Genomic DNA, 55404 nt, shown 5'->3' with positions numbered 1-55404 from the left:
TCCGAGATGTGCTCGCCGAGACGCCGGAGCGGGCGTTGCAGTACTCCACGACGGAGGGGGAGCCGAGCCTGCGCAGCGGGCTCGCCGCGCGCATGTCGGACCGGGGCCTCGCGACGGACGCCGACGACCTCCTCATCACCACCGGCTCCCAGCAGGGTCTGTCGCTCCTGGCCACCGCGCTGCTGGATCCCGGCGACACGGTGCTGGTCGAAGACCCCTGTTATCTGGCGGCACTTCAGGCCTTCGGTCTCGCGGGAGCGCGGGTCGTGGCCGTGCCGGGGGACGCGGACGGGGTGGACGCGCAGGCGCTGGAGGAGCTCGTCGTGCGGGAGCGGCCGAAGCTCTTCTACACCGTGCCCACCTTCCAGAACCCGACCGGCCGGACCCTGCCCGCAGAGCGCAGGGCGGCCGTCGCCGAGGTCGCCGCCCGGAGCGGGGTGTGGATCGTCGAGGACGACCCGTACGGCGAACTCCGCTACGAGGGCGAGCGCGTGCCCTGGATCGCGTCCTGTCCCGGGGCCGAGGACCGCACGGTGCTGCTCGGTTCCTTCTCCAAGGTGATGGCGCCGGGACTGCGGCTGGGCTGGCTGCGCGCCCCGGCCGCCCTGCGCCGGGCCTGCGTGGTCGCCAAGCAGGCGGCCGACCTGCACACGCCGACCCTGAACCAGCTCGCCGCCGCCCGCTGTCTGACCGGCCTCGACGCCCATGTCGCCCGCGTCAGGGACGTCTACCGCGAACGCCGCGACGCCATGGTCGCCGGCCTGCCCGGGGCCCTTCCGGAGGGCTCGACCTGGGCCCGTCCCGAGGGCGGCATGTTCCTGTGGGCCCGTCTGCCGGACTCGTACGACACGACGGCTCTGCTGCCGAAGGTGGTGCGGCAGGACGTGGCGTACGTGCCGGGCGCGCCCTTCTACGCCGGTGAGCCCGACCGGTCGACCTTGCGGCTGTGCTTCGTGACGCAGACGCCCGAGGAGATCGGGGAGGGGCTGAGGCGGCTCGCGGAGGGTTTGCGTCAGGCTTAGGGCATGGCCGACACAGCGCAGACGGTTCAGGCGGCGGGGTTCGACCTCGACGCGTACCTCCGGCGGATCGGCTGGGAGGGCGAGCGGCGGGCCGACGCGGCGACGCTACGGGGTGTGCACCTGGCGCACATGAGGGGCATCCCCTTCGAGAACCTGGACGCCCTGCGGCGTACGGCGCCCTCCCTCGACCCGGCCGACCTGATGGCCAAGCTGGTCCACAGCCGGCGCGGCGGCTACTGCTACGAGCACAACACGCTGCTCGCGTGCGCGCTGGAGGCGCTGGGCTTCGGAGTGACCCGGCTGGCCGCGCGCGTCGTCGTGGGAGCGGACCGCGTCGAGAGCCGCCCGCGCACCCATATGGCGCTGCTCGTCGAGGAGCCCGGCGACCCGCGGCCGTATCTCGCGGACGTCGGCTTCGGCGCGATCGGCGCGCTGCTGGAGCCGGTCCCGCTGACGGCCGGTGTCGAGTTCCGGGACGCGGAACGCCGGCACCGGCTCGTCCACGCGCCCCACCACGGGCCGCTGGAGCTGTGGGTGCTCCAGGCCCACGACCGTGTGAAGGGCGACTGGGCGGATCAGTACGCGTTCACTCTGGAGCCGTTCGAGAAGCCCGACTTCGAGGTCATCAACTGGCACATAGCCACCAATCCGCGCTCGCCGTTCACCCAGCGCGTCTACGTCCAGAGCGTCACCGCCGAACGTCACCTCCTGCTCAACGGCCCGATGCTCACGCGGACGCGGGCGGACGGGGCGGTCGTCGAGCAGGAGGTGACGGGGGAGGAGCAGGCGCGGCGGTTGCTGGACGAGGAGTTCGGGATCGAGGTGCCGGACGGGATGCGGGTGCTGGCGCAGTGACGGGGGAGAGCGGGGCGGTCAGTCCCACCAGAAGTGCCAGGCCGGCTGGTTGAGAAGCCGCTTCTCGGCGTACGCGCGCACGGTGCTGTCGCCGCTCTGCAGGATGTTGTCCGGGCAGAACGCGAAGTGCTCGGCGGCGACGGCCTCCGCCTCGGCCGCGGTGGTCGGCGCAAACGCGACGGAGACGAGGAGGTGGTCGAAGCCGAGCGCCACGACCCGTATGCCGAAGCGGTCCTCCCAGGAGCGGAGCACCGCGCAGAGGCGAGCGGTGTCGCCCTCGTGGTTCACCGGGCCCGTCCAGCCGATCGCCGCCGGAACGTCCGCGCTGCGACGGGCCGGAACGAGGGCGAGGCGGGGACCCTCCAACAGGCCGCCGCTGTCCAGCAGGGAGTCCGCGATGTCGGTGGCCACCGCCTCGGGGTCGTCGGCGGAGAGGGCGCCGGCGACGGCGGGCGTGTCGGCCAGGCCGGGCCACTCCTGTTCCGTCTCCCCGGCCGCGTACTCCTCCCAGAGGTCCGCCAGCACCTCATCGGCGTCGTGATCTCCCGGGTACGACATCGCGTCGGGAGTCAGCTCCCACATCCGCGGGTCGCCATGGCGGCCGCCCGCGTCCAGGACGACCGGCAGCAGGCCGGTCCGCCGGGCCGGTGCCAGAGCGGCCCAGGCGCCCGGCACCGCCTGCTGGTCGGCGAGCCACAGCAACGGCTCGTGCGATTCGCCCTCGTGGGTCGCGTCGAGGAGCCTCCCGGGCGGGAGTCGGAGACCGAGCGCGGCGCCCGTCGGGTCGGTCGCGAGCTTCGGCAGCGGGTTCGGAAGAGTCGCCATGTCGGTGACTGTAGAGGCCGGCACTGACAACACATCCACTGACAACACATCCACTGACAACACATCCACTGACAGCTCATCCGGCGACTCGGCCGTCGAAGCACTCCTTCCCGCCGCCCGCCGCCGGCCGGAAGCAGGCGCGGACCGCGGTCCCGGGCCGAGCCGCGGTCATCGGGGTGTAGACGTAGGCGTCCGCGTCGATGTCGTTCTGGACCTCGGCGCTGCGGACGTCACCGTCACCCTCATCGACGTCAGCGCAGCCGCGGTCGGCCGCCGACATCTCCAGCCGGTCGCCCACGCGCGTCTCCCACATCCGGGCCCAACTCGTCCCGCACTCCTCGCTGTAGCGCAGTTCCAGCCAGGCGCCGGTGGTGGTGCGGTGCCGGGCGAGGGCGGCCGGAGCTGCTGCGCACTTCATGTGCATCGGGCTCCTGCCCTCGCAGGCCGCCCCCTGGCAGCGGGGCCCGGCCGCGGTCGGCCGCGGGGCCAGGGCCGACCCCGGCTCCCCCTCCGGGTGCGGCAGGAGCAGGACCACAGCCGCGACGCCCCCGAGGACGGCGGCACACACCGACGCGAGCGCCACCAGGGCTGTCGCACTGCGGTGGCCGGCACAGCCGTCGGCGGGACTCCCGGCACCCGTGCCCTGTTGAGGAGACGGAGGTGGAGCGGGAGGCGGGGTCGCGGGCGAGGACGGGGTCGCGGGCGAGGACGAAGACCGCGGGCCCTCCCGTGCCCGCCCGCTGCTCTCCGACTCCGCGATCTCCCACAGGGCCAGACAGCGCCGCTCCGGCTCGCCCGCGAGACGGCACAGCTCCAGAACCGCGTCGCGCGGGGGCAGGGTACGGCCGTTGAGATAGCGGTCCCAGGAGGACTTGCTGAACGCCGTCTTCGCCGCGAGGCCGACCAGGCTCAGGCCGGTGCGGACCTTCAACTCCCGCAGCGCGCGAGACAGTCGGGTCCGTTCCGGTGACGGTGTCGTCATCGTCGTAGGGCCTTCCAGGTGTGCGGGCCGATGATGCCGTCCACCACCAGCCCCGACCGCTGCTGCGCGCGTCTGACCGCGGCCTCCGTCAGCGGACCGAAGATCCCGTCGATGCCGCCCGGTGAGATGCCCGCCCGGCGCAGCAGGCACTGGGCCTCGGCCACCTCCGGCCCCGCGTGGCCGTTGGCCAGGACGGCGCCCCGGGTGGGGCTGATGCCCGCGTACCAGCGGCCGCCGACCCGCTCGACACGGCAGGAGTACGCGGGCGCCGACTGTGCGGACGATGCCGGTGCCGACGCGGCGGACGCGGCGAGCGGAGCCGCTGTCTGTCCCGCGCCGCCGGGGAGCCGTACGGCGAGGAGGACCGTCGACGAGACGGCCAGCACCAGTGCCACGGCGCCCGCGACCACGGCGACCCGCAGCGAACGCGGCGGCGGGGGTGCCCCGTGGGGCCGGGACCCGGCGCCGGTCTGCGACCTGGCCGTCAGGATCTGTGGCGCTGTCGTCGTTGCTTCCGGCAGCACCGCTTCCCGAACGCGCGCGTCCGCCGCCGGCGCCTTCCCGCGCCTGTTCGTCCACGCCTCTGCCGCGACCTCGCGCAGGGCCAGCCACCGGCTCGGATCCTCTCCCACGATCCGGACCAGCGCCTCGACTGCCTGCGCCGGTGGCAACGACCGGCCGCCCAGATACCGCTCCCATGACTTCGGGCTGTACCCCGTCCTCGCGGCCAGCTGCCGCAGGCTCAGCCCGCTGTGGTCCTTCAGCCGGCGCAACCGCACCACCAACTGCCGTACCCGCGGATCGAGTTCCGCGGGCAGCGCTGCCCAACGCGACATGTTTCCCCCACTCGCGTTCACGGTCCGGCACGCGGTCCGTGGTCAGCGGCCCCCATGCCCCGTCGCATTCTGCATCAGCATCCACGGCCCACACCGGGAGCGGGTTCGCGTACCGGTACGAATCGGCCAACCGCATGCCGCGGGCATCCCGCCGTGCCGTCACAACCCGTCAAGTTTCCGCAGGTCAGCGGGTGGGACGTCCCGCCGTGACGTCACTTGCGCGGCAACTGTGGCCAGCCTCGCCGCCGGCCCCGCACTCTCGTTTCGCCAGCCCGGCGGCAGGGGCCGCCACCCGAGTCAGAGCGAGAGGGAAACGCATGCGACCGAATGTCTGGACGAGGACCCTCGTCAGCGTCAGTGCCGTCATCGGCCTTGCCGCCGGAAGCCTCGCCACCGCGGGCACCAGCTTCGCGGCACCGGACACACAGCCGGCCGTGAGCTCCGAGGTCTCCGTCCTCGCGGTGAACAACCTCGGCCTGACGGCCGCCGAGGCCAAGAAGGTCCAGGGCTGGCTGAAGCAGTACTGGGGCTACACCGGAGCCATCGACGGGCAACTCGGCACCAACAGCTGGAAGGCCTTCCAGCGCTGCCTCAAGGAGTACTGGGGCTACACCGGTGCCATCGACGGCATCGTCGGATCGGGCACCATCAAGGCGCTGCAGCGGCTGCTCCAGCACTACGGCTACACCGGCGCGATCGACGGGATCGCGGGCTCGGGGACCAGGGCCGCGTTCAAGAACTTCGCCAACAGCCGTTAGCCGCACAGCCGTTCACCACTACGACAGCGGCCCGTCCTCTCCTTGGGGGGAGAGGACGGGCCGCGCGCGGTTCGTCGGACGCTCAGAGCCGCTCAGGCGTCCGGATGCCCAGCAGGGCCATGCCCTGGTGCAGCGTCCGGGCCGTCACGTCGCACAGGAGCAAGCGGTTCTCCGCCACGTCCTTCGGCGGCTCCGGCTTGATCACCGGGCACTTGTCGTAGAACGACGTGAACAGCGACGCCAGCTGGTACAGGTACGCGGCCAGCTTGTGCGGGGCGTACTCCGCGGCCGCCTCGAAGACCGTGTCTCCGAACGCGTCCAGGTGCAGACCGAGCGCCCGCTCCGCCGCGTGCAGTTCCAGCTCCGGGTGCGCGGCCGGCTGGGTCTCGCCCGCCTTGCGCAGGATCGACTGGATCCGGGCGTACGCGTACTGGAGGTAGACGGACGTGTCGCCGTTCAGCGAGACCATCTGGTCCAGGTCGAACTTGTAGTCCCGGTTCGGCGACGTCGACAGGTCCGCGTACTTCACGGCGCCGATGCCGACCTGCGCGGCCCGCTCCTGGATCTCGTCCTCGGTGAGGTCCTGCGCCTTCTCCCGTACGACCTCCGCGGCCCGCTGCACCGCCTCGTCCAGCAGGTCCTCGAGGCGTACGGTCTCGCCCTCACGCGTCTTGAACGGCTTGCCGTCCGCGCCCAGCACCGTGCCGTAGCCCATGTTGTGCGCGCTGACGCCGTCGCTCAGCCAGCCGGCCCGCCGGGCCGTCTCGAAGACCATCTTGAAGTGCAGGGACTGGCGCACGTCCACGACGTAGAGCAGCGACGTCGCGTGCAGGTCGGTGACACGGTTGCGGATCGCGGTCAGGTCGGAGGCCGCGTAGCCGAAACCGCCGTCGGCCTTCTGCACGATCAGCGGGACCGGCTGGTCGTCCTTGCCGCGGATCTCGTCGAAGAACACCACGAGCGCGCCCTCGGAGCGCACCGCGACACCCATCTCCTCCAGGAGGCGGGCGGTCTCGGGCATGCCGTCGTTGTACGCGGACTCGCCGACGATCTCCTCGTCGCGGATCTGCATGTCCAGCTTCTCGAAGACCGAGTAGAAGTAGACCTTCGACTCGTCCACGAACTGCTGCCACAGCTCGAGCGTCTCCTTGTCACCGGACTGCAGCGCGACGACCCGCTTGCGGGCCCGCTCCTTGAACTCCTCGTCCGAGTCGAAGACCGCGCGTGAGGCCTTGTACACCCGGTTCAGGTTGCTCATCGCCTGCTCGCCGTCGACGTCGGCCGCGGGGGCCAGCTCGCCGGGGTGCTCGAACAGGTACTGGATGAGCATGCCGAACTGGGTGCCCCAGTCGCCGATGTGGTGCCGGCCGATCGTCTTCTCGCCGGTGAAGTCGAGCATGCCGCGCAGAGCGTCGCCGATGACCGCCGACCGCAGGTGACCGACGTGCATCTCCTTCGCCACGTTCGGCTGGGCGTAGTCGACGACGGTGATGCCCGCGTTCTCCTTGAGCGGCACGCCGAGACGCTCGCCGTCCGCGTGCCGCGCGGCGAGGTTCTCGGTGATCGCCCTGTCGGCGACGGTGATGTTGAGGAAGCCGGGGCCGGAGACCTCGACGTCCTTGAGCACGTCACCGGTGGTGATGTTGCCGACGACCTGGGTGGCCAGCTCTCTGGGGTTGGCCTTGGCCTTCTTGGCGAGGGCGAGAATGCCGTTCGCCTGGAAGTCGGCCCTCTCGCTACGTCGCAGCAGCGGGTCGACGTCGGTCGCCTCCGGCAGGGTGGCCGAGAGGGCGGACGTGAGCTGCTGCTCGACGGAAGCGCTGAGGGGCGTGACCGAGGCCATGGGGTGGGAGCCGTTCTCCTCGTGGGTTTGGTAGACGTGCTCAGTATCCCATGGGGGGTAAAGCGGTTTTCGCGGGTGCGAGCCGGTGGGGGCTTGTCGCGCCCACGCGGCGGAGCCGCAGATCGATACAGCCCCGCGCCCCTTCGGGACGCTGCCCGCAAAGGCGTTTTCGTTGTTGCCGTCCTTGCTGGGACAATGAGGGCGCCAGCCGTGGACCGTGCGGCTGCCCTGGAGAAAGAAGGACGTGCCGATCGTGGCTCAGAGCACCGAGACCACCGACTGGGTCTCCCGTTTCGCGGATGAGGTCATCGAGGAGTCGGAGCGTCGGGCCCCGGGCAAACCGGTCGTCGTCGCATCGGGACTCTCCCCGTCCGGACCCATCCACCTCGGCAACCTGCGCGAGGTCATGACCCCGCACCTCGTCGCCGACGAGGTCCGGCGGCGCGGGCACCAGGTCCGCCATCTGATCTCCTGGGACGACTACGACCGCTACCGCAAGGTGCCGGCCGGTGTCGCCGGGGTCGACGAGACGTGGGCCGCGCACATCGGCAAGCCGCTGACCTCCGTCCCGGCGCCGAAGGGATCGGCCCACCCGAACTGGGCCGAGCACTTCAAGGCGGCGATGGTCGAGGCGCTCGCCGAGCTGGGCGTGGAGTTCGACGGGATCAGCCAGACCGCGCAGTACACCTCCGGGGTGTACCGCGAGCAGATCCTGCACGCCATGAAGCACCGCGGCGACATCGACGCCGTGCTCGCGCAGTACCGCACCAAGCCCAAGGGCGGCGCCAAGAAGTCGCAGAAGCCCCTCGACGAGGCCGAGCTGGAGGCCGCCGAGGGCTCCGGCGCGGCCGGCGAGGACGACGGCAGCTCCGGCTCCGCCGGGTACTTCCCGTACAAGCCCTACTGCGGCAACTGCGAGAAGGACCTCACCACCGTCACCTCGTACGTCGACGACACCACCGAGCTGACGTACACCTGCAACGAGTGCGGGTTCTCCGAGACCGTCCGGCTCAACGAGTTCAACCGCGGCAAGCTGGTCTGGAAGGTCGACTGGCCCATGCGGTGGGCGTACGAGGGTGTCGTGTTCGAGCCGAGCGGCGTCGACCACTCGTCGCCGGGGTCGAGCTTCCAGGTGGGCGGCCAGATCGTCGGGATCTTCGGCGGTAAGCAGCCGATCGGGCCCATGTACGCCTTCGTCGGCATCAGCGGCATGGCGAAGATGTCCTCCTCGCGCGGTGGGGTGCCCACGCCGTCCGACGCACTGAAGATCATGGAGCCGCAGCTGCTGCGCTGGCTGTACGCCCGCCGCAGGCCCAACCAGTCCTTCAAGATCGCCTTCGACCAGGAGATCCAGCGGCTCTACGACGAGTGGGACAAGCTCGACGGGAAGGTGGCGGACGGGTCCGCGCTGCCCGCCGACGTCGCCGCGCACTCGCGTGCCGTGCGCACGGCGGCCGGTGAGCTGCCGCGTACGGCGCGCCCGCTGCCGTACCGGACGCTCGCGTCCGTCGCCGACATCACCGCCGGCCACCAGGACCAGGCGCTGCGGATCCTCTCCGAGCTGGACCCGGAGAACCCGCTGGGCTCGCTCGACGATGCGCGTCCCCGGTACGACAAGGCCGAGGCCTGGATCAACACACAGGTGCCCGCCGACCAGCGGACCATCGTGCGCGACGAGCCCGACGTCGAGCTGCTGAAGTCCCTCGACGAGGCGTCCAGGCAGTCGCTGCGACTGCTCCTCGACGGGCTGGAGTCGCACTGGTCGCTGGACGGTCTGACCCACCTCGTCTACGGCGTGCCCAAGGTCCAGGCCGGGTTCTCCGCGGACGCCACGCCCAAGGAACTGCCGGCCGAGATCAAGACCGCCCAGCGGTCGTTCTTCGCGCTGCTGTACCACCTGCTGGTCGGGCGGGACACCGGGCCGCGGCTGCCCACGCTGCTGCTCGCGGTGGGGCAGGAGCGGGTGCGGGCCCTGCTCGCGGAGTAGGCGGTACGGGAAAAGGGGCCCTCTGCAGAGGGCCCCTTCTTCTTTGCTTCCGTGCCGGGGGTCAGGCGATGTGGTCCTCTTCCAGCTCCGCCGAATGGCGCTTCTGGAAGCGTTCCGTGAGGGTCTTCAGAGCGCTGGGGCTCAGCGAGGTGCCGTACGTCGCCTGGATGTTGTCGCCCAGGACGCGGGGCGTGGGGTAGCTGCCGTCGATCGACTGACGGAAGACCTGGTAGTAGTCGTCCTCGTTCGGCTCCGGGGGCTCCGGAGGGCCGCCGCCCTCGCCGAGCCGGCGGGTGCGGTTGCCGGTCACGGGGATCGGGAAGGTGCCGGTGTCCTCGGGGGAGGGTTCCTGGACGGGCGGTTCCTGCTGGTACTGGTCCTGGTACTGCTCGGCCCGGACCTGTTCCTCGTACCACTCTTCGTAGTGGCCCTGAGGGTCGTACTGGGCGTCGTAGCCGCCCTGGTACTCGACGTTCCGGGGAGTGTTGAACCAGTCCTGCACGTACTCCGGCTGCTCGACGTCAGGCGGGCCGGCCGGCTCGGGGCCGACCAGCTCGGGCCGCTGCTCGCCCGCGGGTGCCGCCTGCCGGGGGACCGGCGCCGCGGCGGCGCGAGGGCCAGTGGCGTTGCCGGGCGTCATGCCGGCCACGTCGGCCGGGGCAACGGCGTCCAGGGCCTGCTTCGGCGCCGGCGGCAGCAGGGCCGGCTCGATGCCCGCCGCCGCCAGCCCCGCCGGAGCCGTCTGCGCCAGCGGAACCCCGTACCGCGCCAGACGCAGCGGCATCAAGGACTCCACCGGTGCCTTCCGCCGCCACGCCCGGCCGAAGCGGGAGCGCAGACGGGCCTGGTACACCAGCCGCTCCTGCTCCAGCTTGATGACCTGCTCGTAGGAGCGCAGCTCCCACAGCTTCATGCGGCGCCACAGGAGGAAGGTCGGGAGGGGGGAGAGGAGCCAGCGGGTGAGGCGGACGCCCTCCATGTGCTTGTCGGCCGTGATGTCCGCTATGCGACCGATCGCGTGGCGGGCCGCCTCCACCGAGACCACGAACAGGATCGGGATCACGCCGTGCATGCCGACGCCCAGCGGGTCCGGCCAGGCCGCCGCACCGTTGAAGGCGATCGTCGCCGCCGTCAGCAGCCACGCCGTCTGACGCAGGAGCGGGAACGGTATGCGGATCCACGTCAGGAGAAGGTCAAGGGCGAGCAGGACGCAGATACCTGCGTCGATGCCTATCGGGAAGACATAACTGAAGTTCCCGAAGCCCTTTTGGATGGCCAGCTCGCGGACGGCCGCGTACGAACCGGCGAAGCCGATGCCGGCGATGATGACGGCGCCGAACACGACCACACCGATGAGAATGCGATGCGTCCGAGTCAGCTGCAGTGGCGCGGCCACTCGTACTCCCCTCCCAGTGCATGTTGTTGCGCGCAACAGGGTGGCACATCTGTGCGGCGTGCGGATTGCCGGTACGGCACGAGCCCGGTCCCTTCAGAGGGCCGGGCTCGTACAACAGGCGTGGCTGAGCTGCGTGTTGTGACTCAGCGGCGGGGCAGGTGTGACGGTCAGCTCTTCTTCGGCGCTGACTTGGACGGGGAGCCGGACGCCTTCGAGGCGCTCCCGGAGGGCGACTTCGAAGCCGACTTCGACGGGGCGCTGCTCGGCGTGCCCGCGCTGCCGCCGCCGTTCGCCTTCGTCACCGCGGCCACCGCCTCCTTGGCGGCCTTGCGCGCGAGCTTGTCCAGGGACTCCGCGCTCGGGGTCTTCTCACCGGCGAGACCGGCGCCGTTGTAATCGAGCGTCACGACGACGTTCTCGACCCGGGCCACGATCGTCTCCTGCCGGAAGGAGCCCTCCTTCTTCTTCAGGTCGTAGCGCACCGCCGTCGCCTCGTCGCCCACCCCGGCGACCGGCTCCGACTTGGTGTTCTTCGCGCCCGACACCGACTTCGCGTCCTGGGCCTGCGTCTCGTAGTACTCCTGCGCCCGCTTCTCGCCCGAACCGCGCGAGACGTCCGACTCGAAGCGCAGCATGGAGACGTTGAGCCAGCGGAACTGCGAGCCCTTCACGCCGTTGTTGTCGAGGCTGCTCCAGGAGCAGGAGCCACGCGTCGACGCGTCGTCCGACGAGCCCTCCTTGCCGGACTTGGCCTCGGGGGCGAGCTCCTCCAGCGTCTTCTTCGACAGCGCCTTGCACGGCTGCGGAATCGCCTTGTACGCCGCCGCCTGCACTGTCGGCGACGGGCTCGCGGACTCGGACGCCGACGCCGAGGCCTTCGTGTCCCCGGCGGCCTTGTCGTCCGAACCGGAGTCCGAGGAACAGCCCGCGGCGATCAGCACCGCGGGGACGACGGCCGCGCAGACAAGGGCACGCTGCAGGCCGTGAAGGCCCTTCCCCCGCTGCTCGCGCTGCTTACGCCCGTCACGCTGTTCTCGCTCTGCTACTCGCTGCATGGTTCCTTCACTCATGACTGACACTCGTGGTCCCTGCGGTCGGATCGGGTCCGAGGGGCCACGGTACGCGGTGAAGAAGGTGTGTGGTCTCGTTTCGGTTACGTCGCACCTGGGCGTACGAGGGTGCGCGAGGGGCGCTACTCGGCCAGTTCGTCGGCCAGTTGTGCCGCCAGTTTCTGGGCCCTGTCCTGCATTTCCTCGCTGTCCGGGGCCGCGCCGACGGTGGCCGGCTGCTCCTCGTACTCGATCGTCACGATCACGTTGGACGTGCGGAACGCCACAGTCACCTTGCGCTGCTGGGCCGTCGAACCGGAGCTGCTGAGCTTGTCGTCGAGGAAAGCCTCGTCGCCCAGGTCTTCGAGCACACGGGGCTGGAGCGCGGCGGGGGTCGCGCCGTCGGTGGAGGTCGCCGAGCCCGACGGGGAGGTGGAGGCGGAGGGCGAGGAGGACGCGGACGTCGACGGTGAGGCCGGGGACGAGGCGGAGGGCGAGCCGCTCGGGTCGGCGGAGGTGGTGCCCTCGCCGGTCGCGGCGCTGACGGACTCGGTGCTCGTCGGCTCGGGCAGGTCGGCCGCCTCCAGCAGGGCCGCGAAGAGCCGCTCCGCCTCGCTGTCGTCGCTGACCGACGTGTCGTACGACACCACACGCTCGAAGTCGACGAAGAGATGGTCCGTGGCGTCGGTCGACTCGACCTTCCAACGGCAGCCGACCTTGCGGTCGGTGTCGTAGGTGAGGGTCGGGGCGCCCTCGTAGGCCTTCTCGCGCTGGTCCTCGTCCGTGATCTGCTTGATGCCCGGCAGAAGCGAGTCGAGCGTGTCCTCGCCGACCACGCCGCAAGGTTCGGGCAGCGTGTCGTACCGGCCGGGCTCGGCCGCCGCGGTCGCCGTGCCGGAGTCGCCGGGATTGGAGCCGTCGGTCGTACCGCCGTCGTCGGAGCTGCCGGTGCAGCCTGCCAGCAGCGCCGCGAGGAGTGCGGCGACGCCGGATACGTAGGCCTTCCGCTGCACGGTCAGGCTCCTCTCGACGGTGGCTCTGTGGTCGGTCCGTGGCCGGTCATTCAGTGTCCCCGCTGGTTATTCGCTTGCCGCACGGGGGCGCCCACTGGAGACAATGTGTATCGCACGCACTGCCGTGGGCGCCGGTCCGTTGTCCCTTTCATCGACCTTGGTGCCGGTTTTGCGATTTCAGACTTGTATGTGTTTTCCGGGGGATTGAGGACGTTATGTCGTACGTGGAGATGCCGGGCGCGAAGGTTCCCATCCGTATGTGGACCGACCCGGCGACGGTCGAGGACGGGGCGCTCCAGCAGCTGCGGAACGTCGCGACCCTGCCGTGGATCAAGGGCCTCGCCGTGATGCCGGACGTGCATTACGGGAAGGGGGCGACGGTCGGGTCCGTCATCGCGATGCGCGGGGCCGTGTGTCCTGCGGCGGTGGGCGTGGACATCGGGTGCGGGATGTCGGCGGTGAAGACGTCGCTGACGGCCAACGACCTGCCGGGTGACCTGTCGCGGCTGCGCTCGAAGATCGAGCAGGCGATTCCGGTGGGGCGCGGGATGCACGACGATCCCGTCGACCCCGGGCGGCTGCACGGCTTCGGTACGGCCGGGTGGGACGACTTCTGGGGGCGGTTCGACGGCGTCGCCGATGCGGTGAAGTTCCGTGAGGAGCGGGCCGGTAAGCAGATGGGAACGCTGGGAAGCGGAAATCATATGATCGAGGTCTGTCTCGATCAGTCAAATTCGGTCTGGCTCATGCTCCACTCCGGGTCCCGGAACATTGGCAAGGAGTTGGCCGAGTACCACATAGGTGTTGCTCAGAAGCTCCCGCACAATCAGGGCCTTGTGGACCGTGACCTGGCAGTGTTCGTATCGGAAACTCCGCAGATGGCCGCGTACAGGAACGACCTGTACTGGGCCCAGGAGTACGCCAAGTACAACCGCGCGATCATGATGGCGCTGCTGAAGGACGTCATCCGCAGGGAGTTCAAGAAGGCCAAGCCGACGTTCGATACCGAGATCTCGTGTCACCACAATTATGTGACGGAGGAGCGGTACGAGGGCATGGACCTGCTGGTCACACGCAAGGGTGCGATCCGCGCGGGATCCGGCGAGTTCGGCATCATTCCCGGCTCGATGGGCACCAGCTCGTACATCGTGAAGGGGCTCGGAAACGAGAAGGCCTTCAACTCCGCTTCGCATGGGGCAGGTCGGCGTATGAGCCGGAACGCGGCGAAGCGGCGCTTCACGGTCCGGGATCTGGAGGACCAGACGCGGGGAGTGGAGTGCCGTAAGGACTCTGGCGTGCTCGATGAGATACCGGGTGCATACAAGAACATCGATCAGGTCATGGAGCAGCAGCGCGATCTCGTGGAGGTCGTGGCGAAACTGAAGCAGTTCATCTGCGTGAAGGGTTAGAGAGTGACAGGCGCGGCGATCGTGGGCCGCGCCTGTCACTGGCTGCTCAGCCCGGCAGCGGTACTACCCCATGCAGCAGTTTCCATCGGCGCTGTTGGCAGGGGCTCGTGGAGTAGCCGAGCTCCACCGCTGCGTGGGCGATGGTTGGTGCTGCGAGGAGGATCCGGTCCATCTCGGGGGTCCAGTGGATGCGCGGAGGCCTGCGTTCCATATCTGCGGGGCGGACCCACGGCACAAGGGAATCGGCGGCGGTCTGCTTCCGCTCCAGTGACAGGCAGCCCGGGTAATAGAGGTGGGCCGCCAACTGCTGGGCGTTCTCCTTCGTGTACAGGATGTTGTAGATGTCGTCCCGTGCGTTGCGCTTAAGCGTGCGTTCGGCTCCCGTGATGACCCTTACGTAACAGCTCGTGTAGGCGGCGATCGCAGTGCTCTTCGTTGTCAGGGAGACGAAGGGGAAGCCCTGACTCGTGAATCCCACCGAACCGTCAGCGTCGATGACGCCTCGCAGATAGTCGCGTCCCGAAAACTCGCCGAGCGGTGGGGAGATCGTTTTCGACTTGCGGCCGTAAGGCAGGCCGAGTTCGCTGAGTTCGGTCCTGGCCTCAAGGGAGCACAGGCTCCAGACAACCGAGGTGTGAGTCTCTGCGAAGTTAGTGGACCGGGTGCGCTCCGTGATTCTGCTGTAGTACGGCGTCAACTTCTGGAATCTGCGGAGTAGTTCGATGTCGCGGGCGCTGATCTCGACGCCGAACATGTAGGCGTACTCGGGGACCGTGAGGTCCATGAACTGGTGGACGCTAGGCTCGCAATCAGCCACAGGGAAGCCTCTACTTCCTTGCTGGTCAGGCCCTCGTCCGGGCGGCATCCCGGTCGAGGGCCGTCGTTTTGATGTTGTGGCGCGAGCCTAGGTCGCCAGTTCAGCGTCAGTTCGGGTGATCGAGGGGGTTCATCCCTGTGGGTTACTTCGGCGCGTGCGTCACCGCGTAGATCATCACGAACGCCACGATGTGGATGCCGAAGAGGAAGTAGCCGAGCCACCACCACATCTGGCGTTCGTTGTGGGGGTCCTTCCGGTCCGGGGTCACAGCTCCCGGTGCACCTTCGTGTTGGACGCCTGGGCGCGGGGGCGGACCACCAGCAGGTCGATGTTGACGTGGCTGGGGCGGGTGACCGCCCAGGTGATGGTGTCGGCGACATCGTCGGCCGACAGCGGGGCGGCCACGCCCTCGTAGACCTTCGACGCCCTGTCCTCGTCGCCGCCGAAGCGGGTGAGTGCGAACTCGTCGGTCTTGACCATGCCGGGCGCGACCTCGATGACGCGGACCGGGCGGCCGACGATCTCCAGGCGGAGGGTCTCGGCGAGGACGTGGGCGCCGTGCTTGGCGGCGACATAGCCCGCGCCGCCCTCGTAGGTGCCGTGGCCGGCGGTGGAGGAGACGACGACCACCGTGCCGTCGCCGCTCGCCTCCAGCTTGGGGAGCAGCGCCTGGGTGAGGTTCAGGGTGCCGATCACGTTCGTCTCGTACATCGTGCGCCAGTCGGCCGGGTCGCCGGTCGCCACCGGGTCGGCGCCCAGTGCGCCGCCCGCGTTGTTGACCAGCACGCCGATCGTCTGGAAGGCCAGCGCGAACTCGTCGACCGCCGCGCGGTCCGTCACGTCCAGCTGGTAGGCCGCCGCGGAATGGCCGGCCGCGTTGATCTCCTCGGCCAGTGCCTCGATGCGGTCCTTGCGGCGGGCGGTGAGGACCACGCGGTAGCCGGCCGCGGCGAGCTGACGTGCCGTGGCGGCGCCGATTCCGCTGCTCGCACCGGTGACGACGGCGATGCGGGAGGCGGGGGACGGGGCTGCGGCGGGCATGGCTGCTCCTCTTGCGTGGTCGAGTCCAGGGACTGTCCGGCCAGGATAGGCGCGCGGGACGGTGGGACAATGAGACGGGTGATTCCCCGAGCAGGAGGTGGATCATGGGACACGCACGTGAGGTCATGGACCGGCTCACCGCGGCGATCACCACCGCGGACCCCAAGGGCATCGCCGAGCTGTACGCACAGGACGCGGTCGCCGTCACCCCGGACGGCGGGGAACTGCACGGGCGCGACGACATCGCCGCGTACTGGCGCCAGATGACGGAAATGGTTCCCGACGGCCGGTACGAGTCGGTGCACTCGTACGAGGTCGGCAACACGGCCATCGACGAGGGCGTCTTCACCGGCCGGAACACGGGACCGATCCAGTTGCCCACCGGCGAGACGCTGCCCGCCACGCAGAAGGAGATCAGGATCCGCGGGGTCGACTTCGCCACCGTCGACGACAGCGGACACATCGTCGACTACCGGCTCTACTTCGACGAGATGGAGTTCCTCGGGCAGTTGGGGCTGCTGCCGCCGACCTGAGACTCAGTTCAGTCGCCTCGCGGCGCGTACATGATCACCGCCATGCCCGCGAGGCAGATCAGTGCGCCCGTGACGTCCCAGCGGTCCGGGCGGTAGCCGTCGGCGACCATGCCCCAGGCCAGCGAACCGGAGACGAAGACACCTCCGTACGCGGCGAGGATGCGGCCGAACTCGGCGTCGGGCTGGAGCGTGGCGATGAAGCCGTAGGCGCCGAGGGCCATCACGCCCGCGCCGATCCACAGCCAGCCGCGGTGTTCACGCACGCCCTGCCAGACCAGCCAGGCGCCGCCGATCTCGAAGAGGGCGGCGACGACGAACAGGGCGGCGGAGCGCACGATGAGCATGCGGGCAGCTTGCCATGGGGCCGCAGCGCGTCCGTTCGGCGGTTCCGGGCCGTTCGGCGGTTCCGGGCGGTGCGCGTCACCTGTTGGACGGCGCCTGCGGTTCGCTCCGCGTGGGATACATCCGTACGACCACGCTGGAGTGAGGAGTGGGCGGATGCGGCGGATGCGGGTTGCTGCGGTGTGCGGTGCGGCCGTGATGGCGGCGGTCGGCGGAATGGCCGTGGCCCCGGCCGCCGGGGCGTTGAGCGCGCCGGAGGCGCATCTCGCCTATCACGGCTCCGCCGCCATGTCCGGCGGCCGGGTCGCCGTACGGTTCACGCCTTACCGGCTCGGGACGGGTGCCCTGCGGGACTCGACGGTGGCGGTACGGCTGCGCCTGTCCGAGCCGCTGGCGGACCGGCAGGCGCTGCCCGACAGGTGTGCGCGGGCGGGGGAGCGGATCGTGATGTGCCGGCTCGGCGTGCTGGACGCGGACGGAACGGGAGAGCCGGTCGGTCTGCGAGTACGGCTGCGGGGCGCGCCGTCGGAGGTGCTGGTGGAGTTCGACACCGTGCGCAGCGGTGGCGCGGCGGGCGTGGACCGCGGGAACGGTCAGCAGCGGGTGCTGGTGCTGGACACGGGGGACTCGTACCACTTCTGAGGCCCGTCTCCGCTTCCGGGCCGGGTGACCGGCCGGCCCGCGGTTCGGATGCCGCTACTCGTCCGGGGTCTCGCTGTCGTAGCGCTCGCGTGCCTCCCGGACCTCGTCGAAGTGGGTCTCCGCCCAGTCCTTCACCGCGGTCAGCAGCAGGGCCAGGCCGTGCCCGAGCGGAGTGAGCTCGTAGTCGACGCGGACCGGGACGGACGGGGTGACCGTGCGGGTGAGGAGGCCGTCCCGCTCCAGTGAGCGCAGGGTCTGGGTCAGCATCTTGGGGCTGACCCCGGCGATCTTGCGGCCGAGGTCGCTGTAGCGCATGGGGCCCGCCGAGAGGGCGGCGACGACGAGGCTGACCCACTTGTCGCTGAGGCGGTCCAGGAGCTGGTTGGTGGGGCAGCTCTTGAGGAACGCGTCGTAGGCGATGCGGGCCTCTTCGCGCCGCTCGGCCGCTGTCATGGTCGGCATGGCTCACCTCACGGGTACGTACGCACTCCCAGGTAACTACTTACGAAAGGATAGTAACTCTTCCTAGGGTTGTTGCAACAGCGGGGAAATCCTCCCCGACATGCGCTGATTGCACAGACCAGGAGAGTTGTCATGCGTGCTGCTGTGGTGAGGACGTTCGGCGGACCCGACGCCGTGGAGATCGTGGCGCGGGAGGTGCCCGAGCCGGGTGCGGGGCAGGTGCGGATCAAGGTCGCGGCGGCCGCGCTGAACCCGGTCGACGCGGGGTTGGCGGCCGGTGTCTTCGGGGGTGCCGGCGCCGATGTCGGGCTCGGCTGGGACGTGGCCGGGACGGTGGACGCGGTGGGGCCGGCCGCTTCCTGGGGTGTCGGGGACGAGGTGGTGGCCCTGCACTACGGCATGCTCAAGCCGCTGGGCACGCACGCCGAGTACGTCGTCGTCCCCGCGGACGCCGTCGCCAAGGCCCCGGCGACGGTCGACTCCGTCCACGCCGCGACGCTGCCGCTGAACGCCCTGACCGCCGCGCAGGCCCTGGACCGGCTGGAGTTGGGGCCGGACCAGTCCCTGCTGGTGACGGGCGCGGCGGGCGCGGTCGGCGGGTACGCCGTCCAACTCGCCGCACACCGGGGGATATCCGTGACGGCACTGGCCCGCGAGGCCGACGAGGAACTCGTACGGTCCCTGGGGGCGACCCGTTTCGCGGCGGGTGCCGTCGAGGCGGGGAGCTTCGACGCGGTGCTTGACGCCGCGATCCTGGGGGAGACGGCACTGGAGTGGGTGCGGGACGGGGGCGCCTACATCGGCGTCATCCCGGGCACCCAGCCCGCGTCCGTGCGCGGGGTGCGCACCGATGCGGTCGAGGTCGGTGCCGACGGGGTACAGCTCGCCGAGCTGGTCCGGCTGGCGGACGACGGGGTGCTGACCCTCCGGGTGGCCGAGACCTTCGCGCTGGACGACGCCGTCAAGGCGCACGCCCGGCTCGCGGAGGGCGGGGTGCGGGGTCGGTTGGTCCTGGTTCCCTGACCTTCGGTGTTCCCTGATCGGCGTTGCCGCCGGAGCGGGCGTCCGCCGCGTACGCCGTCGGCGGCACCCCCACCGTCGCCGTGAAGTCCCGCACCAGGTGGGCCTGGTCGGCGTAGCCGAGTTCGCCTGCGAGGGTGGCCCAGTCGACGTCGCTGCGGGTGCCGGCGAGGTCCAGGGCCTCGTGGATGCGGTAGCGCAGGAGGACCCTCTTCGGGCTGACGCCGACGTATGTCGAGAAAAGGCGCTGCAGTGCCCGCACCGACAGGCCCTGCTCCCGGGCGAAATCGCCGACGCGGCACACCGTGCGGTCGGCACGGATGCGCCGGACGAGGTCGATGGCGAGGTCTGCCTGCGGGTCCGGGGCGCAGGGCAGAGCGAGCAGGAAGGCGTCGAGGGCGGCCACCCGGGCGGCGTCGTCGGCGGGGGTGACGATCGCGTGCGCGGCGTCGCCCGTGGCCTGCGCGAACACCTCCTGGGCGGGCAGTACGCGGCCCGTCCACCGGGACGCCGGTGCGTCGGGGGCGTAGGGCCGGAAGCCGCCGGGCCGGAACTTCGCCCCGCAGACCCGACCCCGACCGGTCAGCTTCCGGGTGTACAGGCCGAGCGCGACCCCGGTGACCTCGGCATACGGCGGCCCCTCGGCCTCGTCCCACTGGAAGGTGAGGTTCACGGCCGGGTGCGGGACGATGTGGGAGGCGTAGGGCACGGGCAGGTCCCAGTCGATGAGCCAGTACCACTCGACGTACCGGCGCAGCGGCTCGGCGGGTTCGTGGCGGCGGAACCGGACGCGGTTCAGCAGTGCGGACGGGTCGACGATCCCGCGGGTGTCGTGGCGGGGTGCCTCCATGGCCGGATCGTACGTCGCGATCCCCCGGGCGTCGCGTTTCTTCAAGAACGGCAGCGCGCGGCTTCCCTACGGTCGGGGCATGGACACGAACAGTGCGAAGACGTACGGCATCGGTGAGCTGCTGGCCATGGCGCGCGAGCGGGCGGTTCCGGTGGTGCGGGGCATTCCCGACGCGGCCCTCGGCGCTCCCACGCCCTGCGCCGAGTACGACGTGAAGGCGCTGGTCAATCACGTCTTCCAGGTGATCGTGCAGTTTCAGAGGCTGGCCGTGAAGGAGGCGTCGGACTTCGCCGAGACCCCCGACCGGGTCGCCGGGAGCCCCGAGTGGCGGGAGCGGCTCACGGACGAGGCGGACCGGCTGGTGGCGGCCTGGTCCGCGCCCGGTGCCGAGGAAGGCAGGACCGGCGGGATGAACATGCCCGCGCGGCTGGTCGGCGCGATGGCGCTGCTCGATCTCACCGTGCATGTGTGGGACCTGGCGCGGGCGACGGGCCAGGACTACCCGGCCGCCGACGAGGCGGTCGTGGCCGAGCTGGCAGGCGCGGTGGACCAGCTGTCACCGACGGCCAGGAAGATGGGGGTGTTCGGGGAGCCGGTGCCGGTGGCCGAGGGCGCGTCGGCGTTCGAGCGGCTGCTGGGGCGGACGGGGAGGGACCCGTACTGGCGATCGTCGTGACCTGCGGGGATCCGCACCGGCACTGGTTTCCGGCGGGCCGGGAATAGTGCCGGGCCGGTCGCCGTTGTCCGGGTATAGTTGAACCGTCAACAACCTGGAGGATGAGCGACCATGCAGTTCGGGATCTTCAGCGTCGGCGATGTCACGCCGGACCCCACCACGGGCCGTACGCCGACCGAGCGCGACCGCATCAAGGCCATGGTCGCCATCGCGCTGAAGGCCGAGGAGGTCGGACTCGACGTCTTCGCGACCGGCGAGCACCACAACCCGCCGTTCGTGCCGTCGTCCCCGACGACGATGCTCGGCTACATCGCGGCGCAGACGGAGCGCCTCGTCCTCTCCACCTCCACCACCCTCATCACCACCAACGACCCGGTGAAGATCGCCGAGGACTTCGCGATGCTCCAGCACCTGGCCGACGGCCGGGTGGACCTGATGATGGGCCGCGGCAACACCGGGCCGGTGTACCCCTGGTTCGGCCAGGACATCCGGCAGGGCATCAACCTCGCCATCGAGAACTACGCCCTGCTGCACCGGCTGTGGCGCGAGGACGTCGTGAACTGGGAGGGCAAGTTCCGTACGCCTCTCCAGGGCTTCACGTCCACGCCCCGGCCGCTGGACGGCGTGGCGCCGTTCGTCTGGCACGGCTCGATCCGCTCGCCGGAGATCGCCGAACAGGCCGCGTACTACGGCGACGGCTTCTTCCACAACAACATCTTCTGGCCGGCCGACCACACCAAGCAGATGGTCGAGCTGTACCGGACCCGGTACGCCCACTACGGGCACGGCACACCCGAGCAGGCGATCGTCGGGCTCGGCGGTCAGGTCTTCATGCGGAAGAACTCGCAGGACGCGATCCGTGAGTTCCGGCCGTACTTCGACGTCGCGCCGGTGTACGGGCACGGCCCGTCGCTGGAGGACTTCACGGACCAGACGCCGCTGACCGTCGGCTCGCCGCAGCAGGTCATCGAAAAGACGCTCTCCTTCCGCGAGTACGCCGGTGACTACCAGCGCCAGCTGTTCCTGATGGACCACGCCGGGCTGCCGCTGAAGACCGTCCTCGAGCAGCTCGACCTGCTCGGCGAGGAGGTCGTGCCGGTGCTGCGCAAGGAGTTCGCGGCCGGCCGGCCGGCCGACGTGCCGGAGGCACCGACGCACGCCTCCCTGCTGGCGAAGAAGGGTTCGGAAGAGGTGACCGTCGCATGAAGCTCGTAGTCGTGTCCGCCGGGCTGAGCGTCCCGTCCTCCACGCGGCTGCTGGGCGACCGGCTGGCGGCGGCGACGGTCCGACAGGCCGCCGACCCGGTGGACGTGGAGGTCGTGGAGCTGCGCGACCTCGCGGTGGAGATCGCGCACAACTTCACCAACGGCTTCCCGGGCCGCAGACTGGCCGCCGCGATCGACGCGGTGACCTCGGCGGACGGGCTGATCGTCGTCACGCCGGTGTTCTCGGCCTCGTACAGCGGTCTGTTCAAGTCCTTCTTCGACGTGATCGACAAGGACGCGCTGACCGGCCTGCCGGTGCTGATCGCGGCCACCGGCGGCACCGCCCGGCACTCCCTGGTCCTGGAGCACGCCCTGCGTCCGCTCTTCGCCCACCTGCGGGCCGTGGTCGTGCCGACCGGCGTCTACGCCGCCTCGGAGGACTGGGGCGCGGAGGGGCTGGACGGGCGGATCGAGCGGGCGGCGGGCGAGCTGACGGGCTTGATGCAGGGCCTGTCGGGAGTCAGGACGGCCGCCGCTGACGCCCTCACGGTGGTGCCCTTCGCCGAGCAGTTGGCCGCACTGCACAGCCCGTCCGGCGTTTGAGGACGAGGCCGTTCAGGCCGAACGGGGGTCTGGGGGCGAAGCCCCCAGGGCGGCCAGGTGAGGGTGAGATCCCAGTAAGAAGGGTGATCGTAAGCTCGCTCACACGGCCGAACCGCCGGAGGCCTTGGCAGACTGAACCCGTGTCCCAGACTGTTCTCCTCGCCGAAGACGACCGCGCCATCCGCCACGCCCTGGAGCGCGCGCTGACCCTGGAGGGCTACCAGGTCACCGCGGTCGCCGACGGCGTCGAGGCGCTGGCGCAGGCCCACCGCACACCCCCGGACGTGCTGGTGCTGGACGTGATGATGCCCGGCATCGACGGCCTCCAGGTCTGCCGGGTGCTGCGCGCCGAGGGCGACCGCACCCCGATCCTGATGCTGACGGCGCTCGTGGAGACCCAGGACCGCATCGCCGGCCTGGACGCGGGCGCCGACGACTACGTCGTGAAGCCGTTCGACGTGGAGGAGGTCTTCGCCCGGCTGCGCGCCCTGCTGCGCCGCACCAGCGAGACGAACGGCGCCCCCGTCGACGTACCGAAGCAGCCGCCCGCCCCCGAGCCCTCCGGCCGGCTGATCGAGGCGGCCGGGCTGCGGATGGACCCGCAGGCGCGGCGGGCGTGGCGGGGAGGGCGGGAGCTGGAGCTGACGCGGACCGAGTTCGAGCTGCTCGAGCTGCTGGTCCGCAACGCGGGCATCGTCCTCGACCACTCCACCATCTACGACCGCATCTGGGGCTACGACTTCGGCCCCGGCTCCAAGAACCTCGCCGTCTACGTCGGCTATCTGCGCCGCAAGCTCGACGAGCCGGGCGCGCCACAGCTGATCCACACGGTGCGCGGGGTGGGTTACGTGCTGCGGGAGGACTGAGTGGGCGCGGCCCGGCGTCGGCTCGGGAGGCTGCTGACGGCACGACGCAGCACGGGTCTGGGTACCACCTTCGCCCTGTCCTTCGCCGCCGTGACCGCCGTCGTCACGGTCCTGGTCGGTCTGCTGTCGTACACCGCCGCCGCCCGGCTGGTCCGGGTCGACCAGGAGTCCGTGTTCGACGAGGTCGTGCAGGACCTGCGGGGCGAGGTCCGGCAGCGGCCGATGACCCCGGACGACTTCTCCTCCTCCGCGCCGGGCCACGATCTCGTACGGCCCGCCCGTACCGATGTGCAGGTGCTGGGCCCGGACGGGGCCGTGGTCGACCCGGGGCGCCCGGGACTGCCGGTCACGTCCGCCGACCGGCGGATCGCGGCCGACGGGACGGCCGGGCGAATGGTCCAGCACAAGGACGTCGACGTCGGCAGCGACGTCTACCGCGTCGCGACCGTCGCGCTGGGCGGCGGACGTGGCGCCGTGCAGATCGCCCAGGAGTTCAGCGACACAGAGGACCTGCTGCGGGCACTCCAGCAACGCACGCTGCTGCTGATGGCGGCGGTGGTGACCCTTGCGGGGCTCTTCGGCTGGTGGCTGGCCCGGCGTATCACGCGCCGCCTGGTCGTCCTCACCTCCGCCGCCGAGGACGTCGCCCGCACCCGGCGGCTCGGCATCCAGGTGCCGGTCGCCGGATATGACGAGGTCGGCCGGCTGGGCCGCGCCTTCGACCGCATGCTGGGGCGTCTCGCCCAGTCGGAGGAGGACCAGCGGCGGCTGGTGCAGGACGCGGGCCACGAGCTGCGCACCCCGCTCACCTCACTGCGTACGAACATCTCCCTGCTGCGCCGTATCGACGAGCTGCCGCCCGACACCCGGGACGAACTGGTCGCGGACCTGGGCCAGGAGGCGCGCGAACTGACCGACCTGGTCAACGAGTTGGTCGACCTGGCGGCCGGGCAGTCCGACGCCGAGCCGGCCCAGCGGGTGGACCTCGCCGACATCGCCGAGGACGTCGCGGGGCTCGCCCGGCGACGAACGGGACGGCGGATCGTGGTCCGCGCGAGCGGGGACACGACGACACAGGGGCGGCCCGCGATGCTTCAGCGCGCGGTGACCAACCTCGTCGAGAACGCGGCGAAGTTCGACCGCGAGGGGACCGCGCCGATCGAGATCAACGTCGCCGGGCCCGCCCGGCCCGGGACGGTGCGCGTCGAGGTCCTGGACCGGGGGCCCGGTATCGCCGAGGACGACCTGATCCGGGTCTTCGACCGCTTCTACCGGGCCGCCGACGCACGGTCGCGGCCGGGGTCCGGGCTGGGGCTGTCGATCGTGCGGGAGGTGGCGCTGGCGCACGGGGGCGCGCCGTTCGCCTTTCGGCGGGACGGGGGCGGGACGGCGATCGGGTTCACGGTGGGCGGTTCCGGCTGAGGGAGTGCTGCACTCGCTCGGATCTCCATGGACCGGATCCCCATGGACCGGATCTCAGGACCGGATCTCCATGGATCGGATCTCCGTGAATGGGCCACTATCTGTTCGGGCGGGGCGTGCGTCGTGCCCGGTGGCCGAGGGGAGGAGCGTCATCGTGCTGAGCGACGTGGAGAGCGCCGTACTGGCGGAGATCGACGAGGCCGGGATCGGGCGGACGCTGCTGGAGCTGATCTCCGTGCCCAGCGTGACCGGGAGCGCGGCCGAGTCGGAGCTTCAGCATCTGCTGGCGGGGCGGCTGGAGCGGCTCGGGCTGGATGTCGACCTGTGGTCCATGGACCTGGACGCGCTGCGCGCGGACCCCGGGTTTCCGGGGGCGGAGGCCGAACGCGAGGAGGCCTGGGGGCTGGTCGGGGTGACGGAGGACGGCGGTGACGGGCCGACCCTCGTCCTCCAGGGCCACGTGGACGTCGTACCGCCGGGCGACCTGGACGCCTGGGAGGGCGATCCGTTCGTGCCGAGGGTGGTCGGGGACGTCGTCCACGGCCGGGGCGCCTGCGACATGAAGGCCGGTCTGGTGGCCCACCTCGCCGCGCTCACGGCGATACGGGCCGCCGGGGTGCGGCTGCGCGGGCGGATCGGCGTGCACTTCGTCGTGGGCGAGGAGGACGGCGGCCTCGGTGCCTTCGGCACGCTGCGACGCGGCCACCGGGGGGACGTCTGCGTCATCGCCGAGCCGACGGGCGGCGCCCTCGTCACCGCCAACGCCGGCGCGCTGACCTTCCGTATCGCCGTGCCCGGCAAGGCGGCACACGGCAGTGCGCGGGACCAGGGCGTGAGCGCGGTCGACGCGTATCTGCCGCTGCACCGGGCGCTGGCCCGGCTGGAGACGGAGCGCAACCAGGACGTTCATCCTCTGATGGCCGAGCACCCGATCCCGTACGCCCTGTCGGTGGGGACCCTGCGCGCCGGGGACTGGGCGAGCAGCGTGCCCGATCTGCTGGTCACGGAGGGGCGGTTGGGGGTGCGGCTCGGGGAGGACCCGGCGCAGGCGCGGGCCGCGTTCGAACGGTGCGTGTCGCAGGCGTGCGCCCAAGACCCCTGGCTGCGGGCGCATCCGGCGACGGTGACCTGGCCGGGCGGGCAGTTCGCCAGCGGGCGGCTGCCGGAGGGGCATCCGTTGCCGGAGGTGATCCGGGGCGCCCACGCCGATGCCGGGGGAGCCGCAGGGCTGCGGGAGTGCGGGGCGCCGTACGGGAGCGATCTGCGGCTGTACGCCGGGGCGGGCATCCCGACGCTGCAGTTCGGGCCGGGGGACATCCGGGTGGCGCACAGTGAGCGGGAGCGGGTGTCGCTCGCCGAAGTCGTGCAGGCGGCGCGGACGTTGGCGGTGACGGTGCTGCGGACGGTCGGCACGAAGTGAGCCGAACCGGGGCGGCCGACGCCTGTCCTCAGGCCGTGGAGGACCGTCCGACCCCGATGACATCGAGCATCGCCCGCGTCGCCGGGCTGGGGTTGAAGCGGCTCCACGCCAGGTACTCCAGGCGATGCGGGCCGTCGAGCACCCGGACCAGGGCCAGTTCGGGGTCGTCGGCGGCCAGCGGGCCGATGTACGCCGACGGCAGCAGCGCGATGCCGAGTCCGCGGGCGACCAGCCGGGAGATCAGCTCGACGACGCCGGCCTCGTACGCGACGTCCCGGACCAGACCGGCCGCGGCGAAGGCCCGGTCGGACTGGGCGCGGGCCGGTGTCCCGGCCGCGAAGTCCACGAACGTCTCGCCGGCGATCTCCGCCAGCGCGACCCGGGAGGCGCCCGCGAGCCGGTGCCCGGCCGGCACGACGAGGGCATGCTCGTCGTGATCGAGGACGACGGATTCGACGCCGGACGGCGCCTCGCCCTCCGGAAGGCCCAGGAAGGCGATGTCCAGGTCGCCGTCGCGGATGGCGGTCGCCAGTTCGTCGCTGCGTCCGGAGCGCAGGACGACGTGGACGTCCGGGTACCGGGCGCGGTACCGCTGCAGCAGTTCCGGCACGTCCACGGCAGCCGTCGTCACGATCACGCCCACGGCGAGCCGGCCCCGTACGACTCCGGTCGCCGCGGCGGCGTCGGCGACCGCGCGGTCGGCCGCGGCCAGGCACTCGCGCGCGGCGGCGACGAACGCCTCCCCGGCGCTGGTCAGCTCGACGCGGCGGCTGGAGCGGGCGAACAGCCGGACCCCGAGCTCCCGTTCCAGTCCGGCGATCCGGTGACTGAGCGATGACTGCACCACGTCGCAGTGCTCCGCGGCCCGGGTGAAGTTGCGGGTTTCGGCGACGGCGACGACGTAGCGCATCTGCTGGAGGTCCACCCTTCCATCGTTTCGGTTCATGGCTGTGATGACAACCATGCTTTGGAGACATGGAGGGCGGCTGCGGAGACTGCGTCACATGCACTCCTTGACCGAGCGGTCACCAGGCCCGATACGGCCCTCGTACGCCCTGCCGGTGACAACCGCCGCAACTGCCGCGACCGTCGCCCTCACCGCGGTCGCCCCCGTGACGTGGGGCACCACATACGCCGTGACCACGGAACTCCTCCCGCCCGGGCACCCGATGTTCGCCGCGCTGATGCGCGCCCTGCCCGCCGGACTGCTGGGGCTGGCGATCACCCGCGTCCTGCCGCGCGGGGACTGGTGGTGGCGGGCCGCCGTCCTCGGCGGGCTCAACATCGGCGTCCTGTTCCCCCTGCTGTTCCTCGCCGCCGAACGCCTCCCCGGCGGTGTCGCCGCCACCCTCGGTGCCACCCAGCCACTGCTCGTCGCCGGGCTGGCCATCGCGGTGCTCCACGACCGGCCGACGGTCTGGCGATGGACCTGGGGCGTGATCGGCGTCGCCGGCGTCGGACTCGTCGTGCTCGGGCCGAACGCCCGGCTGGACGCCGTCGGCGTGCTCGCCGGCCTCGGCGGTACGGCCGCCATGGCCGGCGGGGTCGTCCTCACCAAGCGCTGGGGCCGTCCCGCGGGCGTCGGCCCCCTGACCCTGGCGGGCTGGCAACTGACCGCCGGCGGGCTGCTGTTGCTCCCCCTCACCCTCGCGATCGAGGGCGTGCCGCAGCGGATCGACGCCGGGGCGGCCGGCGGCTACCTGTGGCTCGGGAGCATGGGCGGGTTGATCGCGTACACGCTGTGGTTCCGCGGTATCGGCAGGCTGCCGGTCGGCGCGTCGGCGCCGCTGGTGCTGCTGTCCCCGCTGGTGGCGACCGTCGTCGGCCTCGCCCTGGGCGAATCGCTGAGCCTGCCGCAGAGCATCGGCTTCGCGCTCGCCCTGGCCGCGTTGCTGGCGGCACAGCTCAATTCCCCGAAGACGCTGATGAGAGGAGTGCGGCTGCGATGACGACGGGTGCGATGACGACAGGTGCGACTACGACGGGTGCGACTACGACGCGTGCGACTACGAGGAGTTCGATGAACGCAGGCATGACGATCGCCGTGCTCGGTGCCACCGGGATGGTCGGCAGCCGGGTGGTCGGTGAGGCGGCCGCGCGCGGACACCGGGTGCTCGCCCTGTCCCGGAAACCCCCGGATCCGGAACAGGCTCCGAACGTCACGCCGGTCGCGGTGGACGCGAACGACGCAGCCGCCCTGCGCGAGGCGTTCACGCAGCGCGGGGCGGACGCCGTGGTGCTCACCGTACGGACCCATCCGGTCGACCCGCAGTTCCTGGTCGGCGCCACCCGTGCGGTGCTGGACGTCGCCGCTCGACTCGGCATCCGCATCCTCGTCGTCGGCGGTGCCGGCGCGTTGCGCAGCCCGGACGACCGCGACGTGCTGGTGGCCGACAACCCCGCGTATGTTCCGGCCGAGTGGCGGGCCGTAGCGGCAGCCGGCACGGCTCAGCTGCGGACCTGTCAGGCGCACCCCGATGCCGACTGGGCCTATCTGAGCCCACCGGCCCTGCTGGAGCCCGGTGAGCGGACCGGCCGCTACCGGCGGGGCACCGACACCTTGCTCACCGGCGCCGACGGCCGTTCGTGGATCAGCGCGGAGGACCTGGCGGTCGCGGTCGTCGACGAACTGGAGACCTGCGGCCCCGGACGCCAGATCCAAGGCGTCCGCGGCAGCCGCCACTTCACGGTCGTCCACGGCGACGAGAGCCCGGCGGTCCCGGATCCGGCCCGTCCCTGACAAGCCTGGTGTCCGTACGCGACGACGCCTGACCGCCCACCGGTGGCAGTTCGCCAGGCGGTCAGGCGGGGTTGCGAGCTACACCGCCAGCCAGGCCGCCTGATCCGGCGCCAGCACGGCGCCCTCCACGGGACCGCTCGCCAGCAGCACCGCGGTGTGGTCGGGCAGCGGGCACGGCTCGGCCGAGAGGTTGACCACGCACACGAAGCCGGGGTCACGGCTGAAGGCGAGCACGCCTTCGGCGGTCTCCAGCCAGGTCATGGTTCCGTCGCCGAGGGCGGGGTGCTCGCGGCGCAGACGCAGGGCCGTGCGGTAGAGCTCCAGCATGGAGTCCGGGTCGCCCGACTGGGCCGCCACGGTGTGCGACGCCCAGTCGGCGGGCTGCGGCAGCCAGGGCTCGGCGGTGGCGCCGTCGGGACTGAAGCCGTACGGGGTGCTCCGGCCGGACCAGGGGATCGGGACCCGGCAGCCGTCGCGGCCACGGTCGGTGTGGCCGGAGCGTTCCCAGACGGGGTCCTGGAGAACGGCCTCGGGCAGGTCCTCGACCTCGGGCAGGCCGAGTTCCTCGCCCTGGTAGACGTAGGCGCCGCCGGGCAGGGACAGCATGAGCAGGGCGGCGGCGCGGGCGCGCCGGGTGCCCAGCTCCAGGTCGAGGGGGCCCTCGGGTTCGTACGAGGTGTTCGCCACCCAGCGCTTGGTGGCCTTGCGGCCGTAGCGGCTGGGGTGCCGGACGACGTCATGGTTGGACAGCACCCAGGTGGCGGGCGCGCCCACCGCGCCGAGCATCTCCAGGGAGCCGTCGATGACCGTGCGCAGGTCCTTCGGGTGCCAACTCGACATCAGGAAGTCGAAGTTGAAAGCGGTGTGCAGGCCGTCGCGGCGGACGTACGCGGCCAGTCGTTCGGGGGTGTCCGCCCAGGCCTCGGCGACGAAGGACCGGTCCCCGGGGAACTCGTCGGCCACCCGGCGCCAGGCGCGGTAGATGTCGTGGACCTCGTCGCGGTCCCAGTGCGGATGGTCGACGTGCTGCCAGGCCTGCCCGTCGTCCGGGTCCCGGCGGGGCGGGAGGTCGGGGAGCTCCGGGTGCTTGATCAGGCCGTGGGCGACGTCGATGCGGAAGCCGTCCACGCCGCGGCCGAACCAGAAGCGCAGCACCGACTCGAACTCGGCGCGCACTTCGGGGTGTTCCCAGTTGAGGTCCGGCTGCTCGGGGGCGAAGAGGTGCAGGTACCACTGGCCGTCGGGCAGCCGGGTCCAGGCGGGGCCGCCGAAACAGGAGACCCAGTCGTTGGGCGGCAGGGAGCCGTCGTCGCCCCGGCCCTCGCGGAAGACGTAGCGTTCCCGCTCCGGGCTGCCGGGGCCCGCCGCCAGCGCCTCCTGGAACCAGGCGTGCCGGTCGGAGGTGTGGTTGGGAACGATGTCGGGGATGACGCGGATCCCGTGCGCGTGCGCCTCCTCGATGAGCTGCTCGGCCTCGGCGACCGTGCCGAACACCGGGTCGATCTCGCGGAAGTCGGCCACGTCGTAACCGTGGTCCGCCATCGGCGACTTGTACCAGGGGTTGATCCAGATGGCGTCCACGCCCAGCGACTTCAGGTACGGCAGTCGGGAGCGGATGCCGGCGATGTCGCCGACACCGTCGCCGTTCCCGTCGGCGAAGCTGCGGATGTAGACCTGGTAGATGACGGCGCTGCGCCACCAGGGTGCGGAGGTGGGGGACAAGGCTGGTTGTCTCCTTGGTCGTTGGGGGGAGGGGGAGAAACGGTTACGGGAGGCGGGCGGCTACTTCGCCGCGCCCGCCGTGAGTCCGGCGACGATGCGGCGCTGGAAGACCAGCACCATGACCACCAGCGGGACCGTGACGAGGACGCCCGCGGCCATCTGGCTGCCGAACGGCGTCTCGTACGTCGTCGCGCCGGTGAACTTCGAGATGGCGACCGGCGCGGTCTGCATGTCGGGCTTGTTGGTCATCGACAGGGCGATGAGGAACTCGTTCCAGGCGGCGATGAACGTGATGATCGCCGTGGTGAAGATGCCCGGCGCGGCGAGCGGGATGATGACCTTGCGGAACGCCTGGCCGCGCGTGCAGCCGTCGACCATCGCCGCGTGCTCCAGCTCGTCCGGCATCTGCCGGAAGAACGTGGTCAGGTTCCACACCGCCAGCGGCAGCGCGAAGGACATGCTCGGCACGATCATCGCCTGGTAGGTGTTGATCCAGCCGACGTCGGTGAACAGCTTCAGCAGCGGGACCACGATCGACACCACCGGGAACATCGAGGTCGCGATGACGAGCGTCAGGATCAGCCGCTTGCCCCGGAACTCCAGCCGGGCCATCGCATAGGCGGTGAACGTCGCCAGCACCAGGGCCAGGACGGTGGTGACCCCGGCGACGACCAAACTGTTCAGCAGCGCCCGCCCGAAGCCCTGCGCCGGGTCGAACACCGCCCGGTAGTTCTCGAAGGACACCGGGGACGGCACGAGCGAGGTGTCGAAGATGTCCGAGGTGCGGCGCAGGCTGGAGACCAGCATCCAGTAGAAGGGGGCCAGACAGCAGGTGACGACGGCGGCGACCGAGGCGTAGAGCAGCCCGCTGCGCCACTTCGCGGTGGCGGACGTCCTCCTCGTGCCGATGGCGGTCGTCCTCGCGGTGAGGGTGGTTGTCATGCCGTCACCTCCGTACGGCGGCGCCTTGCCTTCCCCCGGCCGCGTGCGGTGCCCTCGCCGACGAGGTCCGCGCCGAGCAGCCGTACGAAGGCCAGGGCGATGAGGAAGACATAGAGGAAGAGGAGTACGGCGTAGGCGGAGGCCGGTCCGAAGCGGACGTTGGACGCCTCGTTCTGGGCGAGCATGGACAGGGTCTCCACCGAGTGCTTCTGCGCGCCCACGAGGATGTACGGCAGGTCGAACATCCGCAGCGCGTCCATGCAGCGGAACAGCACCGCCACCAGCAGCGCGGGCTTCACCAGGGGCAGGGTGATGTGCCAGAACTGGCGGGGCGGGCGGGCGCCGTCGAGGCGGGCCGCCTCGTAGACCTCCTTCGGGATCACCTGCAGGCCGGCCAGGACGAGCAGCCCGATGAAGGGGGCCGTCTTCCACACCTCGGCGACGATGACCGCGATCTTGGCGTGGAAGCCCTCGGTGGTCCACAGGATCTGGTGGCCGATCAGGGCGTTGGCGACGCCGTCGCTGTTGAAGATCCACCGCCACAGCAGGCCGGAGATCGCCGTGGGCACCGCCCAGGGGATCAGGATCCCGGCGCGCACGAAGCCGCGCCCCCGGAACGCCCTGTGCATGATCAGGGCCATGGCCACCCCGATCACGGTCTCCAGGCCGACGGTGACGACGGTGAAGAAGGTGGTGTTCCAGAAGGCGTTCCAGAACCGCTCCCCGGTCTCGCCGAAGATGTCGGCGTAGTTCTTCAGGGCGACGAACGGCTCGGTGTCGCTGATGAATCCGGTCGCCGGGTCCAGGCCCTTCGGCCCGTACAGCGACTCCTTCAGCGCCATCAGGGTCGGGTAGATGACGACGATCGACAGCACCAGCAGGGTCGGGGACACCAACAGGGCCGCCATCCGCCCCGATCCGGCGGTCGCCCGGGCCGGCTCCCCCGTGAGCCGACGGCGGGTGACGGGTCCGGCGGCCGGCCCGTCGGTGACCTCGGGCGGGATCTCGGTCTTGGTCATGGCCCCGCCCCTCACTGCGCGACGGACTTCTGCAGCGCCGCCTGCAGGTCCTTCAGCGCCTGCGCGCTGCTCGTGTCACCGGTCAGGGCGGCGTACGCGTGCTGCTGGACCGCCGCGGTCACATCGCCGTACTGCACGACGCGCGGACGCGGCACGGCCCGCAGGATGGACTCCTTGAGCACGGGCAGATACGGGTACTGCGCGATCAGCGCCTTGTCGTCGTACTGGGAGGCGTACGGCGGGGCGGCGGAGGCCTCCTTGAGCTGCGTGGCCGTGTTCTCCTCGCTGGTGAAGAACTTGATGAAGTCCAGGGCCGTGGCCTTGTTCTTCGCGAAGGAGGACAGGGCCATGTTGTGGCCGCCCAGGCTGGAGGCGCCGGGACCGTTCAGGCCGGGCAGCGGGGCGACCGCGAACTTCCCCTTGATCCCGCTCTTGGCGGCCAGGCCGTACATGTAGGGCCAGTTGCGCAGGAAGACGAGCTTGCCGGACTGGAACGCCTGGCGGCCGTCCTCCTCCTGGTAGGTGATGCCCTCCGCCGGGATCGTGCCGTCCTTCGCGGAGCCGACGAGGAAGTCCAGGCCCTTCCTGGCCTCGGGGGTGTCGACGTCCGGTGTGCCCTTCGCGTCGGTGACGGTGCCGCCCGCCGAGTTCACGGCCTCGGCGAAGTTCACCGTCAGGCCCTCGTACTTCTGGAACTGCCCGGCGTAGCAGGACATGTCCTTCGCCTCGGGAAGCTTCTTCACCTTGCCGCAGGCGTCCTTCAACTCGGCCCAGGTGAGCGGGGGTCGATGGACCCCGGCCTTCTTCAGCAGGTCGGAGCGGTAGTACAGCATTCCGCCGTCGGAACTGCCCGGAACCGCGTACAGGCCGCCGCGGTACCTGGCCGTCTCGACCACCGGCTTCAGCATCCTGCTCAGCGGGAACCGCTCCTGCGGCAGCCGGTCGATCCACTGGTGGGCGGCGAACTCCGACGTCCACACGACGTCGAGGGACAACACCGTGTAGGCGTCGGACTTCGTCTCCGCGTTCTGGATCATCTGCCGGCGCTGGGCGTCCGGGTCCGTCGGCAGCTGGATGAAGGTGACCTTCTCCTTCGGGTGCCGCTCGTTCCAGCGGTCGATCATCGGCTGGACGGAGCCGGTGGTGTCCTTGCCGGCCACGTACGTGATGGGGCCGCGCCCCTCGAACGACGGCGCTCCGGGCTGCCCGGAGCCGGTGCCGGCGGAGGGGGAGCAGGCGGTGATGAGCAGCCCGCCAGTGGCGAGCACGGCCGAACACCGGAACGCTCTGGTCGCGGTCCTGGATGTGGGGGAGGTCTTGGTCGTCACTGTCTCTCCTGGGTGTGCGGATCCTCTTGAGACTGCGTTGTCATGACGCCTGATTGAACAAACAGGCAGTTCAGAGCCGTAATGTCGACGATTTCGGGGACGAGTCGTGCGACTGTGTCGGGCCTCTGGGACAACGCTTGCAAGCTAGGGGCGACCTATCCGTAAGTCAATGTGCTACTTGGCGGTAGTACTGCGGACTGTGTGGTGAAAGCGCTGTCATGCGGACCCGTGGAAGGTGTGTTGCCTGTGCTACCGTCCGCTCATGCCACCAGCTCAGCGGCACCCGACGATGGCCGACGTGGCCGAACGGGCCGGGGTCTCCACATCCACCGTCTCCCGCACGCTGCGCGGACTCTCCACCGTCTCGTCCGACGTGCGCGCCCGCGTCGAGAAGGCCGCACGCGAGCTGAACTTCGCCGTGTCACGACAGGCTGCAAGCCTTGTCACGGGCCGCACCGGGAACGTCGCGGTGCTCGTGCCCACGCTCGACGCGTGGTTCATGGGAGCCGCCCTGTCCAGCCTGGCTCCGCTGCTGCGGGCGGCCGGCATGGAGCTCAACGTCTATGTGATCCCCGACCTGGCCGAGCGCACCTCGTTCTTCGAACGCCTCCCGGCCCGGCGCAACGCGGACGCCCTGCTGGTGTTCTCCTTCGACCTCACCGACGAGGAGACCGCGCGGCTGGACAGCCTCGGCATCCCCGTCATCTACGTCAGCCAGCACGTCGAAGGACGGCCCAGCGTCTACGTCGACGACGTGGCCGGCGCCTTGCACGGCACCCGGCACCTGCTCAACCTCGGCCACCGTCGGATCGCCTTCCTGGCGACGCAGGGGGCCAGCGGCTTCTCCTTCAGCTCCAACGAACGGCTGCTCGGCTACCAGCAGGCACTCACCGAAGCGGGCGTCCCGCTCGACGACGACCTGGTGGCCGCGGTCCAGGTCGCCGACAGGCGCGGCATCGCCGAGGCGCTCGGCACGCTGCTCAGCCTGCGCGAGCCGCCCACCGCGATCTTCGCCGAGCAGGACGAGGTCGCGGTCGCGTCCGTCCGGATCCTGCGCAGGACGCAGATCGCCGTTCCGGAACGGATCTCCGTCCTCGGCTTCGACGACCAGCCGCTCGCCGACTGGTTCGACCTGTCCACGGTGGCCCAGTCCGCCCCGGACATCGGCCGCGAGGCCGGCGAGCTGGCCCTGCGGCTCATCGAGGACTCCGAGGCCGACCACGAGCGGCACGTCGTCCTGCCCACGCATGTGATGCCGCGGGCGACCACGGCGCCTGTATTTCGCCCTCTGGATGAGTCCGGCACGTGACGAGCCCGACCGTGCTGTGTCTTTCTCCGCCGCTCATATGTGCCTTCGGGGCTCACATGTCCTGCGGTGCGCGCTCGTACCCATCAGTTGGCGATGATGACGAGCCCGGCGATGGCCACGCCGCCGACGCGTGCCCACGGTGCGGTCTGGAGCAGTCCGAGGCTGACGATCACGGCGACGGCGGCCAGAGCGCCGGCCCAGCGTCCGGAGGCGGCCGCGGCACCCAGCGTGGGCCCGCCGGTACTGGGGCTTCACCCGACGTGGGTGAGCCTGCGGGCGCCGTCCGGCGCCGCGTCGGAGACGATGCACGCGCTGAGGGCGAGATCCGGGACGACGCAACCCGGGGCGAGGCGATCAGCCGGGACAGACGCGTCAGGGCGATCCCTGAGGCAGGCGCGTCAAGACGACCCCTGACGCGAGACTGCGCGCAGCACGACGTGGTCAGCCCGTCGGGGCGAGGCCTTGCGAGTCCGGTCCGCGCGTCCTTCGGAGCGCCGCCCGCCAGGCGAAGGCGACCACCGCTTCGGCCACACCGAGCAGGACCAGCCACAGGCCGAGCAGCCGGGTCAGGGCGCGGGCCGACTCGGCGGGCAGAGCGAGCACCACGATCCCCGCGACGATACCGAGCACCGCGACGCCCAGGACGACGCCACGGTGCGGCAGGCCCTTGGCGGCGATGGCCGTGTAGAGGGTGAGGACGCCGGACACGAGCCAGACGACGCCGACGATCAGGGAGAGCGCGGTGATGGTCTGCAGCGGGTTCCGCAGGCACAGCACTCCGGCCAGGAGGTACAGCACGGCCAGGAGCAGTCCCGGCAGTCGTTCTCCGTGCTCCTCCCGCGCGAACACGTCGACGAACCGGAACCCGCCGGTGACCAGCAGGTACAGGCCGACGAGGACAGCCAGGACGTGCAGCGTGCCGTCCGGCCAGACGAGTATCAGAATGCCCGGCACCAGCGTTGCGGCCGCCGAGCCCAGGACCCAGATCCATGAACGGCCCAGTCGGGCCAGTACGTCCGCGGGATCCTCCACCGGGCCGGGGGCCACCCCACCGGCAGGCGGTTCCGGTCCGCTGCGCGGCGCCGGACCACGCGACATGGTCATGGCTCTCTCCTCGCGTGATCGAGCGGGTCGCTCGCGGACCGCGGAACGGGCGGTACGCGGGGACCCCGACCGCCCAATCGTCCCGTGCGCCACCGGCCTCCGGGTCACCCACGGCGGGTGATACGGCGACCCCGCCCTGGCCACGGGGCCCGCGTGAACTGCCCTTTCGGGAGAATCCCTTTGTCGCGCCCACGAGTTGGCGGATCGGAACGCCCGCCCGGGATCACTCCGGCAGCTGCCGCATCTCCAGGACCCGCGGTCCCAGCGACCGGAGCCGAGCCAGCAGCCCGAAGAGGTGCGCATCGTCCGTGACCGGACCGAACAGGACCGTCTGGCCGGACATCACCACGTGGCCCAGCTCCGGAAAGGCTTTGGCCAGTGTTTCCGACATATGTCCCTGGACGCGGATCTCGTAGCGCATGCCCTGTCCTCCCGCGGGCGGCTCTGGGCGGCGTGGGGCGCGGACGACGCCCTTACCTGCGATCGTCCGCCCCGGGGCCCGACCGGGCTTCACCCTGGAGAGGTGACGTGCTGCGCCCCGGACCGCACGGCTCAGCCAACCCCAGGCCCCTGCTTACGGCTCCGCCCGGGCCACGGCGTCGATCCGATCGCCCCGGCCGGAGCATCGGTCCTCTGCCGACGGGTACGGCTCGCGCCGCCGGTCGGCAGATGGGGCGTGACCAGGAAGCTGACGAGCGTGATGCCGCCGGTCGCGAGGATCGCCGCCTTTAGGCCGTCGAGCTGTGCCGAGGCGTAGGAGTCCGTGACAGCCTCGGCCTCGGACGGCGGCAGTCCGGCGCGCTCGGCCGCGGCGCGCACCTGGTCGGTGGCGACGAAGGTGACTCCCGCCTCAAGAGATACACCGACCTCCTCCTGTGTCTGCGCGGACAGCCGCGGGTCGTCCGCGACCTGAGTCGTGAAGGCGTGAGCCAGCGAACCGATCAGGATCGATCCGATCAGCGCGGTCCCCAGCGCGGAACCCAGATTCTGTGCCGTGAACTGGAGACCGCCGACCTCGCTGCGTTCCTCCTCGCCGACGCTGGACTGGACGACATTGCCGAGCTGCGAGGCGAGCAGACCCATACCCACGCCGAGCAACGCCATGGCTCCGGCGAACTGCGCGTCGTCGATCACCGGGTCGATGGTGGCCAGCAGCCACACGATGGCCGCCGCCAGGGTCGTCAGGGCCAGCCGGACCACCCGGCGCGCCCCCACCACCCGCCCCAGCGAGGACCCGCACAGAGAGGTGACGAGCATGGCGACGGACACCGGCAGCAGGCGCAGGCCCGTCTCGAAGGCGTCGAATCCCTGCACCACTTGCAGGTACAGCGGGATGGTGAAGAACAGTCCCAGCAGGATGAGGTTCTGGCTCAGCAGCGTCATCAGCCCGGACCGCAGCGCAGGTCTGCCGAGCAGCGACACATGCACGAGAGGGTCCGCGCCCCGGTGATCCCGCCGCCGCTCCCAGTGCAGGAAGACGGCCAGGACGGCGACCCCGGCCCCGACCACGAACAACGTAGGGGCGAAGCCCAGGATCGTGAAGGGAGGATTGCGTGGCTGCACCCATCCCCAGGTGCTGCTCTGCAGCACCCCGAGGACACCCAGCCCGAGCCCGGCCGCCGAGAGCACGGCACCGACTCCATCCAGCCGGGGCCGGGTGCCGGACGGGGCGGAACGCGGGATCACTCGGTGGCAGAGCAGAACGGCCGCGACGACCACCACCTCACCGGCGAAAACCAGCCGCCAGGTGAGGTACGTCGTCACCCAGCCGCCCAGCAGCGGGCCCACCGCGATCCCCGCGCCCGCGAGCCCGCCGATCACGCCATAGGCGACGGCCCGGTCCGGCCCCCGGTACGACTCCGCGACGAGGGCGGCCATGGCCGGGAGCACCATGGCGGCGCCGAGCCCTTCGATGACGGACCAGCCCAGGGCGAGGACCCACAGGGTGGGGGCGACCGCGGTCAGGGCCGACCCCGTGGCGTAGACGACCAGCCCGATCAGGAACATACGGCGGCGCCCCAGGATGTCCCCGAACCTGCCGCCAATGATCATGAACGCGGCCATGACCAGCGCGTACAGCGTGATGACGGCCTGGATGGCGGTGACCTCGGTGTCGAAGTCCTCGACCAGCTGACTGATGGAGACGTTCATGACCGAGGTGTCCAGCACCATGAGGAACTGGGCGGTACCCAGGACGATCAGAGCGCGCCAGTGTTTCAAGGGGTCCACCTCGTCGAGTGGGACCGGCGCGCCGAGAGGACCGCCGGTGACGGCAGGCTTCTGCGCTGCGTCACCCCCATGACAGCCGAAGAACCTGCCCTGCGCCTCACCCGCTACGGGGGGATAGGGGGTGGCCGGCCGGCCCGCCGGCTCAGGGGCCGGACGAGGCAGTGAGGCTGATGTCCCGCCTCATGCGCGGGTGTGCTGGTCGGCCTGGAAACGGGAGCGGGTGGCGCGCTCGAACGCAGATGCCCGTCCCGGAGTTGAGAGCGCAGGGTGTGAGGGGCCGGGAGGGGGAGGGCGTCCAGGGCTTCACCGAAGGCGGCGAGGCGACCGGCCGCCAAGCCGACGCCACTCTCCTGCCGCCCTGGCGGCCCTCTCCGCACATGACAAAGGCGGGGTCCGAAAACCCCGCCCGACACCACAACCGGTGAAACCCAAGGTCAGGGCCACACCAGGCAATACGGCTGATGACCGGCCTCGTGCAGCCGATGCGAGAAATCCTGCCACTCGTGCAGCAGCTGATACACGTTGAAAGCATCCCGGGGCCCACCCCGGTCCGGCACCGTCGACCAGATGAACGCCGCCGCGCCCACCGCTTCCTCTCCTATGCCGCGCAGGGGGTCCACGACCGTCATCGGCAGCTTGACCACGGCGTAGTCGGGGTGGAGGACGACCAGCTCCAGGGGCGGCACCTTGTGCAGGGGGACGCCCTCGATGCCCGTGAGGACCATCGCGGCCATGGTCTCCGGCTTGATCTTGGTGAACATGCCGTTCATGCCGAGCTCGTCGCCGCCGAGTTCCTCGGGTCGCATCGAGATCGGGACGCGGGCCGCGGTCGCGCCGTCCGGCGCGCCGAAGTACTTGTACGTCACCCCCACCCGACCACCATTCCCGCTCACCCTCAGCCGATCCCGATCACTGCGTCGGTCGGCCCGCTCTGATTCGTTAGGTACACCCGGCATATCCGGTACTACGTGTCCCTGACGGGCTTCGTTCGAATCCTCCGCCTCGCGCCGGTGCTTTCCCCGCCGGGCACGTCGAGGACCCAGGTCATCAGTCCCCTCGCCCAGTCCGCCACCGCGATGCATATCTCCACCCGACTGCTTTTCTAGGACGCGTGGCCCCGGCCGCGCAACCCGATCATCGTGTCAGTGACCTCCCCCACGGCCGCCCGCCGAAACGTGCGTTGAAACACCTGTCCGCGGGATCTCTTCGGTCCCCGACCATCACGCCCCGCATGAGCTGTGTGTATCACGCCCAGTCTCGCAGATCGCGGGCGAGCGCAGACCGTTTGCCCGGTCAGCGGTGGCCCCGCTGCCGTCACCCGCCGCTGGCCTACCCTGAGGAGGTCACTGGCAATCGGAGCCCGAGAAGGTCGGAGAAGTCGCAGGCCATGAGCGAATCCCCCTACCCATACGAAGCACCGGCCTCGCAGGCCCTGTTCGACCGTGCGGCCGCCGTCACACCCGGCGGCGTGAACTCCCCGGTCCGTGCCTTCCGCGCCGTGGGCGGAACGCCCCGGTTCATGGTGTCCGGCAGCGGTCCGTACCTGACCGACGCCGACGGCCGGGAGTACGTCGACCTCGTCTGTTCCTGGGGTCCCATGATCCTCGGGCACTCCCACCCGGACGTGATCGCCGCCGTCCAGGACGCCGTGTCCCGCGGTACCTCGTTCGGTACGCCCGGTGAGGGCGAGGTCGCGCTCGCCGAGGAGATGGTCGACCGGATCGAGCCGCTGGAGCAGGTGCGGCTCGTGTCCAGCGGCACCGAGGCCACGATGTCCGCCATCCGGCTCGCCCGCGGGTTCACCCAGCGGTCCAAGGTGATCAAGTTCGCCGGGTGCTATCACGGGCACGTCGACTCGCTGCTCGCCGCCGCCGGGTCCGGGGTCGCGACCTTCGCCCTCCCCGACACCCCCGGCGTCACCGGCGCCCAGGCCGGCGACACGATCGTCCTGCCCTACAACGACCTCGAGTCCGTCCACGAGGCCTTCCACCGCTTCCCCGGTGAGATCGCCTGTGTGATCACCGAGGCCTCGCCCGGCAACATGGGCGTGGTCCCGCCGCTGCCCGGCTTCAACCAGGGGCTGAAGGACGCCTGCGGCAAGAACGGCGCCCTCTACATCTCCGACGAGGTCATGACCGGGTTCCGGACCAGCCGCGCCGGGTGGTACGGCGTCGACGGCGTCGAGCCCGACCTCATGACCTTCGGCAAGGTCATGGGCGGTGGCTTCCCGGCCGCCGCCTTCGGTGGACGCGCCGATGTGATGGCCCACCTCGCGCCCGCCGGCCCCGTCTACCAGGCCGGCACCCTCTCCGGTAACCCCGTGGCCACCGCCGCCGGGCTCGCCCAGCTGCGGCTCCTCGACGAGGCGGCGTACGACAAGGTCAACGCCGTGTCCAAGACCATCCAGTCGCTCGTCACCGAGGCCCTCACCAAGGAGGGCGTCACGCACCGGCTGCAGACCGCCTCCAACATGTTCTCCGTGTTCTTCACGGACCGGGAGGTGCGCAACTACGAGGACGCCAAGCGCCAGGAGTCCTTCCGCTTCACCGCCTTCTTCCAGTCGATGCTGGCGCAGGGCGTCTATCTGCCGCCCTCGTCCTTCGAGTCCTGGTTCGTTTCCACGGCACACGACGAGCAGGCCGTCCAGCGGATCGCCGACGCCCTCCCGGCGGCGGCCCGAGCGGCGGCGGAGGCCACGGCGGCATGAGCGACACCCCCATGACCAGTGACACCCCCATGACCAACGACAGCCCCACAGAAGACACCGACATCACCGTCGTACACGTGATGCGGCACGGCGAGGTGGCCAACCCGGACGGGATCCTCTACGGCCGTCTGGCGGGGTACCACCTGTCCGACCTCGGGCGGCAGATGGCCGACCGGGTCGCCGAGCATCTCGCCTCCCGCGATGTCACGTACGTCTGCGCCTCCCCGCTGGAGCGGGCGCAGGAGACCGCGACGCCGATCGCCAAGGCGCACGGCCTGGACCTCACGACCGACGCGCGGCTCATCGAGGCCGGCAACGTCTTCCAGGGCAAGACCTTCGGGGTGGGGGACGGCGCCCTGAAGAGGCCGGAGAACTGGAAGCACCTCGTCAACCCCTTCAAGCCGTCCTGGGGTGAGCCGTACATCGAGCAGGTCATCCGCATGATGGGTGCGCTGGACGCAGCCAAGGACGCCGCGCGCGGGCACGAGGCGGTGCTGGTCAGTCATCAGCTGCCGATCTGGATCGTGCGCAGCTACGTCGAGAAGCGGCGGCTGTGGCACGACCCGCGCAAGCGGCAGTGCACGCTGGCGTCCCTGACGAGCTTCACGTACCAGGGCGACAAGATCGTGTCCGTCGGCTACAGCGAGCCGGCCCTCGATCTCGTCCCCGCCCATCTCCGCGCCGGCGCCAGGCCGGTGAAGGGGAAGGACAAGGCCTTCGGCGCCTAAGACACCTTTGTGACATTTGTTGCGAATCCTCCGTGATCTGGAGGAACCTCCCCGTTCGTCGCGCCCTCTGACTGGGTGACCACCAGAGGATGCGACGGACGGGAATGCAATGCGCGACTTCAACCGAAGGGGAATTCTCGGGCTCGGTGCCGGAGCCGCTGCCGCACTCGGACTCGCGGGGTGCGGCACCTTCACGCAGTCAGACGGGTCGAACCAAGGTGGAGGTTCCGGCGACGGAGCGGACAACCGGCCCGGCACCCAGACCCAGCGCGCCAAGCCCATAGGCGACGGCTCCACCTCGTACACCGGCAAGCAGCCGAACCAGCCCGGCAAGCCCGAGCCGCTGGAGCCCGGTCAGGAGCCGCCGCAGTTCGTCGTCTTCTCCTGGGACGGTGCCGGTGAGGTCGGCAACGGTCTCTTCCCGCGCTTCCTCGACCTCGCCAAGCAGCACGAGGCGCACATGACCTTCTTCCTCTCGGGGCTCTATCTGCTGCCCGAGTCGAAGAAGCGGCTCTACGACCCGCCGAACAACCCGCGCGGCGCCTCCGACATCGGCTACCTCACCGACGACCACATCAAGGCCACGCTGAAGAACGTCCGCCAGGCCTGGCTCGACGGCCACGAGATAGGCACCCACTTCAACGGCCACTTCTGCGGAGAAGGCTCCGGCTCGGTCGGCAACTGGACCTCGCAGCAGTGGCGCAGCGAGATCGACCAGGCCAAGTCCTTCGTCAAGGAGTGGCGTACGAACTCCGGGTGGACCGACCTGCCCTCCCTGCCCTTCGACTACGACAAGGAACTCGTCGGCGGCCGCACGCCCTGCCTCCTGGGCCAGGACAACCTGCTGCCCACCGCCCGCGAGCTCGGCTGGCGCTACGACGCCTCCTCGCCCGGCGGACGTCAGGTGTGGCCGACGAAGAAGCAGGGGCTGTGGGATCTGCCGTTGCAGCAGATACCTTTCCCCGGCCGTTCGTTCGAGGTCCTCTCCATGGACTACAACATGCTCGCCAACCAGTCGATCAACTCCACGAACGCGCCCAGCCGCAACTACCCGGCCTGGCGCGAGCAGTCCGCGCAGGCGTACATCCAGGGATTCAAGCGGGCATACGAGACAAACCGCGCCCCCTTCTTCGTGGGCAACCACTTCGAGCAGTGGAACGGCGGCATCTACATGGACGCCGTCGAGGAGGCCCTCAAGCACATCGCGCGGGAGAAGGAGAAGGGCGGCGATGTCCGCCTCGTCTCCTTCCGGCAGTTCGTGGACTGGATGGACGCACAGAAGCCGGATGTTCTGGACAAGTTGCGCACGCTGGAGGTCGGGCAGGAGCCCGCAGGGGGCTGGAAGGCGTTCATGAAGGGTGGCTCGGCGAGCACTTCCACGGATCCCTCAAACGCCGCCTGAAATGCGGGTTTACGTCCGGGAGGGGGGTGCGCAAGATCCCCGGAACGGACATGCGAAACTTTTCACATGAGTGCCGCCAGCCGCGCCCCCCTGCGCCCGACCAACTGGACCAGCTCGCGTCGTGTCGCCCTGACCAGCGCCGGTGCCGCCGTCGCCGCGCTGCTCGTCTCCGCGTGCAGTTCGGGGGGTGTCTCCGGTGGGGGCGGTGACACCAACTTCATCATGGGCAAGAACGGCATCTCCACCGTCGCGAAGGACAAGAGGCACCCGGCTCCGGATCTGTCCGGCAAGACCATCGACGACAAGCAGCTCGCGGTCTCTTCCTTCAAGGGCAAGGTCGTCGTCCTCAACGTGTGGGGGTCCTGGTGCGCCCCCTGTCGCGCCGAGGCACCCAACTTCGAGAAGGTCCACAACGACCTCAAGTCGAAGGGCGTGCAGTTCGTCGGCCTCAACGTCGCCGACCCGCAGGTCAACAACGCCCGCGCCTTCGAGAAGGAGTTCGGCGTCACCTACCCCAGCCTGTACGACCCGAGCAGCAAGCTGATGCTGCGCTTCGGGAAGGGCACGCTCAACCCGCAGGCGATCCCCTCCACGCTGGTCCTCGACCGGGACGGGAAGATCGCGGCTCGCTCTCTGGCCGCGCTCAGCGAGGAGAAGCTGCGCTCCATGATCACCCCGGTCCTCGCGGAGAAGTGACGTGAGCACAGTCACCACGCTCGCCGCGGAGGGCTACAACGGCACGGTGCTCAACGGCACGCTGTTGGTCGCCCTACCCATCGCGCTGCTCGGCGGACTCGTCTCCTTCTTCTCGCCGTGCGTGCTGCCGCTGGTCCCCGGCTACCTCTCCTACGTCACCGGCGTCACCGGCACCGATCTGGCCGAGGCCCGGCGGGGCCGGATGGTCGCGGGGGCCTCGCTTTTCGTGGCCGGCTTCACCGCAGTGTTCGTCTCCGGCGGGGCACTGTTCGGCTACTTCGGGGCGACACTCCAGGAGCAGCAGGGCGTCCTGTCCAAGGTGCTCGGCGGCCTCATGATCCTCATGGGTGTGTTCTTCATGGGGCTGATGCCCTGGATGACCCAGCGGGAGTTCCGCTTTCACCGCAGGCCCGCGGCCGGACTGGTGGGCGCGCCCCTGCTCGGCGCGCTCTTCGGAATCGGCTGGACGCCCTGTATCGGCCCGACGCTCGCCTCCGTGCTCGCTCTGTCCTCGCAGCAGTCGAGCGCAGGCCGTGGTGCCATACTGACCGTCGCCTACTGCCTCGGCCTCGGCGTGCCTTTCGTGCTCGCCGCGGTCGCCTTCCGCAAGGTCCTCGGCGGCTTCAGCTGGGTCAAGCGCCACTATGTCTGGGTGATGCGGATCGGCGGCACGATGATGATCGTCACCGGTCTGCTGCTGCTGACAGGCGCCTGGGACAGCCTCGTACAGGACATGCAGTCCTGGTCCGCCGGATTCGCTGTGGGGATCTGAACCATGAGCAAGAGCACAGTCGGCGCCGCGCCCGGTCAGACCCCGGCCGCCGCCCCCGACGACCAGGACTTGGGTGCCGCCGGCTCCCAGTTGTCCACGGCGCCCGTGGAGGCTCCGCCGAACCTGCCCGCTCTGGGCGTCATCGGCTGGGCCCGCTGGGTCTGGCGGCAGCTGACCTCCATGCGGGTGGCCCTGCTGCTTCTGCTGCTGCTGGCGCTCGGAGCCATCCCCGGCTCGCTGATCCCGCAGAGCGGCCAGGACATCACCAAGGTCGCCGACTTCGAGAAGACCCACCCCACCCTCGCGCCGATCTACGACAAGCTCGGCCTCTTCAACGTCTACAGCTCGGTGTGGTTCTCCGCGATCTACATCCTGCTGTTCGTCTCCCTCGTCGGCTGCATCGTGCCCCGCACCTGGCAGTTCGTGGGTCAGCTGCGCGGTCGTCCGCCGGGCGCCCCCAAGCGGCTGACCCGGCTGCCCGCGTACACCACATGGCGGACCGAGGCCGAGCCGGAGCAGGTGCGTGAGGCGGCGCTGGCGTTGCTGAAGCGGCGGCGCTTCCGCGCTCACCTCGCCGGTGACGCAGTCGCCGCCGAGAAGGGCTATCTGCGCGAGGTCGGCAACCTCGCCTTCCACATCGCCCTCATCGTGATGCTGGTCGCGTTCGCCTGGGGACAGCTCTTCAAGTCCGAGGGCAACAAGCTCCTGGTCGAGGGCAACGGCGGCTTCTCCAACACCCTGATCTCCTACGACGACTTCAAGTCGGGCAGCCTCTTCACCAGCGACGACCTGACGCCCTACAGCTTCAGCCTGAACGACTTCACCGGCACCTACGCGATCTCCGGCCCCAACAAGGGCACTCCTCGCACCTACCAGGCATCCCTCACCTACTCCGAGGGCGCCTACGGCAAGGACAAGAAGACGATCGTCAAGGTCAACCACCCGCTGGAGATCGGCGACTCGAAGGTCTACCTCACCGCCCACGGCTACGCCCCCGTCATCACGGTCCGGGACGGCAAGGGCAAGGTCGTGTTCCGCGACGCCGTCCCGCTGCTGCCGCTCGACGGCAACGTCACCTCCACCGGTGTCGTCAAGGTCCTCGACGGCTACAAGAACGCCAAGGGCGTCAGGGAGCAGCTCGGCATCTCGGCCTTCTTCCTGCCGACGTACACCCTGGGCAGCGAGACGGCCTCGACCTTCCCGGCGCTGCTGAACCCGGTGCTGAATCTGACGCCCTATTTCGGCGACCTCGGCATCGACTCGGGAATCCCGCAGAGCGTGTACCAGCTCGACAAGACGCACATGAAGGAGTTCAAGGACTCCAAGGGCAAGCAGGTCCGGGAGAACCTGAAGCCGGGCGAGTCCATGAAGCTCCCGAACGGCGCCGGTTCGGTCACCTATGAGGGAACCAAGGAGTGGGCGAACTTCCAGATGACGCAGCAGCCCGGCAGCGGCTGGGCGCTCACAGGTTCCGTCGTCACGATCTTCGGCCTCACCGCCTCCCTCTTCATCCAGCGCCGCCGCGTCTGGGTGCGAGCAGCGACCGGCCCCGACGGCGTCACGGTCGTCGAGATGGCCGGCCTCGGCCGCAGCGAGTCCGCCAAGGTGCCCGAGGAACTCGGCGACCTCGCCGGGATCCTGTACGAGCAGGCGCCGGGCGCGCCCGACGCCGACGACGACCCCGCAGATTCCGAAGCTTCCCCCGACCCCCAAGTCGCACCCGCCGAAGGGGCTGACACCAAGTGACTCTCGCCGCCGCGACCGAGCTGGCCGCCGCCACCAACGAAAACCTGGCGAACATCAGCAACACGCTGATCTACTCGTCGATGGCCGTCTACACCCTGGCCTTCTTCGCGTACATCGCCGAATGGCTCTTCGGCAGCCGCAGCAAGGTCGGCCGCACGGCCGCCGCGCTCACCCCGGCGAAGGCCGCCACGGCTGCCGCGCCCGCCGTCACCGTGAACAAGGGCGGCTCCACCGCAGTACTGGAGCGGCCCAAGGTCGTCGTACGGGCCACCGCCGGTCAGCGGGACGTGCCGGACGGGCCCGGGGCGCACGGTGGGGATGCGCAGGGCGACCTCTACGGGCGTATCGCCATCTCCCTCACCTTGCTCGCCTTCCTGATCGAGTTCGGTGGTGTGCTCACTCGGGCTCTGTCGGTGGAGCGGGCGCCGTGGGGCAACATGTACGAGTTCAACATCACCTTCTCCACGGTTGCCGTCGGGGTGTACCTGTCGCTGCTCGCGCTGAGGAAGAACGTGCGCTGGCTCGGGCTCTTCCTGATCACCACGGTCCTCCTCGATCTCGGCCTCGCCGTCACTGTCTTGTACACCGCCAGCGACCAGTTGGTTCCCGCCCTTCACTCGTACTGGCTGTACATCCACGTCTCCACCGCCATCTTCTGCGGCGCGGTGTTCTACGTGGGCGCGATGTCGACGCTGCTCTACCTCTTCAAGGACAGCTACGAGAACAAGCTGGCCGGCGGCGGCACCCCCGGCCGCTTCGCGAACTCCGTCCTCGACCGGCTGCCCGCCGCGGCGTCCCTCGACAAGTTCTCCTACCGCGTCAACGCCGCCGTCTTCCCGCTGTGGACGTTCACGATCATCGCGGGCGCCATCTGGGCCGGCGACGCCTGGGGCCGCTACTGGGGCTGGGACCCCAAGGAGACCTGGTCCTTCATCACCTGGGTCGCCTACGCCTGCTACCTCCACGCCCGCGCCACAGCCGGCTGGAAGGGCCGCAAGGCCGCCTACCTGGCCCTGATCGCCTTCGGCTGCTGGCTGTTCAACTACTACGGCGTGAACATCTTCGTCTCCGGCAAGCACTCCTACGCCGGCGTCTGAGGCGCTCGCGGCCAAGGCCGGTTCCTGTGACCTGCGTCACGGGAACCGGCCTTCGTCGTAAGGACAGGTAGAAGGCGTGGATACGAATCTGCGGAAACGCATCCGCGCGGGGGACCACGACGCTTTCGGTGAGCTCTTCGACGCGTACGCACGCTCTGTCTACAACCACGCCTTCCGGCTCACCGGCGAGTGGCCGGTGGCCGAGGACGTCGTCTCGCTGACCTTCCTGGAGGCCTGGCGGCTGCGGGAGAGGCTCGACGAGGAGGGTGGTTCGCCACGGCCCTGGCTGCTCGGCATCGCCACCAACGTCACGCGCAACCTCCGCAGGGCGACCCGAAGACACACGGCCGCCGTGGCCCGTCTGCCGCGCGACGAGACCGTACGGGACTTCGCCGACGAGGTCGCCGAGCGCATCGACGACGCCGCGCAACTGGCCCTCGTACGGACTGCGTTGGTCAGGCTGCGGCGGGCCGAGCGTGAGGTGCTGGCGCTGTGCGTGTGGTCGGGACTGGACTACCGGGCGGCTGCCGAGGCGCTCGGGGTGCCGGTCGGAACCGTACGATCGCGGCTCTCGCGTGCTCGGACAAAACTCGCGAAGCATATGGAACCGCCCCACCTGGATGGACAGATGAGAGGTGACCGCACCACCGCGGCCGGGCCCATGAGGGAGGGAAACCGATGAGCCGACTTCCCGAGCACGACCTTCCGCCGGGCCGTCACCGACTGCTCAAGGAGCATCTGATGACCGAGATCCGGCGAGACGAGACCGATGGGCGTGCACTCTCCAGGAGGTGGCTGCACCCTGCGCTCGCCGCTACCGCCGTCGCGACCGCTGCCGCCGTCATGTTCGTGGTCCTGCCGTCGTCCGACGGCGCGAGCGTGCAGCCGACCGGCAAGGCCGCCGCGGTGCTGGAGGACATCGCGCTGGCGGCCGGGGACGCGGGCGGCGGCTACGGCGAGATCCGCGACGACCAGTTCGTGTACGTCGACAGCAAGGTGTCGTACGCGGGGTACGAGGAGGGGAAGGGGACCACGATCCAGCCTCTGCACAGGTCGGAAGAGTGGACATCGGTGGACGGCACCCGCAAGGGGCTGGTCCGGGAGGACGGGCGCGGTCAGTGGGCCACGGACCCCGACCCCGCCCCGGGCGAGCCCGGCTACGACATCACGACCAACTACCGGCACCTGTCGACGCTCCCCACCGACCCGGAGAAGATGTACGACTGGCTGGCCGAGGTCGGCCCGGCGCACAGCGGCCAGGAGACCCATCAGGCGATGTTCGTGCTGGTCGGCGATCTGATCCGGGACGCGATCATGCCCCCGGAGCAGGGCGCGGCACTCTTCCGCGCGGTCGCCCGGATCCCGGGCGTGAAGGTCGTCGAGGACGTGGTGGACGCCGCCGGACGGCGGGGGGTCGCGATCACCCGGGACGATCCGGACAACCCGACCCGGGACGAGTGGATCTTCGATGCGAAGACCTTCGAGTTCCTCGGCGAGCGTTCCGTGGCCACCGAGGACTACTCGGACATCAAGAAGGGCCGGGTCACGAGCAACACGGCGATCCTGGACCGGGCCGTCGTCGACCGTGCAGGTCAGCGTCCGTAACGGGTGCACATCGCCCCCGGCGGGGTCAGGCTGGTGTCATGAGCGGTTCCGTAGAACAGGGCATCAGCCAGACCCACGGGAACACGCACATCCTGCACTTCCTGGTGCGGCTCCCGAGGCCAGTGGAGACCGTCTGGCCGGCGCTCGGCACGCCCGAAGGGCTCGCTGCCTGGTTCACGCCCGTCGACGTCCTGGAACCCAGGCTCGGCGGCGCGATCTCCCTGCATGACGTCGGATCCGGGCAGGTCACCGCCTGGGACGTCGAGCGGGTCGCCGAGTACACCGTCGAGGACGGCGGACGCCTGCGGTTCCACCTGGAACGGGACGGCGAGACGGGGACCGCCCTGCGCTTCACGCACGAGTTCCAGGGCGAGACGGAGTCGGAGCAGCGCTGGCGGGCCCGCTTCGAGCGGCTGATCGAGGTGCTGGAGGGCGGCTCCTGAGTGCCACCCCGGGACTACGCGGCGGTCGAGACGATGACGTCCCGCAGCCGCTCCACGTACAGCCGCATGTTCTTCCGCGCGACGTCGGTGTCCGGGTGGCGGCTCGCGAACCAGAGGCCTTCGTGCAACCTGTTGAGCCATACGCCCACCTTGTCGCCGTACGAGACGCGTCCCAGTCCGTATGCCTTCCACTCCGCCCAGTGTTCTGCTCCGGGGACACCCCGGGCGTCGAGGAACGAGACGGCCGAGTGGTGGTCGAGGGAGGCCGGACGGAAATCCGGACCGAGCAGGTGGAGCACCCGGGCGAGGGGCATGCGGGCCAGTGGCCGGCTCGCCCGCAGTGCGTGGCGCACCGCCGTCATGACACCGGGAAGGCCGGACGCCCGCGCTACGGGAATCTCGATCGGCGCGCCGCCGACGTACCAGCCCACGGATTCCGACCACCGGGATTTCACCCTGGTGTGGAACGGCACGACGGTGCGGTACACGGGCTCTCCCCCGATCTCGTGGACGATGATGCTCGTGGCGGCCAGGTAGCCGACCAGGCTCCCGCCGTAGGGCCGGCAGTACGCCTCGAACGCGGCGGCGGCGTCCGCGCTCACGAGCATCTCCTGCATCAGCTTCTGTCCGGGCATCCTGTCGTGGGGGTCCAGACCGAGGTCGACGGGGAAGTTGGGCAGCGTCCCGTCGCAGCGGTGGATGAACTCCCGCCACCGGGAGACGATTTCGTGCCTGCCGTCGATCCGGTCCGCGTCGGCCCGCTCGATCTCGCAGAAGTCGACGTAGCTTGCGGCGGGCGGTGGCTCGACTGTGCGGCCCTCGACACCCGCCGCGTAGAGCTCGTGGATCTCGCCGGGGATGCGCTGGATGGAGTGGCCGTCGACGTTGCTGTGGTCGAAGGCCATGTACACGCTCGCCCCGCCGTCCCGTACGACCGCCGCGTAGAGGAAGTTCGGCCAGTCCAGCGCGTATGTCGCCACGTCGAAGCGGTCCTGGAGGCGCCGGACCAGTTCCGCCGCGTCGGGGAAGTCGCCGATCACCTCGCGGTGCAGGGACACGGCATCGGCGTCGAGCGTGAATCGGCGCATCTCACCCCCGACCCCGCGCAAGCCGCTGCGCAGTGTCTCGTGGCGGAGCGTCCAGGCACACAGGGCGTCCTGAAGGACGTCGAGATCGACCTGGCCCGGGATGTCGAACGCGGTGCCGAGCCAGGTCGGGAGGAACAGACCGTCCTCGCGTACGGATCGCACCGTCCTCATGTGCGACTCCTGGTTGTACGCGGGTGGCCGGGAGTCCTGCGGGAGGTCTGCCGCCGTCGCGACGGTTGCCGGACTGAGCGTCCATTCGACGAGTCGTCCGGGCCGGACTTCGCAGCGCTGGATGTCAGTCATTCGCACGGGCGGCTCCATTCGCGGCGGGGGACGTACCCGAACGGGTGGTATCTCGCCCAACGAGGCAACCCTTACTGAGAAACGGCTCGCTGCGATCACTCGACCGTGATCGAGTTCAGCTTCTCCCGCAGGTACACATGCGAGTCCACCGGCGCGTACGCCACCCGTCCCACCGGCGCGGGCACCGACTCCACGCGGGTGCCGGGCGTGCACTCACCGAAGTAGACGAGGGACATCAGCTCCTCGGCGGGGGCGTCGGCGGGTGGCGGCAGGACGCGATGCCGCCCGGACCGCCACCGGTCGCCGGTCCAACGGGCCATCAGGTCCCCGATGTTGATGGTGAACGCCGCCGGATCGAACGGCGCGTCCTCCCAGCCGCCCTCGTCCGTGTAGACCTGCAACCCGCCCTTCCCCTCCTGCCGGTCGAGGATCGTCACCGTCCCGAAGTCGGTGTGCGGCCCGATCCGGAACTGACCGGGCTCCGGCGCACCGATCACCTCCGCTCCCGGGTACCAGTTGATGTTGAAGCCGTACGTCGGGTGGGCCATGTGCCGGGTGAAGAAGTGCGGTTCGAGACCGAGGGCCTGGCCGAGCAGGGAGAGGAGCCGGTTCTCCAGTTCGCCCATCCGCGCCAGGTACTCCTCGCACAGCGCCCGGAGTTCGGGCACCTCGGCCGGCCAGACGTTCGGCGCGTACCACTCGGCGTTGACGATCGGATCCTCGAAGGGCTCGTGCGTCGCGAAGGTCAGCGACTCCTTCAGGTCCGGCGGCGTCTCGGTGCCTTCCGCGTAGCCGTTGGCCTCGGCGCCCGGGCCGAGCCAGCCGCGGCCGCCGACCTTGGCCTCGTAGGCCTGCTTGGCCTCGACGGGGAGCACGAAGAAGGCGCGGGCCGCCTCCCGGATCCGTCCGCGCAGCGCCGGGTCCACTCCGTGCCCGGTGACCAGGAGGAAGCCGGCGCTCTGCAGGGCCTCGTCGACGGTACGGGCGATCGCGCCGCGCGCCTGGGTGCCGCCTTCGAGCCAGGGCCCGAGGTCGATCGTGGGAATCCGTGGCTCACTCACCGATGTCCTCGTTCCACAGTGCCGGACTGTTCCTGATGAAGTCGCGCATCATCCCGATGCACTCGGGGTCGTCGAGGAGCACGATCTGCACGCCGTGCTCGGCCAGCCAGTCGTGCCCGCCGTGGAAGGTGACCGCCTCGCCGATGACGACACGCGAGATCCCGAACTGCCGTACCAGTCCGGAGCAGTACCAGCAGGGCGAGAGCGTGGTCACCATGGTCGTTCCGCGATACGACCGCTGCCGCCCCGCCGCCCGGAACGCGGCCGTCTCCGCGTGCATCGACGGGTCACCGTCCTGCACGCGCCGGTTGTGCCCGCGGCCTAGGAGGGCCCCGTCCGGGCCATGGAGCGCGGCACCGATCGGGACGCCGCCCTCGGCGAGCCCGGCGCGCGCCTCCTCGACGGCGGTGGCCAGCCAGGTGCGGGCTGTCGCGTGATCCAAGAGCTCCATGCCTCTCACTTTCCTGTGGGGGAGACGCGGGGGCGACCTGGGATGACTACCCACGTGCCGCAAGGACGGAGCGTTACCCGGCTCTCCCCGTTGAAGGGATTTGGGCCGCGGAAAAGCGGAGGCTCCCGGCCCGGCACCGGAGCTACGCTCGCTGCCACGCCCCTCACGCCGAGAGGAGCAGCCCAGTGCGCCGCCCCCTGCTCTACCTCGACGTCGACGGTCCGCTCAACCCGTACGCCGCGAAGCCCGAGCGCCGCCCCGACGGCTACTCGACCCACCGTATGAAGCCCGAGGGCTGGCTCGCCCAGCACGGCGACACGCCCGCGCATCGAGTGCGGCCGCTGCGGGTGTGGCTCAACGCCGACCACGGTCGGCGGCTTCTCGAACTGGGAGAACGGTACGACCTGGTGTGGGCGACCACGTGGGGAGCGGAGGCGAACACCTTCATCTCGCCGGTGCTCGGTCTGCCGGAGCTGGCCGTGGTGGAGTGGCCGGCGATGCACGACGAGGGGCCGGACGGCACCTTCTGGAAGACCCGCCACCTCGTCGCGCACGCTGGAAGCAGGCCGTTCGCCTGGGTGGACGACGAACTCGACGCCGCTGACCGGCACTTCGTCGCCGCCCGCCACGACGGACCCGCGCTGCTCCGGCGGGTGGATGCGCGGCTCGGGCTGCGCGACCCGGACTTCGCTGCCCTCGCCGCGTTCGGGCGCGAGGCGATGCCCCGGTAAATCGGTGGCGGGGAGGTGTGCGCCGGGTGTTGTGTGGCGTGGCCCGGTGATCACGAGGAACGCCGGGGTGGGGAGGCTTCGTGGCGGGTCGGGAGTGGGCTTGGCAGGTGGCCGAGCTGCGTCAGCGGGGTGGTGCGCTGGCCGCCTTCGTGGCCGCGTGCGGCGATGACGAGGGACGGTGCCGGGAGGCCCGGGAGTTGGCGCGGCAGTTGCTCACGTCGGACCCCGGCGCCCTCGATGCGGCCCACGAGATCGTGCGGACGCTGGCCGACCTGGCGGACGACCTCGCGGATCACCCGTACCATCCCGGCGTCCCCCGCCCCGACGAGGCCGACCGTCTGACGCGCGACCACGTCAAGGACGTCCTGCGCGACCACCTCACGGCCCCGGCCCGAGACTGGCTGTCGGGGACGAAGCTCTCCCTGGACGTCTGCTTCTTCGCCCTGCGCAGGGTGCGAGGACTCGACCCGCAGACGCGCGAGGACGTCTTCTACGCCTACGGCCGCGGCACGATGGCCCTCGACCTCGGCAATCGCGCGGCTGCGGCACGGGAACTGGCACGACTGAGGGAGCTGCGCGAGCTCTACCAGGCGTAGGCCAGTGGCTCTGCGCGTCCTTCGATGGAGCCGCAGCTCCGTGTCAGGGCTCGTCCCGCTTGGGCTTGTCGTCCTTCGTCCCGTCGCCGTCCTCGTCCAGGGACTTCAGGAACTCCGGATTGTCGTCGGGCGCGACCCACTGCCGCCGCCGCTGGTCCCGGACCCCGGACCAGCCCTCGGCCGCCGGGCTGCGCTTCTTGCCCGCGATGAGCCAGGAGATCGAGCCGACCAGCGGGAACACCAGGACGAGGATGGCCCACAGCGGCTTGGGCATGTGGCGGATCTCGTCGTCCTTCGTGCTGATGCAGTCGATGAACGCGTAGACGCTCAGAGCCAGTGGCACGAGGAACATCAGCACGCGGAGCATGGTCCCCTCTCCAGCGAAACGGTCGTCGGGCCGGGAGCGCGGCCCCCGGGTTAAGGGCCAGGGTAGCCGCTCGGGGATACTTGACCCCATGGCTTACGACGATCTTCGTTCCCTGCTCAGGGCGCTGGAGCGCGAAGGCGACCTCAAGCGCGTCAAGGCTGAGGTCGATCCGTATCTCGAGGTCGGGGAGATCGTCGACCGCGTACAGAAGTCCGGCGGTCCCGCGCTGCTCTTCGAGAACGTGAAGGGCTCCTCGATGCCCCTCGCGATGAACGTCTTCGGGACCGACCGGCGCCTGCTCAAGGCCCTGGGCCTGAAGTCGTACGGCGAGATCTCCGACAAGATCGGCGGGCTGCTCAAGCCCGAGCTGCCGCACGGCTTCGTCGGGGTCCGCGAGGCCTTCGGGAAGCTCGGCGCGATGACGCACGTGCCGCCGAAGAAGGTGAAGTCGGCAGGCGCGCCCGTGCAGGAGGTCGTGCTGCAGGGCGACGAGGTCGATCTCGACAGGCTGCCCGCGCTGTTCACCTGGCCCAAGGACGGCGGCTCCTTCTTCAACCTCGGGCTCACGCACACCAAGGACCCGGAGTCGGGCGTACGGAATCTGGGGCTCTACCGCCTCCAGCGCCACGACAAGCGCACGATCGGCATGCACTGGCAGATCCACAAGGACAGCCGGAACCACTACCAGGTCGCGGCGAGGCGCGGTGAGCGGCTGCCGGTCGCCATCGCCTTCGGGTGTCCGCCCGCTGTGACGTACGCGTCCACCGCGCCGCTCCCCGGTGACATCGACGAGTACCTGTTCGCCGGGTTCGTCTCCGGCAAGCGGATCGAGATGGTGGACTGCAAGACGGTGCCGTTGCAGGTGCCGGCGCAGGCCGAGGTCGTGCTGGAAGGGTGGCTGGAGCCCGGCGAGATGCTGCCGGAGGGGCCGTTCGGCGACCACACCGGGTTCTACACGCCGCAGGAGCCGTTCCCGGCGCTGAAGATCGACTGCGTGACGATGCGGAAGCGGCCGTTGCTGCAGTCGATCGTCGTAGGCCGCCCTCCGACGGAGGACGGGCCCCTGGGTCGTGCGACGGAACGCTTCTTCCTCCCCCTGCTGAAGATCATCATCCCGGACATCGTGGACTACCACCTGCCGGAAGCCGGCGGATTCCACAACTGCGCGATCGTCTCGATCGACAAGAAGTACCCGAAGCACGCCCAGAAGACGATGCACGCGATCTGGGGCGCGCACATGATGTCCCTGACCAAGCTGATCGTGGTCGTCGACTCCGACTGTGACGTCCACGACCTGCACGAGGTCGCCTGGCGGGCGCTCGGCAACACCGACTACGCCCGTGA

The 55404-nt window shown here is 70.3% G+C and carries 56 protein-coding genes (2 of these 56 running past the window's edge); 30 read left to right on the top strand and 26 right to left on the bottom strand.

The window, feature by feature from the left end:
• Both ACFY5C_RS29885 and ACFY5C_RS29880 read left to right on the top strand, forming a co-directional pair.
• Positions 1 to 1022, top strand: the 3' portion of a protein-coding gene (locus ACFY5C_RS29885) for a PLP-dependent aminotransferase family protein (protein WP_389449695.1). It extends 199 nt beyond the left edge of the window; only the last 1022 of its 1221 coding nucleotides appear in the window; the start codon falls outside the window, past its left edge; it ends in the stop codon at positions 1020 to 1022.
• 3 nt (positions 1023 to 1025) lie between these two features.
• On the top strand, positions 1026 to 1877 hold the full coding sequence (locus tag ACFY5C_RS29880) for an arylamine N-acetyltransferase (RefSeq protein WP_389449692.1): 852 nt from the start codon (positions 1026 to 1028) through the stop codon (positions 1875 to 1877).
• A gap of 18 nt (positions 1878 to 1895) precedes the next feature.
• On the opposite strand, the gene ACFY5C_RS29875 is transcribed toward ACFY5C_RS29880, so the two are convergent.
• The 3 genes from ACFY5C_RS29875 to ACFY5C_RS29865 all read right to left on the bottom strand — a co-directional run bounded on the left by ACFY5C_RS29875 (position 1896) and on the right by ACFY5C_RS29865 (position 4520).
• Positions 1896 to 2702 carry a DUF4253 domain-containing protein gene (locus ACFY5C_RS29875; protein WP_389449689.1) on the bottom strand — a complete coding sequence of 269 codons (807 nt, stop codon included), beginning with the start codon at positions 2700 to 2702 and terminating at the stop codon, positions 1896 to 1898.
• Between the two features lie 76 nt (positions 2703 to 2778).
• On the bottom strand, positions 2779 to 3684 hold the full coding sequence (locus ACFY5C_RS29870) for a DUF2690 domain-containing protein (protein WP_389449687.1): 906 nt from the start codon (positions 3682 to 3684) through the stop codon (positions 2779 to 2781).
• Positions 3681 to 4520 (bottom strand): peptidoglycan-binding protein, encoded by an 840-nt coding sequence (locus tag ACFY5C_RS29865; RefSeq protein ID WP_389449684.1) that lies wholly within the window; start codon positions 4518 to 4520, stop codon positions 3681 to 3683. Before ACFY5C_RS29865 ends, ACFY5C_RS29870 begins: the two co-directional genes overlap by 4 nt.
• A gap of 317 nt (positions 4521 to 4837) precedes the next feature.
• Here ACFY5C_RS29865 and ACFY5C_RS29860 point away from each other — a divergent pair, with 317 nt between their 5' ends.
• Positions 4838 to 5278 (top strand): peptidoglycan-binding protein, encoded by a 441-nt coding sequence (locus tag ACFY5C_RS29860; protein WP_383610391.1) that lies wholly within the window; start codon positions 4838 to 4840, stop codon positions 5276 to 5278.
• Positions 5279 to 5360: 82 nt separating this feature from the next.
• On the opposite strand, the gene argS is transcribed toward ACFY5C_RS29860, so the two are convergent.
• Complete coding sequence (gene argS, locus ACFY5C_RS29855; RefSeq protein ID WP_389449681.1) at positions 5361 to 7121, bottom strand: arginine--tRNA ligase; 1761 nt, start codon at positions 7119 to 7121, stop codon at positions 5361 to 5363.
• Between the two features lie 244 nt (positions 7122 to 7365).
• Between argS and lysS the strand changes: the two genes are divergently transcribed.
• Positions 7366 to 9108, top strand: a complete 1743-nt coding sequence (lysS, locus tag ACFY5C_RS29850) for a lysine--tRNA ligase (RefSeq protein ID WP_389449679.1) — start codon at positions 7366 to 7368, stop codon at positions 9106 to 9108.
• 61 nt (positions 9109 to 9169) lie between these two features.
• Here lysS and ACFY5C_RS29845 read toward each other — a convergent pair whose 3' ends face one another.
• From ACFY5C_RS29845 to ACFY5C_RS29835, 3 genes are all read right to left on the bottom strand, one after another.
• The gene (locus ACFY5C_RS29845; RefSeq protein WP_389449676.1) at positions 9170 to 10504 is read right to left on the bottom strand and encodes a DUF2637 domain-containing protein; all 1335 of its coding nucleotides are present in this window, start codon (positions 10502 to 10504) and stop codon (positions 9170 to 9172) included.
• A 167-nt stretch (positions 10505 to 10671) separates the two neighbouring features.
• Positions 10672 to 11559, bottom strand: coding sequence for a DUF3558 family protein (locus ACFY5C_RS29840; RefSeq protein WP_389449673.1), 888 nt, complete (start codon positions 11557 to 11559; stop codon positions 10672 to 10674).
• Positions 11560 to 11696: 137 nt separating this feature from the next.
• Entirely contained in the window at positions 11697 to 12566 is an 870-nt protein-coding gene (locus tag ACFY5C_RS29835) for a DUF3558 domain-containing protein (protein ID WP_389449670.1), read from the bottom strand.
• A 215-nt stretch (positions 12567 to 12781) separates the two neighbouring features.
• Between ACFY5C_RS29835 and ACFY5C_RS29830 the strand changes: the two genes are divergently transcribed.
• Entirely contained in the window at positions 12782 to 13975 is a 1194-nt protein-coding gene (locus tag ACFY5C_RS29830; protein ID WP_389449668.1) for an RtcB family protein, read from the top strand.
• Between the two features lie 46 nt (positions 13976 to 14021).
• On the opposite strand, the gene ACFY5C_RS29825 is transcribed toward ACFY5C_RS29830, so the two are convergent.
• From ACFY5C_RS29825 to ACFY5C_RS29815, 3 genes are all read right to left on the bottom strand, one after another.
• The gene (locus ACFY5C_RS29825; protein ID WP_389449665.1) at positions 14022 to 14759 is read right to left on the bottom strand and encodes a hypothetical protein; all 738 of its coding nucleotides are present in this window, start codon (positions 14757 to 14759) and stop codon (positions 14022 to 14024) included.
• Between the two features lie 175 nt (positions 14760 to 14934).
• Complete coding sequence (locus tag ACFY5C_RS29820; RefSeq protein ID WP_389449662.1) at positions 14935 to 15060, bottom strand: hypothetical protein; 126 nt, start codon at positions 15058 to 15060, stop codon at positions 14935 to 14937.
• Positions 15057 to 15833 (bottom strand): SDR family NAD(P)-dependent oxidoreductase, encoded by a 777-nt coding sequence (locus ACFY5C_RS29815; protein WP_389449659.1) that lies wholly within the window; start codon positions 15831 to 15833, stop codon positions 15057 to 15059. Before ACFY5C_RS29815 ends, ACFY5C_RS29820 begins: the two co-directional genes overlap by 4 nt.
• Before the next feature lie 104 nt (positions 15834 to 15937).
• On the opposite strand from ACFY5C_RS29815, the gene ACFY5C_RS29810 reads away from it, so the two are divergent.
• Positions 15938 to 16366 (top strand): ester cyclase, encoded by a 429-nt coding sequence (locus tag ACFY5C_RS29810; protein ID WP_389449656.1) that lies wholly within the window; start codon positions 15938 to 15940, stop codon positions 16364 to 16366.
• A gap of 8 nt (positions 16367 to 16374) precedes the next feature.
• Here ACFY5C_RS29810 and ACFY5C_RS29805 read toward each other — a convergent pair whose 3' ends face one another.
• Positions 16375 to 16710 (bottom strand): YnfA family protein, encoded by a 336-nt coding sequence (locus tag ACFY5C_RS29805; RefSeq protein ID WP_389449654.1) that lies wholly within the window; start codon positions 16708 to 16710, stop codon positions 16375 to 16377.
• A gap of 154 nt (positions 16711 to 16864) precedes the next feature.
• Here ACFY5C_RS29805 and ACFY5C_RS29800 point away from each other — a divergent pair, with 154 nt between their 5' ends.
• On the top strand, positions 16865 to 17350 hold the full coding sequence (locus tag ACFY5C_RS29800; protein ID WP_389449651.1) for a hypothetical protein: 486 nt from the start codon (positions 16865 to 16867) through the stop codon (positions 17348 to 17350).
• A gap of 54 nt (positions 17351 to 17404) precedes the next feature.
• Here the strand turns inward: ACFY5C_RS29800 and ACFY5C_RS29795 are convergent, their stop codons facing one another.
• A complete protein-coding gene (locus ACFY5C_RS29795; protein ID WP_389449648.1) occupies positions 17405 to 17812 on the bottom strand; it encodes a winged helix-turn-helix transcriptional regulator in 408 nt (135 codons plus the stop codon).
• A gap of 132 nt (positions 17813 to 17944) precedes the next feature.
• Between ACFY5C_RS29795 and ACFY5C_RS29790 the strand changes: the two genes are divergently transcribed.
• A complete protein-coding gene (locus tag ACFY5C_RS29790) occupies positions 17945 to 18835 on the top strand; it encodes an NADP-dependent oxidoreductase (protein ID WP_389449645.1) in 891 nt (296 codons plus the stop codon).
• Here ACFY5C_RS29790 and ACFY5C_RS29785 read toward each other — a convergent pair.
• On the bottom strand, positions 18774 to 19682 hold the full coding sequence (locus ACFY5C_RS29785) for a DUF6597 domain-containing transcriptional factor (protein ID WP_389449642.1): 909 nt from the start codon (positions 19680 to 19682) through the stop codon (positions 18774 to 18776). The genes ACFY5C_RS29790 and ACFY5C_RS29785 overlap by 62 nt on opposite strands.
• Positions 19683 to 19761: 79 nt before the next feature.
• On the opposite strand from ACFY5C_RS29785, the gene ACFY5C_RS29780 reads away from it, so the two are divergent.
• From ACFY5C_RS29780 to ACFY5C_RS29755, 6 genes are all read left to right on the top strand, one after another.
• The gene (locus ACFY5C_RS29780) at positions 19762 to 20358 is read left to right on the top strand and encodes a TIGR03086 family metal-binding protein (RefSeq protein WP_389449639.1); all 597 of its coding nucleotides are present in this window, start codon (positions 19762 to 19764) and stop codon (positions 20356 to 20358) included.
• A 111-nt stretch (positions 20359 to 20469) separates the two neighbouring features.
• Positions 20470 to 21564: an LLM class flavin-dependent oxidoreductase gene (locus tag ACFY5C_RS29775; RefSeq protein WP_389449637.1), complete on the top strand. Its 1095-nt coding sequence runs from the start codon at positions 20470 to 20472 to the stop codon at positions 21562 to 21564.
• On the top strand, positions 21561 to 22166 hold the full coding sequence (locus tag ACFY5C_RS29770) for an FMN reductase (RefSeq protein WP_389449634.1): 606 nt from the start codon (positions 21561 to 21563) through the stop codon (positions 22164 to 22166). The genes ACFY5C_RS29775 and ACFY5C_RS29770 overlap by 4 nt, the downstream gene beginning before the upstream one ends.
• 140 nt (positions 22167 to 22306) lie before the next feature.
• On the top strand, positions 22307 to 23032 hold the full coding sequence (locus ACFY5C_RS29765; protein WP_389449631.1) for a response regulator transcription factor: 726 nt from the start codon (positions 22307 to 22309) through the stop codon (positions 23030 to 23032).
• Complete coding sequence (locus ACFY5C_RS29760) at positions 23033 to 24454, top strand: ATP-binding protein (RefSeq protein WP_389449628.1); 1422 nt, start codon at positions 23033 to 23035, stop codon at positions 24452 to 24454.
• A 154-nt stretch (positions 24455 to 24608) separates the two neighbouring features.
• Positions 24609 to 25874 (top strand): ArgE/DapE family deacylase, encoded by a 1266-nt coding sequence (locus ACFY5C_RS29755; protein ID WP_389449625.1) that lies wholly within the window; start codon positions 24609 to 24611, stop codon positions 25872 to 25874.
• 28 nt (positions 25875 to 25902) lie between these two features.
• Here the strand turns inward: ACFY5C_RS29755 and ACFY5C_RS29750 are convergent, their stop codons facing one another.
• A complete protein-coding gene (locus ACFY5C_RS29750; protein ID WP_389449762.1) occupies positions 25903 to 26799 on the bottom strand; it encodes a LysR family transcriptional regulator in 897 nt (298 codons plus the stop codon).
• Between the two features lie 79 nt (positions 26800 to 26878).
• Here ACFY5C_RS29750 and ACFY5C_RS29745 point away from each other — a divergent pair, with 79 nt between their 5' ends.
• Positions 26879 to 27823 carry an EamA family transporter gene (locus tag ACFY5C_RS29745; protein ID WP_389449622.1) on the top strand — a complete coding sequence of 315 codons (945 nt, stop codon included), beginning with the start codon at positions 26879 to 26881 and terminating at the stop codon, positions 27821 to 27823.
• 83 nt (positions 27824 to 27906) lie between these two features.
• The gene (locus tag ACFY5C_RS29740) at positions 27907 to 28614 is read left to right on the top strand and encodes an NAD(P)-dependent oxidoreductase (protein WP_389449759.1); all 708 of its coding nucleotides are present in this window, start codon (positions 27907 to 27909) and stop codon (positions 28612 to 28614) included.
• A gap of 78 nt (positions 28615 to 28692) precedes the next feature.
• Here the strand turns inward: ACFY5C_RS29740 and ACFY5C_RS29735 are convergent, their stop codons facing one another.
• From ACFY5C_RS29735 to ACFY5C_RS29720, 4 genes are read right to left on the bottom strand one after another with little or no spacing between them, the layout of a single operon-like run.
• A complete protein-coding gene (locus ACFY5C_RS29735) occupies positions 28693 to 30336 on the bottom strand; it encodes a glycoside hydrolase family 13 protein (protein WP_389449619.1) in 1644 nt (547 codons plus the stop codon).
• A 60-nt stretch (positions 30337 to 30396) separates the two neighbouring features.
• The gene (locus ACFY5C_RS29730) at positions 30397 to 31278 is read right to left on the bottom strand and encodes a carbohydrate ABC transporter permease (protein WP_389449617.1); all 882 of its coding nucleotides are present in this window, start codon (positions 31276 to 31278) and stop codon (positions 30397 to 30399) included.
• A complete protein-coding gene (locus tag ACFY5C_RS29725) occupies positions 31275 to 32297 on the bottom strand; it encodes a carbohydrate ABC transporter permease (protein WP_389449614.1) in 1023 nt (340 codons plus the stop codon). Before ACFY5C_RS29725 ends, ACFY5C_RS29730 begins: the two co-directional genes overlap by 4 nt.
• 11 nt (positions 32298 to 32308) lie before the next feature.
• Entirely contained in the window at positions 32309 to 33625 is a 1317-nt protein-coding gene (locus ACFY5C_RS29720) for an ABC transporter substrate-binding protein (protein ID WP_389449611.1), read from the bottom strand.
• Positions 33626 to 33914: 289 nt separating this feature from the next.
• Here ACFY5C_RS29720 and ACFY5C_RS29715 point away from each other — a divergent pair, with 289 nt between their 5' ends.
• Positions 33915 to 34934: a LacI family DNA-binding transcriptional regulator gene (locus ACFY5C_RS29715; protein ID WP_389449756.1), complete on the top strand. Its 1020-nt coding sequence runs from the start codon at positions 33915 to 33917 to the stop codon at positions 34932 to 34934.
• Between the two features lie 441 nt (positions 34935 to 35375).
• Here the strand turns inward: ACFY5C_RS29715 and ACFY5C_RS29710 are convergent, their stop codons facing one another.
• The 4 genes from ACFY5C_RS29710 to ACFY5C_RS29695 form a co-directional block, all read right to left on the bottom strand.
• Complete coding sequence (locus ACFY5C_RS29710) at positions 35376 to 36038, bottom strand: HdeD family acid-resistance protein (protein ID WP_389449608.1); 663 nt, start codon at positions 36036 to 36038, stop codon at positions 35376 to 35378.
• A 223-nt stretch (positions 36039 to 36261) separates the two neighbouring features.
• Positions 36262 to 36459, bottom strand: a complete 198-nt coding sequence (locus ACFY5C_RS29705; RefSeq protein ID WP_389449605.1) for a hypothetical protein — start codon at positions 36457 to 36459, stop codon at positions 36262 to 36264.
• Positions 36460 to 36590: 131 nt separating this feature from the next.
• Positions 36591 to 38258 carry an MFS transporter gene (locus ACFY5C_RS29700; RefSeq protein WP_389449602.1) on the bottom strand — a complete coding sequence of 556 codons (1668 nt, stop codon included), beginning with the start codon at positions 38256 to 38258 and terminating at the stop codon, positions 36591 to 36593.
• 443 nt (positions 38259 to 38701) lie between these two features.
• Positions 38702 to 39139 (bottom strand): hypothetical protein, encoded by a 438-nt coding sequence (locus tag ACFY5C_RS29695; protein ID WP_003974483.1) that lies wholly within the window; start codon positions 39137 to 39139, stop codon positions 38702 to 38704.
• 515 nt (positions 39140 to 39654) lie between these two features.
• Between ACFY5C_RS29695 and hemL the strand changes: the two genes are divergently transcribed.
• The 10 genes from hemL (at position 39655) to ACFY5C_RS29645 (ending at position 49463) form a co-directional block, all read left to right on the top strand.
• Entirely contained in the window at positions 39655 to 40974 is a 1320-nt protein-coding gene (gene hemL / locus ACFY5C_RS29690; RefSeq protein ID WP_389449600.1) for a glutamate-1-semialdehyde 2,1-aminomutase, read from the top strand.
• Positions 40971 to 41702 carry a histidine phosphatase family protein gene (locus ACFY5C_RS29685; protein ID WP_389449597.1) on the top strand — a complete coding sequence of 244 codons (732 nt, stop codon included), beginning with the start codon at positions 40971 to 40973 and terminating at the stop codon, positions 41700 to 41702. The genes hemL and ACFY5C_RS29685 overlap by 4 nt, the downstream gene beginning before the upstream one ends.
• A 109-nt stretch (positions 41703 to 41811) precedes the next feature.
• Entirely contained in the window at positions 41812 to 43104 is a 1293-nt protein-coding gene (locus ACFY5C_RS29680) for a hypothetical protein (protein WP_389449594.1), read from the top strand.
• A 66-nt stretch (positions 43105 to 43170) separates the two neighbouring features.
• Positions 43171 to 43800 carry a TlpA family protein disulfide reductase gene (locus ACFY5C_RS29675; RefSeq protein ID WP_389449591.1) on the top strand — a complete coding sequence of 210 codons (630 nt, stop codon included), beginning with the start codon at positions 43171 to 43173 and terminating at the stop codon, positions 43798 to 43800.
• 1 nt (position 43801) lies between these two features.
• Complete coding sequence (locus tag ACFY5C_RS29670; RefSeq protein ID WP_389449588.1) at positions 43802 to 44572, top strand: cytochrome c biogenesis CcdA family protein; 771 nt, start codon at positions 43802 to 43804, stop codon at positions 44570 to 44572.
• A gap of 3 nt (positions 44573 to 44575) precedes the next feature.
• A complete protein-coding gene (locus ACFY5C_RS29665) occupies positions 44576 to 46318 on the top strand; it encodes a cytochrome c biogenesis protein ResB (protein WP_389449585.1) in 1743 nt (580 codons plus the stop codon).
• Complete coding sequence (gene ccsB / locus ACFY5C_RS29660) at positions 46315 to 47415, top strand: c-type cytochrome biogenesis protein CcsB (RefSeq protein WP_389449582.1); 1101 nt, start codon at positions 46315 to 46317, stop codon at positions 47413 to 47415. Before ACFY5C_RS29665 ends, ccsB begins: the two co-directional genes overlap by 4 nt.
• 76 nt (positions 47416 to 47491) lie before the next feature.
• Positions 47492 to 48097: an RNA polymerase sigma factor gene (locus ACFY5C_RS29655; RefSeq protein ID WP_389449578.1), complete on the top strand. Its 606-nt coding sequence runs from the start codon at positions 47492 to 47494 to the stop codon at positions 48095 to 48097.
• Positions 48094 to 49020: a CU044_5270 family protein gene (locus tag ACFY5C_RS29650; RefSeq protein WP_389449575.1), complete on the top strand. Its 927-nt coding sequence runs from the start codon at positions 48094 to 48096 to the stop codon at positions 49018 to 49020. The genes ACFY5C_RS29655 and ACFY5C_RS29650 overlap by 4 nt, the downstream gene beginning before the upstream one ends.
• Before the next feature lie 38 nt (positions 49021 to 49058).
• On the top strand, positions 49059 to 49463 hold the full coding sequence (locus tag ACFY5C_RS29645) for an SRPBCC domain-containing protein (protein ID WP_389449572.1): 405 nt from the start codon (positions 49059 to 49061) through the stop codon (positions 49461 to 49463).
• A gap of 14 nt (positions 49464 to 49477) precedes the next feature.
• Here the strand turns inward: ACFY5C_RS29645 and ACFY5C_RS29640 are convergent, their stop codons facing one another.
• From ACFY5C_RS29640 to ACFY5C_RS29630, 3 genes are all read right to left on the bottom strand, one after another.
• A complete protein-coding gene (locus tag ACFY5C_RS29640) occupies positions 49478 to 50860 on the bottom strand; it encodes a condensation domain-containing protein (protein WP_389449569.1) in 1383 nt (460 codons plus the stop codon).
• 89 nt (positions 50861 to 50949) lie between these two features.
• Positions 50950 to 51915, bottom strand: a complete 966-nt coding sequence (locus tag ACFY5C_RS29635; protein ID WP_389449566.1) for an isopenicillin N synthase family dioxygenase — start codon at positions 51913 to 51915, stop codon at positions 50950 to 50952.
• The gene (locus tag ACFY5C_RS29630) at positions 51908 to 52366 is read right to left on the bottom strand and encodes a nucleoside deaminase (RefSeq protein ID WP_389449563.1); all 459 of its coding nucleotides are present in this window, start codon (positions 52364 to 52366) and stop codon (positions 51908 to 51910) included. Before ACFY5C_RS29630 ends, ACFY5C_RS29635 begins: the two co-directional genes overlap by 8 nt.
• Positions 52367 to 52551: 185 nt before the next feature.
• Between ACFY5C_RS29630 and ACFY5C_RS29625 the strand changes: the two genes are divergently transcribed.
• Together ACFY5C_RS29625 and ACFY5C_RS29620 are read left to right on the top strand one after the other, a co-directional pair.
• Positions 52552 to 53097 carry a hypothetical protein gene (locus ACFY5C_RS29625; RefSeq protein WP_389449561.1) on the top strand — a complete coding sequence of 182 codons (546 nt, stop codon included), beginning with the start codon at positions 52552 to 52554 and terminating at the stop codon, positions 53095 to 53097.
• An 80-nt stretch (positions 53098 to 53177) separates the two neighbouring features.
• Positions 53178 to 53693 (top strand): hypothetical protein, encoded by a 516-nt coding sequence (locus ACFY5C_RS29620; RefSeq protein ID WP_389449558.1) that lies wholly within the window; start codon positions 53178 to 53180, stop codon positions 53691 to 53693.
• A 43-nt stretch (positions 53694 to 53736) separates the two neighbouring features.
• On the opposite strand, the gene ACFY5C_RS29615 is transcribed toward ACFY5C_RS29620, so the two are convergent.
• A complete protein-coding gene (locus ACFY5C_RS29615) occupies positions 53737 to 54060 on the bottom strand; it encodes a PLD nuclease N-terminal domain-containing protein (RefSeq protein WP_389449556.1) in 324 nt (107 codons plus the stop codon).
• 88 nt (positions 54061 to 54148) lie between these two features.
• Between ACFY5C_RS29615 and ACFY5C_RS29610 the strand changes: the two genes are divergently transcribed.
• Positions 54149 to 55404: the 5' portion of a menaquinone biosynthesis decarboxylase gene (locus ACFY5C_RS29610; RefSeq protein ID WP_389449553.1), read on the top strand. The gene runs 202 nt beyond the window's last position; only the first 1256 of its 1458 coding nucleotides appear in the window; the start codon lies at positions 54149 to 54151; its stop codon lies off the right edge, out of view.

Source organism: Streptomyces sp. NPDC012935 (assembly GCF_042900345.1).
Classification (GTDB): Bacteria; Actinomycetota; Actinomycetes; order Streptomycetales; family Streptomycetaceae; genus Streptomyces.
Note: the sequence above shows the minus strand (reverse complement) of the source record. Positions and strands in the feature narration are given on the sequence as shown.

Bases quoted from the DNA above. Each gene is read 5' to 3' on its own strand.
- ACFY5C_RS29865 (WP_389449684.1), bottom strand. From the start codon at position 4,520: ATGTCGCGTTGGGCAGCGCTGCCCGCGGAACTCGATCCGCGGGTACGG.
- ACFY5C_RS29645 (WP_389449572.1), top strand. From the start codon at position 49,059: ATGAGCGGTTCCGTAGAACAGGGCATCAGCCAGACCCACGGGAACACG.
- ACFY5C_RS29780 (WP_389449639.1), top strand. From the start codon at position 19,762: ATGGACACGAACAGTGCGAAGACGTACGGCATCGGTGAGCTGCTGGCC.
- ACFY5C_RS29675 (WP_389449591.1), top strand. From the start codon at position 43,171: ATGAGTGCCGCCAGCCGCGCCCCCCTGCGCCCGACCAACTGGACCAGC.
- ACFY5C_RS29870 (WP_389449687.1), bottom strand. From the start codon at position 3,684: ATGACGACACCGTCACCGGAACGGACCCGACTGTCTCGCGCGCTGCGG.
- ACFY5C_RS29810 (WP_389449656.1), top strand. From the start codon at position 15,938: ATGGGACACGCACGTGAGGTCATGGACCGGCTCACCGCGGCGATCACC.
- ACFY5C_RS29805 (WP_389449654.1), bottom strand. From the start codon at position 16,710: ATGCTCATCGTGCGCTCCGCCGCCCTGTTCGTCGTCGCCGCCCTCTTC.
- ACFY5C_RS29790 (WP_389449645.1), top strand. From the start codon at position 17,945: ATGCGTGCTGCTGTGGTGAGGACGTTCGGCGGACCCGACGCCGTGGAG.
- ACFY5C_RS29715 (WP_389449756.1), top strand. From the start codon at position 33,915: ATGGCCGACGTGGCCGAACGGGCCGGGGTCTCCACATCCACCGTCTCC.
- ACFY5C_RS29705 (WP_389449605.1), bottom strand. From the start codon at position 36,459: ATGCGCTACGAGATCCGCGTCCAGGGACATATGTCGGAAACACTGGCC.
- ACFY5C_RS29840 (WP_389449673.1), bottom strand. From the start codon at position 11,559: ATGCAGCGAGTAGCAGAGCGAGAACAGCGTGACGGGCGTAAGCAGCGC.
- ACFY5C_RS29800 (WP_389449651.1), top strand. From the start codon at position 16,865: ATGCGGCGGATGCGGGTTGCTGCGGTGTGCGGTGCGGCCGTGATGGCG.
- ACFY5C_RS29740 (WP_389449759.1), top strand. From the start codon at position 27,907: ATGACGATCGCCGTGCTCGGTGCCACCGGGATGGTCGGCAGCCGGGTG.
- hemL (WP_389449600.1), top strand. From the start codon at position 39,655: ATGAGCGAATCCCCCTACCCATACGAAGCACCGGCCTCGCAGGCCCTG.
- ACFY5C_RS29730 (WP_389449617.1), bottom strand. From the start codon at position 31,278: ATGACAACCACCCTCACCGCGAGGACGACCGCCATCGGCACGAGGAGG.
- ACFY5C_RS29665 (WP_389449585.1), top strand. From the start codon at position 44,576: ATGAGCAAGAGCACAGTCGGCGCCGCGCCCGGTCAGACCCCGGCCGCC.
- ACFY5C_RS29775 (WP_389449637.1), top strand. From the start codon at position 20,470: ATGCAGTTCGGGATCTTCAGCGTCGGCGATGTCACGCCGGACCCCACC.
- ACFY5C_RS29725 (WP_389449614.1), bottom strand. From the start codon at position 32,297: ATGACCAAGACCGAGATCCCGCCCGAGGTCACCGACGGGCCGGCCGCC.
- ACFY5C_RS29795 (WP_389449648.1), bottom strand. From the start codon at position 17,812: ATGCCGACCATGACAGCGGCCGAGCGGCGCGAAGAGGCCCGCATCGCC.
- ACFY5C_RS29875 (WP_389449689.1), bottom strand. From the start codon at position 2,702: ATGGCGACTCTTCCGAACCCGCTGCCGAAGCTCGCGACCGACCCGACG.
- ACFY5C_RS29880 (WP_389449692.1), top strand. From the start codon at position 1,026: ATGGCCGACACAGCGCAGACGGTTCAGGCGGCGGGGTTCGACCTCGAC.
- ACFY5C_RS29710 (WP_389449608.1), bottom strand. From the start codon at position 36,038: ATGACCATGTCGCGTGGTCCGGCGCCGCGCAGCGGACCGGAACCGCCT.
- ACFY5C_RS29860 (WP_383610391.1), top strand. From the start codon at position 4,838: ATGCGACCGAATGTCTGGACGAGGACCCTCGTCAGCGTCAGTGCCGTC.
- ACFY5C_RS29785 (WP_389449642.1), bottom strand. From the start codon at position 19,682: ATGGAGGCACCCCGCCACGACACCCGCGGGATCGTCGACCCGTCCGCA.
- ACFY5C_RS29685 (WP_389449597.1), top strand. From the start codon at position 40,971: ATGAGCGACACCCCCATGACCAGTGACACCCCCATGACCAACGACAGC.
- ACFY5C_RS29745 (WP_389449622.1), top strand. From the start codon at position 26,879: ATGCACTCCTTGACCGAGCGGTCACCAGGCCCGATACGGCCCTCGTAC.
- ACFY5C_RS29630 (WP_389449563.1), bottom strand. From the start codon at position 52,366: ATGGAGCTCTTGGATCACGCGACAGCCCGCACCTGGCTGGCCACCGCC.
- ACFY5C_RS29830 (WP_389449668.1), top strand. From the start codon at position 12,782: ATGTCGTACGTGGAGATGCCGGGCGCGAAGGTTCCCATCCGTATGTGG.
- ACFY5C_RS29815 (WP_389449659.1), bottom strand. From the start codon at position 15,833: ATGCCCGCCGCAGCCCCGTCCCCCGCCTCCCGCATCGCCGTCGTCACC.
- ACFY5C_RS29680 (WP_389449594.1), top strand. From the start codon at position 41,812: ATGCGCGACTTCAACCGAAGGGGAATTCTCGGGCTCGGTGCCGGAGCC.
- ACFY5C_RS29615 (WP_389449556.1), bottom strand. From the start codon at position 54,060: ATGCTCCGCGTGCTGATGTTCCTCGTGCCACTGGCTCTGAGCGTCTAC.
- argS (WP_389449681.1), bottom strand. From the start codon at position 7,121: ATGGCCTCGGTCACGCCCCTCAGCGCTTCCGTCGAGCAGCAGCTCACG.
- ACFY5C_RS29825 (WP_389449665.1), bottom strand. From the start codon at position 14,759: ATGGACCTCACGGTCCCCGAGTACGCCTACATGTTCGGCGTCGAGATC.
- ACFY5C_RS29770 (WP_389449634.1), top strand. From the start codon at position 21,561: ATGAAGCTCGTAGTCGTGTCCGCCGGGCTGAGCGTCCCGTCCTCCACG.
- ACFY5C_RS29650 (WP_389449575.1), top strand. From the start codon at position 48,094: ATGAGCCGACTTCCCGAGCACGACCTTCCGCCGGGCCGTCACCGACTG.